The organism is Aminobacter sp. NyZ550 (genome assembly GCF_025628925.2).
In the GTDB taxonomy this organism is placed as follows: Bacteria; Pseudomonadota; Alphaproteobacteria; order Rhizobiales; family Rhizobiaceae; genus Aminobacter; species Aminobacter ciceronei.
On the sequence record NZ_CP114190.1, the window covers coordinates 1,707,501 to 1,765,171 of the forward strand.

At 59.2% G+C, this 57,671-nt stretch carries 49 protein-coding genes, 1 tRNA gene, 2 rRNA genes and 4 pseudogenes (2 of these 56 cut by a window edge); 32 read left to right on the forward strand and 24 right to left on the reverse strand.

Annotation, left to right across the window (positions count from 1 at the left end; all coding sequences use genetic code 11):
- The 3 genes from N7E70_RS08550 to N7E70_RS08560 all read left to right on the forward strand — a co-directional run.
- Positions 1–2,536: ribosomal RNA gene (locus N7E70_RS08550) — 23S ribosomal RNA — on the forward strand (it extends 276 nt beyond the left edge of the window).
- A gap of 100 nt (positions 2,537–2,636) precedes the next feature.
- Positions 2,637–2,751: ribosomal RNA gene (gene rrf / locus N7E70_RS08555) — 5S ribosomal RNA — on the forward strand.
- A 171-nt stretch (positions 2,752–2,922) separates the two neighbouring features.
- Positions 2,923–2,999: transfer RNA gene (locus N7E70_RS08560), tRNA-Met, on the forward strand.
- Here the strand turns inward: N7E70_RS08560 and N7E70_RS08565 are convergent.
- The 3 genes from N7E70_RS08565 to N7E70_RS08575 all read right to left on the reverse strand — a co-directional run bounded on the left by N7E70_RS08565 (position 2,956) and on the right by N7E70_RS08575 (position 5,857).
- Complete coding sequence (locus N7E70_RS08565) at positions 2,956–4,749, reverse strand: recombinase family protein (RefSeq protein ID WP_331461936.1); 1,794 nt, start codon at positions 4,747–4,749, stop codon at positions 2,956–2,958. The two genes, N7E70_RS08560 and N7E70_RS08565, sit on opposite strands and share 44 nt — an antisense overlap.
- Complete coding sequence (locus N7E70_RS08570) at positions 4,670–4,897, reverse strand: hypothetical protein (protein WP_154387210.1); 228 nt, start codon at positions 4,895–4,897, stop codon at positions 4,670–4,672. Before N7E70_RS08570 ends, N7E70_RS08565 begins: the two co-directional genes overlap by 80 nt.
- Positions 4,898–5,170: 273 nt before the next feature.
- Positions 5,171–5,857 carry a hypothetical protein gene (locus tag N7E70_RS08575; RefSeq protein WP_263006055.1) on the reverse strand — a complete coding sequence of 229 codons (687 nt, stop codon included), beginning with the start codon at positions 5,855–5,857 and terminating at the stop codon, positions 5,171–5,173.
- 137 nt (positions 5,858–5,994) lie between these two features.
- Here N7E70_RS08575 and N7E70_RS08580 point away from each other — a divergent pair, with 137 nt between their 5' ends.
- Positions 5,995–6,237 carry a transcriptional regulator gene (locus N7E70_RS08580; RefSeq protein ID WP_263006056.1) on the forward strand — a complete coding sequence of 81 codons (243 nt, stop codon included), beginning with the start codon at positions 5,995–5,997 and terminating at the stop codon, positions 6,235–6,237.
- Positions 6,238–6,396: 159 nt separating this feature from the next.
- Here N7E70_RS08580 and N7E70_RS08585 read toward each other — a convergent pair whose 3' ends face one another.
- Together N7E70_RS08585 and N7E70_RS08590 are read right to left on the reverse strand one after the other, a co-directional pair.
- On the reverse strand, positions 6,397–7,278 hold the full coding sequence (locus N7E70_RS08585; protein WP_263006057.1) for an ImmA/IrrE family metallo-endopeptidase: 882 nt from the start codon (positions 7,276–7,278) through the stop codon (positions 6,397–6,399).
- Positions 7,275–7,634: a helix-turn-helix domain-containing protein gene (locus N7E70_RS08590; RefSeq protein WP_263006058.1), complete on the reverse strand. Its 360-nt coding sequence runs from the start codon at positions 7,632–7,634 to the stop codon at positions 7,275–7,277. The genes N7E70_RS08585 and N7E70_RS08590 overlap by 4 nt, the downstream gene beginning before the upstream one ends.
- A 103-nt stretch (positions 7,635–7,737) precedes the next feature.
- Here N7E70_RS08590 and N7E70_RS08595 point away from each other — a divergent pair, with 103 nt between their 5' ends.
- The 4 genes from N7E70_RS08595 to N7E70_RS08610 are packed head-to-tail and all read left to right on the forward strand — an operon-like array spanning position 7,738 to position 10,887.
- On the forward strand, positions 7,738–8,703 hold the full coding sequence (locus tag N7E70_RS08595; protein WP_263006059.1) for a CBASS oligonucleotide cyclase: 966 nt from the start codon (positions 7,738–7,740) through the stop codon (positions 8,701–8,703).
- A gap of 8 nt (positions 8,704–8,711) precedes the next feature.
- Complete coding sequence (locus tag N7E70_RS08600; RefSeq protein ID WP_263006060.1) at positions 8,712–9,230, forward strand: HORMA-1 domain-containing protein; 519 nt, start codon at positions 8,712–8,714, stop codon at positions 9,228–9,230.
- On the forward strand, positions 9,227–10,168 hold the full coding sequence (locus tag N7E70_RS08605; RefSeq protein ID WP_263006061.1) for an ATP-binding protein: 942 nt from the start codon (positions 9,227–9,229) through the stop codon (positions 10,166–10,168). The genes N7E70_RS08600 and N7E70_RS08605 overlap by 4 nt, the downstream gene beginning before the upstream one ends.
- Positions 10,165–10,887: a DUF6602 domain-containing protein gene (locus tag N7E70_RS08610; RefSeq protein ID WP_263006062.1), complete on the forward strand. Its 723-nt coding sequence runs from the start codon at positions 10,165–10,167 to the stop codon at positions 10,885–10,887. The genes N7E70_RS08605 and N7E70_RS08610 overlap by 4 nt, the downstream gene beginning before the upstream one ends.
- Before the next feature lie 397 nt (positions 10,888–11,284).
- On the opposite strand, the gene N7E70_RS08615 is transcribed toward N7E70_RS08610, so the two are convergent.
- Both N7E70_RS08615 and N7E70_RS08620 read right to left on the reverse strand, forming a co-directional pair.
- Complete coding sequence (locus N7E70_RS08615; protein ID WP_263006063.1) at positions 11,285–11,920, reverse strand: hypothetical protein; 636 nt, start codon at positions 11,918–11,920, stop codon at positions 11,285–11,287.
- 13 nt (positions 11,921–11,933) lie between these two features.
- A complete protein-coding gene (locus tag N7E70_RS08620) occupies positions 11,934–12,452 on the reverse strand; it encodes a gamma-glutamylcyclotransferase family protein (RefSeq protein ID WP_263006064.1) in 519 nt (172 codons plus the stop codon).
- 277 nt (positions 12,453–12,729) lie between these two features.
- On the opposite strand from N7E70_RS08620, the gene N7E70_RS08625 reads away from it, so the two are divergent.
- Positions 12,730–13,725: a restriction endonuclease gene (locus N7E70_RS08625; RefSeq protein WP_263006065.1), complete on the forward strand. Its 996-nt coding sequence runs from the start codon at positions 12,730–12,732 to the stop codon at positions 13,723–13,725.
- A 277-nt stretch (positions 13,726–14,002) separates the two neighbouring features.
- Complete coding sequence (locus N7E70_RS08630) at positions 14,003–17,395, forward strand: TM0106 family RecB-like putative nuclease (protein ID WP_263006066.1); 3,393 nt, start codon at positions 14,003–14,005, stop codon at positions 17,393–17,395.
- A gap of 355 nt (positions 17,396–17,750) precedes the next feature.
- Here the strand turns inward: N7E70_RS08630 and N7E70_RS08635 are convergent, their stop codons facing one another.
- Complete coding sequence (locus N7E70_RS08635) at positions 17,751–17,960, reverse strand: hypothetical protein (protein WP_263006067.1); 210 nt, start codon at positions 17,958–17,960, stop codon at positions 17,751–17,753.
- Positions 17,947–18,879 (reverse strand): GAF domain-containing protein, encoded by a 933-nt coding sequence (locus N7E70_RS08640; protein ID WP_263006068.1) that lies wholly within the window; start codon positions 18,877–18,879, stop codon positions 17,947–17,949. The genes N7E70_RS08635 and N7E70_RS08640 overlap by 14 nt, the downstream gene beginning before the upstream one ends.
- Before the next feature lie 263 nt (positions 18,880–19,142).
- On the opposite strand from N7E70_RS08640, the gene N7E70_RS08645 reads away from it, so the two are divergent.
- The gene (locus N7E70_RS08645) at positions 19,143–19,403 is read left to right on the forward strand and encodes a hypothetical protein (protein ID WP_263006069.1); all 261 of its coding nucleotides are present in this window, start codon (positions 19,143–19,145) and stop codon (positions 19,401–19,403) included.
- Between the two features lie 125 nt (positions 19,404–19,528).
- Here N7E70_RS08645 and N7E70_RS30830 read toward each other — a convergent pair whose 3' ends face one another.
- The 9 genes from N7E70_RS30830 to tnpA (N7E70_RS08690) form a co-directional block, all read right to left on the reverse strand.
- Complete coding sequence (locus tag N7E70_RS30830) at positions 19,529–19,750, reverse strand: hypothetical protein (protein ID WP_310322807.1); 222 nt, start codon at positions 19,748–19,750, stop codon at positions 19,529–19,531.
- A gap of 129 nt (positions 19,751–19,879) precedes the next feature.
- Positions 19,880–20,266 carry an IS66-like element accessory protein TnpA gene (gene tnpA, locus N7E70_RS08655; RefSeq protein WP_263006070.1) on the reverse strand — a complete coding sequence of 129 codons (387 nt, stop codon included), beginning with the start codon at positions 20,264–20,266 and terminating at the stop codon, positions 19,880–19,882.
- 34 nt (positions 20,267–20,300) lie between these two features.
- Positions 20,301–20,774, reverse strand: a complete 474-nt coding sequence (gene tnpA, locus N7E70_RS08660) for an IS66 family insertion sequence element accessory protein TnpA (protein WP_263006071.1) — start codon at positions 20,772–20,774, stop codon at positions 20,301–20,303.
- Between the two features lie 117 nt (positions 20,775–20,891).
- Positions 20,892–22,418 (reverse strand): IS66 family transposase, encoded by a 1,527-nt coding sequence (tnpC, locus tag N7E70_RS08665; RefSeq protein WP_263006165.1) that lies wholly within the window; start codon positions 22,416–22,418, stop codon positions 20,892–20,894.
- A gap of 72 nt (positions 22,419–22,490) precedes the next feature.
- Positions 22,491–22,844, reverse strand: coding sequence for an IS66 family insertion sequence element accessory protein TnpB (gene tnpB / locus N7E70_RS08670; protein ID WP_214393463.1), 354 nt, complete (start codon positions 22,842–22,844; stop codon positions 22,491–22,493).
- Positions 22,841–23,728, reverse strand: a complete 888-nt coding sequence (tnpA, locus tag N7E70_RS08675) for an IS66-like element accessory protein TnpA (RefSeq protein ID WP_263006072.1) — start codon at positions 23,726–23,728, stop codon at positions 22,841–22,843. Before tnpA (N7E70_RS08675) ends, tnpB (N7E70_RS08670) begins: the two co-directional genes overlap by 4 nt.
- 117 nt (positions 23,729–23,845) lie before the next feature.
- Entirely contained in the window at positions 23,846–25,372 is a 1,527-nt protein-coding gene (gene tnpC / locus N7E70_RS08680; RefSeq protein WP_263006165.1) for an IS66 family transposase, read from the reverse strand.
- A gap of 72 nt (positions 25,373–25,444) precedes the next feature.
- The gene (tnpB, locus tag N7E70_RS08685; protein ID WP_214393463.1) at positions 25,445–25,798 is read right to left on the reverse strand and encodes an IS66 family insertion sequence element accessory protein TnpB; all 354 of its coding nucleotides are present in this window, start codon (positions 25,796–25,798) and stop codon (positions 25,445–25,447) included.
- On the reverse strand, positions 25,795–26,682 hold the full coding sequence (tnpA, locus tag N7E70_RS08690) for an IS66-like element accessory protein TnpA (protein ID WP_263006072.1): 888 nt from the start codon (positions 26,680–26,682) through the stop codon (positions 25,795–25,797). The genes tnpB (N7E70_RS08685) and tnpA (N7E70_RS08690) overlap by 4 nt, the downstream gene beginning before the upstream one ends.
- A 992-nt stretch (positions 26,683–27,674) precedes the next feature.
- Here tnpA (N7E70_RS08690) and N7E70_RS08695 point away from each other — a divergent pair.
- The 7 genes and pseudogenes from N7E70_RS08695 (at position 27,675) to N7E70_RS08725 (ending at position 35,134) form a co-directional block, all read left to right on the forward strand.
- Positions 27,675–28,759 (forward strand): annotated as a pseudogene (locus N7E70_RS08695) (IS5 family transposase).
- A 20-nt stretch (positions 28,760–28,779) separates the two neighbouring features.
- Positions 28,780–29,100, forward strand: coding sequence for a hypothetical protein (locus tag N7E70_RS08700; protein WP_269441450.1), 321 nt, complete (start codon positions 28,780–28,782; stop codon positions 29,098–29,100).
- A 143-nt stretch (positions 29,101–29,243) separates the two neighbouring features.
- Complete coding sequence (locus N7E70_RS08705; RefSeq protein ID WP_263006074.1) at positions 29,244–30,179, forward strand: LysR family transcriptional regulator; 936 nt, start codon at positions 29,244–29,246, stop codon at positions 30,177–30,179.
- A 218-nt stretch (positions 30,180–30,397) separates the two neighbouring features.
- Positions 30,398–32,047, forward strand: coding sequence for an APC family permease (locus N7E70_RS08710; protein ID WP_263006075.1), 1,650 nt, complete (start codon positions 30,398–30,400; stop codon positions 32,045–32,047).
- Between the two features lie 366 nt (positions 32,048–32,413).
- Complete coding sequence (locus tag N7E70_RS08715; RefSeq protein WP_108606004.1) at positions 32,414–33,637, forward strand: agmatinase family protein; 1,224 nt, start codon at positions 32,414–32,416, stop codon at positions 33,635–33,637.
- Positions 33,638–33,705: 68 nt separating this feature from the next.
- The gene (locus N7E70_RS08720) at positions 33,706–34,305 is read left to right on the forward strand and encodes a HupE/UreJ family protein (RefSeq protein WP_263006076.1); all 600 of its coding nucleotides are present in this window, start codon (positions 33,706–33,708) and stop codon (positions 34,303–34,305) included.
- Positions 34,306–34,396: 91 nt separating this feature from the next.
- On the forward strand, positions 34,397–35,134 hold the full coding sequence (locus tag N7E70_RS08725) for a helix-turn-helix domain-containing protein (RefSeq protein ID WP_263006077.1): 738 nt from the start codon (positions 34,397–34,399) through the stop codon (positions 35,132–35,134).
- On the opposite strand, the gene N7E70_RS08730 is transcribed toward N7E70_RS08725, so the two are convergent.
- Positions 35,131–36,039 carry a LysR family transcriptional regulator gene (locus tag N7E70_RS08730; RefSeq protein ID WP_263006078.1) on the reverse strand — a complete coding sequence of 303 codons (909 nt, stop codon included), beginning with the start codon at positions 36,037–36,039 and terminating at the stop codon, positions 35,131–35,133. The genes N7E70_RS08725 and N7E70_RS08730 overlap by 4 nt on opposite strands.
- A 477-nt stretch (positions 36,040–36,516) precedes the next feature.
- Between N7E70_RS08730 and N7E70_RS08735 the strand changes: the two genes are divergently transcribed.
- Positions 36,517–36,735, forward strand: coding sequence for a hypothetical protein (locus N7E70_RS08735; RefSeq protein ID WP_263006079.1), 219 nt, complete (start codon positions 36,517–36,519; stop codon positions 36,733–36,735).
- A gap of 384 nt (positions 36,736–37,119) precedes the next feature.
- On the opposite strand, the pseudogene N7E70_RS08740 reads toward N7E70_RS08735, so the two are convergent.
- Positions 37,120–37,641 (reverse strand): annotated as a pseudogene (locus N7E70_RS08740) (ISNCY family transposase); the annotation flags it as partial.
- A gap of 334 nt (positions 37,642–37,975) precedes the next feature.
- Positions 37,976–38,314 carry a transposase gene (locus N7E70_RS08745; RefSeq protein WP_263006080.1) on the reverse strand — a complete coding sequence of 113 codons (339 nt, stop codon included), beginning with the start codon at positions 38,312–38,314 and terminating at the stop codon, positions 37,976–37,978.
- A gap of 553 nt (positions 38,315–38,867) precedes the next feature.
- Here N7E70_RS08745 and N7E70_RS08750 point away from each other — a divergent pair.
- The 4 genes from N7E70_RS08750 to N7E70_RS08765 all read left to right on the forward strand — a co-directional run bounded on the left by N7E70_RS08750 (position 38,868) and on the right by N7E70_RS08765 (position 42,966).
- On the forward strand, positions 38,868–40,001 hold the full coding sequence (locus tag N7E70_RS08750; protein WP_263006081.1) for a polyamine ABC transporter substrate-binding protein: 1,134 nt from the start codon (positions 38,868–38,870) through the stop codon (positions 39,999–40,001).
- Positions 40,002–40,196: 195 nt separating this feature from the next.
- Positions 40,197–41,042 carry an ABC transporter permease gene (locus N7E70_RS08755; protein WP_263006082.1) on the forward strand — a complete coding sequence of 282 codons (846 nt, stop codon included), beginning with the start codon at positions 40,197–40,199 and terminating at the stop codon, positions 41,040–41,042.
- Positions 41,039–41,875 carry an ABC transporter permease gene (locus N7E70_RS08760; RefSeq protein ID WP_108605996.1) on the forward strand — a complete coding sequence of 279 codons (837 nt, stop codon included), beginning with the start codon at positions 41,039–41,041 and terminating at the stop codon, positions 41,873–41,875. The genes N7E70_RS08755 and N7E70_RS08760 overlap by 4 nt, the downstream gene beginning before the upstream one ends.
- Positions 41,872–42,966, forward strand: coding sequence for an ABC transporter ATP-binding protein (locus tag N7E70_RS08765; protein WP_263006083.1), 1,095 nt, complete (start codon positions 41,872–41,874; stop codon positions 42,964–42,966). The genes N7E70_RS08760 and N7E70_RS08765 overlap by 4 nt, the downstream gene beginning before the upstream one ends.
- A 30-nt stretch (positions 42,967–42,996) precedes the next feature.
- Here N7E70_RS08765 and N7E70_RS08770 read toward each other — a convergent pair whose 3' ends face one another.
- Positions 42,997–43,998, reverse strand: a complete 1,002-nt coding sequence (locus N7E70_RS08770) for a GlxA family transcriptional regulator (protein ID WP_263006084.1) — start codon at positions 43,996–43,998, stop codon at positions 42,997–42,999.
- 113 nt (positions 43,999–44,111) lie between these two features.
- Here N7E70_RS08770 and N7E70_RS08775 point away from each other — a divergent pair, with 113 nt between their 5' ends.
- The 9 genes and pseudogenes from N7E70_RS08775 (at position 44,112) to N7E70_RS08815 (ending at position 55,212) form a co-directional block, all read left to right on the forward strand.
- Positions 44,112–45,365: a sarcosine oxidase subunit beta family protein gene (locus N7E70_RS08775; protein WP_263006085.1), complete on the forward strand. Its 1,254-nt coding sequence runs from the start codon at positions 44,112–44,114 to the stop codon at positions 45,363–45,365.
- Between the two features lie 11 nt (positions 45,366–45,376).
- A complete protein-coding gene (locus N7E70_RS08780) occupies positions 45,377–45,679 on the forward strand; it encodes a sarcosine oxidase subunit delta (protein ID WP_263006086.1) in 303 nt (100 codons plus the stop codon).
- Positions 45,676–48,675, forward strand: coding sequence for a sarcosine oxidase subunit alpha (locus N7E70_RS08785; protein WP_263006087.1), 3,000 nt, complete (start codon positions 45,676–45,678; stop codon positions 48,673–48,675). The genes N7E70_RS08780 and N7E70_RS08785 overlap by 4 nt, the downstream gene beginning before the upstream one ends.
- Positions 48,676–48,685: 10 nt before the next feature.
- A complete protein-coding gene (locus N7E70_RS08790; protein ID WP_263006088.1) occupies positions 48,686–49,246 on the forward strand; it encodes a sarcosine oxidase subunit gamma in 561 nt (186 codons plus the stop codon).
- Between the two features lie 313 nt (positions 49,247–49,559).
- The gene (locus tag N7E70_RS08795; protein ID WP_263006089.1) at positions 49,560–49,973 is read left to right on the forward strand and encodes a hypothetical protein; all 414 of its coding nucleotides are present in this window, start codon (positions 49,560–49,562) and stop codon (positions 49,971–49,973) included.
- A 335-nt stretch (positions 49,974–50,308) separates the two neighbouring features.
- Positions 50,309–51,886, forward strand: coding sequence for a hypothetical protein (locus N7E70_RS08800; protein ID WP_263006090.1), 1,578 nt, complete (start codon positions 50,309–50,311; stop codon positions 51,884–51,886).
- A gap of 18 nt (positions 51,887–51,904) precedes the next feature.
- The gene (locus N7E70_RS08805; protein ID WP_263006091.1) at positions 51,905–52,861 is read left to right on the forward strand and encodes a LysR family transcriptional regulator; all 957 of its coding nucleotides are present in this window, start codon (positions 51,905–51,907) and stop codon (positions 52,859–52,861) included.
- A gap of 308 nt (positions 52,862–53,169) precedes the next feature.
- Positions 53,170–53,643, forward strand: coding sequence for an ASCH domain-containing protein (locus N7E70_RS08810; protein WP_263006092.1), 474 nt, complete (start codon positions 53,170–53,172; stop codon positions 53,641–53,643).
- 540 nt (positions 53,644–54,183) lie between these two features.
- Positions 54,184–55,212 (forward strand): annotated as a pseudogene (locus N7E70_RS08815) (IS630 family transposase).
- A 450-nt stretch (positions 55,213–55,662) separates the two neighbouring features.
- Here N7E70_RS08815 and N7E70_RS08820 read toward each other — a convergent pair.
- A pseudogene (locus tag N7E70_RS08820) lies at positions 55,663–56,030 on the reverse strand (hypothetical protein); the annotation flags it as partial.
- Between the two features lie 188 nt (positions 56,031–56,218).
- A protein-coding gene (locus N7E70_RS08825; protein WP_263006093.1) for an amidohydrolase family protein crosses the window boundary here: on the reverse strand, positions 56,219–57,671 show its 3' portion. 68 nt of this gene lie beyond the right edge of the window; only the last 1,453 of its 1,521 coding nucleotides appear in the window; its start codon lies off the right edge, out of view; the stop codon is at positions 56,219–56,221.

Here is a 57,671-nt window from a genome sequence, read left to right on the forward strand (position 1 = left end):
AGGAAAGGACATCAACCGAGACTCCGCAAGTAGTGGCGAGCGAACGCGGACCAGGCCAGTGGCGATTGAGAGACAAGCGGAACCTTCTGGAAAGTAGGGCCATAGTGGGTGACAGCCCCGTACGCGTAATGCGATCAATCGTCCTTGAGTAAGGCGGGACACGTGAAATCCTGTCTGAACATGGGGAGACCACTCTCCAAGCCTAAGTACTCGTGCATGACCGATAGCGAACTAGTACCGTGAGGGAAAGGTGAAAAGCACCCCGACAAGGGGAGTGAAAGAGTACCTGAAACCGGTTGCCTACAAACAGATGGAGCCTGAAATGGTGACATCGTACCTTTTGTATAATGGGTCAGCGACTTAGTGTGTCGAGCAAGCTTAAGCCGGTAGGTGTAGGCGCAGCGAAAGCGAGTCTGAACAGGGCGTTCAGTTCGACGCATTAGACCCGAAACCGAGTGATCTAGCCATGAGCAGGATGAAGGTAAGGTAACACTTACTGGAGGTCCGAACCCATAACTGTTGCAATAGTTCGGGATGACTTGTGGCTAGGGGTGAAAGGCCAATCAAACTCGGAAATAGCTGGTTCTCCGCGAAATCTATTTAGGTAGAGCGTCGACCGAATACCCCAGGGGGTAGAGCACTGGATGGGCTAGGGGATCTCACCGATTTACCAAACCTAACCAAACTCCGAATACCTGGGAGTACTAGTCGGCAGACACACGGCGGGTGCTAACGTCCGTCGTGAAAAGGGAAACAACCCTGACCTACAGCTAAGGTCCCCAAGTTATGGCTAAGTGGGAAAGGATGTGAGGATCCCAAAACAACCAGGATGTTGGCTTAGAAGCAGCCATCATTTAAAGAAAGCGTAACAGCTCACTGGTCTAAATAAGGGTCTTTGCGCCGAAAATGTACCGGGGCTAAAGCCATACACCGAAGCTTAGGGTTTGCAGCTTGCTGCAAGCGGTAGCGGAGCGTTCTGTAAGCTGACGAAGCCGTACCTGTGAGGGGCGGTGGAGGTATCAGAAGTGCGAATGCTGACATGAGTAACGTAAGGGGTGTGAGAGACACCCCCGCCGAAAGTCCAAGGGTTCCTGCTTAAAGCTAATCTGAGCAGGGTTAGCCGGCCCCTAAGTCGAGGCAGAAATGCGTAGACGATGGGAACCACGTTAATATTCGTGGGCCTGGAGGAAGTGACGGATCACGTATGTTGTGGGGTCTTATTGGATTGATCCCTGCAGCGGAGTGGTTCCAGGAAATAGCTCCTCCTTATAGACCGTACCCGAAACCGACACTGGTGGACTGGTAGAGTATACCAAGGCGCTTGAGAGAACTATGCTGAAGGAACTCGGCAAATTGCACGCGTAACTTCGGAAGAAGCGTGACCCTTTCCTGCGCAAGCAGGGTGAGGGTGGCACAGACCAGGGGGTAGCGACTGTTTATCAAAAACACAGGGCTCTGCGAAGTCGCAAGACGACGTATAGGGTCTGACGCCTGCCCGGTGCTGGAAGGTTAAGAGGAGAGGTGCAAGCTTTGAATCGAAGCCCCAGTAAACGGCGGCCGTAACTATAACGGTCCTAAGGTAGCGAAATTCCTTGTCGGGTAAGTTCCGACCTGCACGAATGGCGTAACGACTTCCCCGCTGTCTCCAGCATAGACTCAGTGAAATTGAATTCCCCGTGAAGATGCGGGGTTCCTGCGGTTAGACGGAAAGACCCCGTGCACCTTTACTATAGCTTTACATTGGCATTCGTAGTGGCATGTGTAGGATAGGTGGTAGGCTTTGAAGCCAGGGCGCCAGCCTTGGTGGAGCCACCCTTGAAATACCACCCTTATCTCTATGGATGTCTAACCGCGGCCCGTTATCCGGGTCCGGGACAATGTATGGTGGGTAGTTTGACTGGGGCGGTCGCCTCCTAAAGAGTAACGGAGGCGCGCGATGGTGGGCTCAGACCGGTCGGAAATCGGTCGTCGAGTGCAATGGCATAAGCCCGCCTGACTGCGAGACTGACAAGTCGAGCAGAGACGAAAGTCGGTCATAGTGATCCGGTGGTCCCGTGTGGAAGGGCCATCGCTCAACGGATAAAAGGTACGCCGGGGATAACAGGCTGATGACCCCCAAGAGTCCATATCGACGGGGTTGTTTGGCACCTCGATGTCGACTCATCGCATCCTGGGGCTGGAGCAGGTCCCAAGGGTATGGCTGTTCGCCATTTAAAGCGGTACGTGAGTTGGGTTCAGAACGTCGTGAGACAGTTCGGTCCCTATCTGCCGTGGGTGTAGGAATATTGAAAGGATCTGTCCCTAGTACGAGAGGACCGGGATGGACGGATCTCTGGTGGACCTGTTGTGGCGCCAGCCGCATAGCAGGGTAGCTATATCCGGACGGGATAACCGCTGAAGGCATCTAAGCGGGAAACCCACCTTAAAACGAGTATTCCCTGAGAACCGTGGAAGACGACCACGTTGATAGGCCGGGTGTGGAAGTGCGGCAACGCATGAAGCTTACCGGTACTAATAGTTCGATAGGCTTGATCGTTCTCATTCCTTATGTTCATCGCAGTGCGATCCCAAAGGGATCGTCACGAAAAACGACAAAAGCACAAAAACAGCTTCTCGATTAACATGCGCTTTGCCGACCTGGTGGTTATGGCGGAGCGGCTGCACCCGATCCCATTCCGAACTCGGCCGTGAAACGCTCCAGCGCTGATGGTACTTCGTCTCAAGACGCGGGAGAGTAAGTCGCTGCCAGGTCTGCCAAGCGCATGTTAAATCTTCTCGATACAAAAGGCCCGCCAACGGGTAGACGGGCCGCGTAAGCGGCCCTTTCCTTTGGCAAAAGCCAGACAAAAAGACATTTTGCCCGTGGCAAAAGTCGGAAAGCGTTGAAAAAGGACATTTTGCCTGTCGCAAAATGTCCGGTGGCGCGGGGTGGAGCAGCCCGGTAGCTCGTCAGGCTCATAACCTGAAGGTCACAGGTTCAAATCCTGTCCCCGCAACCATTGATAACGACACTCCCGTGAGCTCTGCTCCGGGAGTGTTTTTGTTTGCAGTCCCAACAGCCTGCCGCTTGGTCCAGTTCAGGATCGTGCCCAGGTCCCCATACAGCGTAGCTTCGATCTCGCCGCGCTTGGCGCCAGGTGTCAGAACGATCTTCTCGATCAACGATCGCAGCGCCGTCGCGGCCTGCGGCCGATCGTCCGGATGATTGAGCGCCTCGGTCAGATGCGCGACCTTCCGCGCATAGAGTGACGATATGCTCGGCAGCAGGTCCGGCTTGTCTTGAGGAGCTGCGGCAAGCACGTTCGTGAGTTCGGCCTTGCGCGCCTCGAGGGCGTCCATCTCGGCCTTCATGCTCTCGTGAAACATGCCGGCCTTGATCGCCTCGATGATGCTGCGGATCTGCTTGTCGACCTTCACCAGTTCTGCGTTCCAGCCATCGGCATTGGCGCGGCGCTCGCGGTTGAGACGGTTGGTCTCCTCGGCGTAGGCCCTCATCGCAACCGCGGCTGCCTCCGGCGCCATCATCCTGTTCTTCAGGCCGGCTAGCACCCGCTGTTCCAGCTCGCTCCGCGCTATGGTGCGCTTGTTCGGGCATGAGCCATTGCTGGTGTGGCTAGAGCAGGCGAAGCGGTCGACGCTCCGCAAGGAATAGGGGCCCTCGCAGCACCCGCAAAAGACAAGCCCCGACAGCAGTGACTTCGGCCGGCGGGCACTGCTCAGCCGGTTGCGCATGTGGTGCGCGCGGACCGCCGCGGTCAGGTTGACGGACCTGTCGGCGATCTCGCTCTGGCGCGCCTTGACCGCTTGCCACAGTTCGTCGCCCACGATGCGCAACTCGGCCACGTCGGTGACGATCCATTCGCTCTCCGGATTGAGCCGGGAGACGCGCTTGCCGGTTGCGGGATCCTTCACATAGCGCTGGCGGTTCCACATCAGTCGACCGACATAGAGTTCGTTGTTGATGATGCCTGTGCCGCGCCTGACATGGCCGCGGATCGTGGTGTCGTTCCACAGCTTGCCGGCAGGTCCTGATATGCCCTGGTCATTGAGGTTCTTGGCGATCGCGCGCGGACTTATGCCTGTGGCAAAGTCCCGGAAGATGCGGCGGACGACCTCGGCCTGATCAGTGTCGATCTCGCGGTCGCCCTTGAGCTGGTCGCCGCGCTCGTCGACATGCCTGACGACACGATAGCCGTAACACAGCCCGCCGCCGGACTTGCCGAGTTCGACGCGGCCGCGCAATCCGCGCCGGGTCCTCATGGCGAGATCCCCGAGAAACAAGGCGTTCATCGTGCCCTTGAGGCCGACATGCAGTTCGGAGATCGCGCCCTCTGCGAGAGTGACGATCGGCACGCCGGCGAACTTCAAATGTTTGTAGAGTGTTGCGATGTCGGCCTGGTCGCGAGAAATGCGGTCAAGGGCCTCGGCCAGCACCAACTGGAACAACCCGCATTGGGCGTCGCGGACCAGTTTCTGGATGCCGGGCCGCAGGATCTGGCTTGCTCCGGAGATGCCGGCATCGTGGTAGGTGCCGGCGATCTCCCAGCCTTCGCGCGCCGCATGTTCGCGGCAAAGCCGGAACTGGTCCTCGATCGAGGCTGCCCGCTGCTGGTCGGATGAGTAGCGGGCATAAAGTGCTACGCGCATGGTCATGAACAATGCTCTCGGTCTAGCTGGTGTCGGAGTTGCCGTCGCCGGCTCTTTCGCCCGGTGGTTCTGCCTTGGCCGCGTGAGAGTTGGGGGCGGCATTGGCGTCCGTTGTGTTTGCAAAGCGCTCTCTTGCCATGCCGCGGCCGATCAGCCAGGCGAGAGCCAGGATCGCCGGATGGCTTCTGGGCCTTTCGGGGTGCTCGCTCGGGGAGGGCGCGTCGGCGGCCGTCACGTTGTCTTCTGCCACAGGCTTCCTCGCTTCGTGGTGTCGAAGCGGGGATGAAGCTGCCAGATATGCTGGCCGGGAAGGGGGAAAATGCAGCCGTAGCAACGTGGCGCGCAATAACCTGCATTCGGCGCCCTCTCCTAAGCAGACGCAGGATGCCGACTGCCGCGACGCTGGAAGCGCCGATCAAGGCCTTGGCGCCAACCCGCCTTGACCTTGACCGGCTCCGCCGTGAAGCCACATGCAATGAAGCCACCCGGCGAATTGTCCGGCAGGGCAGGGGAGAGGCAAGTCTCACCGTTTACCGTCCGGGAAAAACGCATGCGGTGTTAGCTGGTGCCCGATCCGCATCAGGTCCTCGCGCGCCGAGCGGATTTGCGGCCAGGGAAAGGCCGAACGATCTTCCCAGTCCGCGCCGTTGCGCAACACCGCATCGAGCTTGCCCACGACGCCTGCAAGCGAGTTGGCGGGCGTCCCGGAAAGCGCCTCCAGCAGCTCCGCGACCCTTGCAAAGCCTGCCTGCTCAGCCCTTAGGCCCTCGAAATAGCCGATCTCCGTCGCAACCACCTCGAAATGTGCTTGTCGCGCGTCGAGTTCAGCTTCGGCCTTGGCGCGGATCTCCGCCATGTCCGTTCGCTCGCCGATAATCCGGTCCAGCGCTGCCTTCGAGCAAACGATGGTCTCCTCGCCGTCAGGGCTGCTCACAACCGTCCACAGCCCATCCACTCGCTCGGCAAGTGCTGCCTCGAGTTCCTGCAGCCGGTCACAGCGCCACATTGCTTGCTCATATGCAGCATTCCAATCGCGCCACACCGCCACCGCTGGGTCGGGTGCTAGAGCCGGCACAGCGTCTGTCGCCGCTGTCGCCCGGGCCTGCGCATTCCCGCCAAAAGTCCACCCACCGCTGACGACAAATAACCCGCCAAGCGCCAGCCGCCGCGTGACGCGCCGAAAACTCATGCTATGGTCGGAATCAGTCATGATCCGAGCTCCCAACAGCTTAGGTTGTGGTTAGGCCAGATACGGTGCTGGAACACTGTGTCTGGCCGTTAATGCAAACAAAGGTACATCATGTGGTGTTATATGGGCAACAAAAATCATCATAATATGGTGATTTTATGAACCCAACGCAGTGCCGCATGGCTAGAGCAGCGCTGGAGTGGGGCGTGTTGGATTTGGCGCGAGAAGCGGCAGTGTCCACCCAGACAATCGTTCGCTTTGAACGAGGAGAGGTGCTCAAGGAAGCGACTGTCGATCGTCTACGAAGTGCTTTCGAGGCCGCCGGCATCGAGTTCATTCCGGAAAATGGTGGCGGCCCAGGCGTAAGACTGGCTCGAAACTCAGAACTGAAGCGCACTTAAAGCCCCGGATGGGAGGGTTCCTATTTTAGGGCGCTGCTCCGCGCCAACACAGCGCCCATTTTCTCAACCCAGCTGTCAGTCATAACGGTGGGCAGCGTATGTCTGGCTCTGCCCTCCGAAGGCGAAGGCCCCGCGTTCGAATCGCGGCGGATACGCCGCTTACCGCCGGAAGCGCGGCGTCCAGCGTTCGATCAGGTCGTCCTCTTCCGCGTCGTCGTCCGGTTCATCATCCTGGCCGATTTTCGACGAGACGAGGACTGTGAGAACCTTTCCGTACTGTCCCAGCCCGACGGATTCTTCGGAGATTTCTGCTCTTGTCATGCCGCCGAGCCAATCCCTGACGTCCACGGCATCTGCCACACGTTCGCCGCCGAGCACGCGGGCGGGCTGGGCTGCGAAGCGGGCGGTCGCCGTATCCGACGGCAGGGGCGTGCCTTTGCGCAGCCAGTCGAGTTTGGGCAGGGATTTCATCGCCTCCGAGAGGAAGCAGTAATCGATAACGCCCTTGGTGCTCATGATGACGGCGACGGCAGCGTCAGCCAGTTCGGCATACCGGATGGCCGTTGCCGTGCGCGAGGTCATACAGAGATCGGCCACCGTTTCGATGGCATCGAGGCCGGGATCGTGGCGGTCCATCTCCTTCCTGAAGGGGGCTTCCGGCATCAGCAGTCCGGCGGCGAAATGATCTGCCTCTAGTTCAAAAGGGTCGTTGGTTACGAACCCGGCGCGCGAAACATGAACGCCGTCCTTGATCACCTGGTCGACATGGCCCGGCAGGAAGTAGTGCCCGAGCTCATGGCTGATGCTGAAGCGCTGGAAGCCGGCACTCGAAATGTGGGCCGCGTAGACGATACCGAAATTGTTGCCGTGGCGCAGGAGCATGCCCGATACGCCTTCGGTCTTATCCGGTTTGCCTTCGACCACGATGTCGCGGCTTTCAGCGATGGCGAAAGGGTCGACCGGCAGGGTTGTGATTCCTTCCTTCTTGAGGAAGTCCTCGGCTGCCTGCTTCGCCATCTTCAGGCTGAAAACCTTGTTCACGGGTCCTTGTCTTTCTTCCCGGTGTTGCGCTTGGCCAGCATCTCCAGAAAGTCCTTGGCGATCTCGCGGTCATTGCCGGTCAACTTGCCAATATCCCTGAACAGTGGATCGCCAGCCTGGGCCAGGTCCGGACTGTCGACGCGGCCGAGAAGGTAATCGGTGGTAATCTCAAGCGCGATGGCGAGTCGGCGGAGCGATTCGAAGGACGGTTTGCGGGTTCCCGTCTCGAAATGGGCGATGGAGCTGGCCGGCATCCCAGCCCGGGAGGCGAGGTCTTCCTGGTTGTAACCCCTTAAATCCCTGGCCTTTTTCAGCCGTTCTTTGAAAATCTCGGATGGGGTCGCGTCTTCGGCCATGTCTACTCCGACAGGAAAATCTTGACGAACTGTAATGTCCGCCCTATATAGATAGACATGTATCTCATGTCCAATCCGACAAGCGCAAGGAAAACCTAGCCATATGAGCCGCTTGCACGTCGATCATGCGGATATCGCCCGCTTCGCCGAAGACAAGGTGAACCTCCCGCGCGACAAGGCGGAGGAATACCGCGCGCAGGCGCGGCGGCTGCGCGAGAAGCTGGACGGTTACCTGTCCGAGCACCCCGATTTCACGCTGAAGAAGATGCTGCTGTCAGGCAGCCTGGCGAAGGGTACGGCCCTACGGTCGCTCAACGATATCGACGTGGCGTGCTATATCAGTGGCGCATCCGCGCCGGGCGACGTTGCCGCCCTTCTCGAATATCTTGCCGAGCGGCTGCGCAAGGCCTTCCCGAATTTCAGCCCCGATCAGGTCCAGCCGCAGACCTACAGCGTCACGGTCTCGTTCCGGGGCTCGGGCCTTGATGTCGACGTGGTGCCGATTCTCTACGACGGCGACCTGCAATGGTACGGCAATCTCGTCAGCCAGGAGGACGGCTCCTTTCTCAGGACCAGCATCCCGCTTCACCTGGAATTTGCGAAGAAGCGCAAGGCGGCGCAGAAGACGCATTTCGCTCAGGTTGTCAGGTTGGCGAAGTACTGGACGCGTGTCATGAAGCGCGAGCGCGAGGGGTTCCGCTTCAAGTCCTTTATGGTTGAGATGGTGCTGGGGCACCTGCAGGACAGTGGTGCGGATTTTTCGGACTACCCTGAGGCCCTGCAGCACTTTTTCACTTACATCGCGCGCAGCAATTTCCGCGAACGCATTGTTTTCGCCGACTACTACCGCGCCTCGACTGTCGGAACTTTCACGGAGCCGGTGCAGATCATCGACCCGGTGAACGCGCAGAACAATGTCAGCCGCCTCTATACGGCGCAGGAAGCCGACGCGATCGTCGACGCCGCCCTTGATGCCGGAGACGCCATCGACGGGGCGCTGGCCGCGCCGACGAAGCAGGAGACGGTTTACTACTGGCAGAAAATTTTCGGTTCCTCTTTTCAGGTGTGAAGGCGCCCATGTCGCAGAGCTATACAATTTCAGAATCAACCAGTTTCACAATCACGCATGCGCGCCACATGGCGGCGAAGGTCGCCACCGACCTCAAGCGGCTACAGCGGCTGTATGGGCTGCCCGGCGATGCCGCGATTGCCCAATACGAGTCGGAAGTGGTCTCACTCTTGAAAGCCGGTTATCTGGGCGTCGTGACGTATGGCTTCTGGCGCAATGACGACTGGATCGAGCCCACCTTGCGCTACACGGCGCAGGAACTCGCCGGGGCTGCGGCCAATGACGACGATCCCGGGCGCATCAGGCCCGGTGCTGATATCGCTGGCGCTGAATTCTATTCCTACCTGACCTACAGCGCGGCATGGGACAAGTTGTCCGCCGCCGAGCGCGACGCCTTCAAGAAAAGCCTGCCGTATTATCGCGGCGGTGCGCCGGAGCCGGGCGTCAGCGGATATTTCAGCGATGACCGCACCTATTCATCCGGCGGACGGGCTATGAACCGCGCAAGTGTGAGGAGCTGGTCATGAACACGAAGCAGGGACCCGATGAGTTTTTCGAGCGGCGGATCAGCTATCCTGATTTCGGCGCGCGCGACCGGCTTGCCCGGCTTGTGGGGCTTGACGACCAGAAGGCAAGGTTGACGAAGATTCTGGCGCTGCTCGTCAACCCTGCAGGGCTTGAGGCGTGGGCGCGCAAGCATCACCCGAAAATGAACGGGCTTCTGACGACCGTGCTCCGCCGTCCGCCGCTGGTGGTCCTCGCCGGCGATGTCGGGTCCGGTAAGACGGAACTGGCCGAGACCATCGGCGACGCCGTCGCGCGGCAGGAGGATATCGAGCTGACGCTGCTGCCGCTCAGCCTGTCCACGCGCGGGCAGGGCCGCGTCGGGGAAATGACGCAGCTCCTGTCGTCGGCGTTCGACTATGCCGTTGACGAGGCCGGCAAGCTGAAGAGCAAGGCGGGCAAGGCACGAGGAGGAATCATCCTTCTCGTTGACGAGGCGGATGCCCTCGCGCAGTCGCGCGAGAACGCGCAGATGCACCATGAAGACCGCGCGGGTGTGAACGCCTTTATCCGGGGCATTGACCGGGTCGCCAACGCCGCGATTCCGGCTGCGGTCATCATGTGCACCAACCGGCTCGGCGCCCTCGATCCCGCCGTCAAGCGGCGCGCGGCGGACATCCTGTCGTTCGGGCGCCCCGACGAAGCGCAGCGGCGGCTGCTTCTGTCGGGGGCTCTTGGCGAGATGGGCTTCTCGTCCGCGGATGTGGAAAAAATGGTGGCGGCGACCGGCGCGCGGAAAGGCCACGACTACGGATTCACATTCTCCGACCTGACGCAGCGCCTGCTGCCGGGCATTGTCCTCGACGCCTATCCCGCCGCCGCCGTCCGTCCCGACAGGGCGCTCGCAGTGGCGGCCGCGATGATCGCCACGCCGCCGTTCCAGGAGGGCCGCACGTCATGAACTGGTCGCTTCCACAGCTTCTCGACGGGTTGCACCAGGATCTCCAGCAGCGACTTGAAATCTCCCGCAAGGCTTTCGGCCATCCGGTTACGAAGGGTGATGCGAGCGAGGAAGCGTGGCTGAAGTTGCTTCAGACCTACCTCCCCGAACGCTATCAGGCGGAAACGGCCCATGTGGTGGACAGTGAGGGCGCCTTCAGCGACCAGATCGACATCGTGGTTTTTGACCGCCAGTATTCGCCGTTCATTTTCAATTACCAAGGCCAGAAGATTATTCCCGCCGAGAGCGTCTATGCGGCGTTTGAGGCCAAGCAGTCTGTCGATGCCGAGCAGGTCGCGTATGCGCAGAAGAAGGTGGCCAGTGTCCGCCGCCTCCACCGCACGAGCCTGCCGATACCCCATGCCGGCGGGACTTTCCCTTCGAAAGCACTGATTCCGATTCTTGGCGGCATCCTGACGTTTGAAAGCGAATGGAATCCGGGGCTGGGCCAGCCGCTGCTTAGCGCGCTGGCGCAGGGAACGGGCGATGAGCGGCTCAACCTCGGCTGTGTCGCGGCTCATGGCCATTTTCAGTATGATGGCACCACGGATGAATATGCGATTACCATGGGAGGAAGGCCGGCGACGGCGTTTCTCTTCAACGTGATATCGACGCTTCAGTTCAGCGGCACTGTCCCGATGATTGACGTCCAGGCTTATGCCCGGTGGCTGACGACGTAGTGTCCGGCTGCCCCCGGCCGTTGCCGGGCCGGGCTCCCGATGGCTGCGCCACGGAGCCGTTTATCTCCGCCCTTTCGGGTAACGATCCTTGGCGGAAGAAGGGGCCAGGGCGAGCGCCGCCCTGCCGTAGCGCCTTCGCCGGGCCGAGTCGGGCACGTCCGCCGCAAGGCAGTGCACCCCGCCGCGGCCGGCAACCCGGCCCGCCGCGAACGCGCTATTCTGCACCGGCGGCCTGCCGCCGCTGAGCGTCTCGCTGGAAGTCACCGGGCGCAGTTTTTCGATAGACGGCGGAGGAGAAGCGCTTACGGGAATTTCACATCGGTCTGGAGCGCAAGACCGGCGATTCATGGCCGATCTTCAGTTGGGGAATGGTGGCGACATTGCCTGCGTCATTAGGCTAATCCATACAGAGACCGTCGAACTTCCGCAGGAATGCCCTCTGCAGCGCCTTGTCAGTCGACAAAGTCTTTCCGTACCAATCGACGAACTCCTCGAAGGCGCGCTGCATCCCGTCGCGATAGACGATTTTCGCTTTGACATCGAGGATGGGCCCGGCGCGCGTCCCCGCCTTTATTCGCCAGCCCTTTTTCGTGCGGGCTTCGTGAAGTAGGCCGCAGCGGACACCCTCGTAAAAGTCCAAAGCCAGGGATTTGTCGAAGACCTTACTGAACGGAGTTGTCGTGGTCAGAAAACGAACGAACATGTCCTTGCTGTCCGAATATTCGTCCGTTCCGAGTGCGGGATCGCCCTTTCTCCTAAATCGGTAGCTCTTGCCTTCAATGGTTGCGCCGAAAAATTCGATCAGTGAGCATTGAATCGCGGCGATAGAGAAGCCTTCACCCGCCAACTCTCTGGACTCTTGGAGAGCGCCAATGGGGCCGAAATATCGGCTTTGCAGACGCGCCTTGAAGAAGTCTTTGTAAGCGGCCTTCCAACTCTCCGGGTCACCGCTACCGTCAAGCTTGGCTCGACAGGTATCCCAATCTCCGACTGTCTTCTTACCCGCAATTCGAACATCCTTGGGAGATTTCATATGATTTAGGCCTTTATGCCAGCAGGTTGCGCGCTTCGATGTGTGCCGGCCGGTTGATCTCAGGGTCTGCCCTGGTCGGGGTTGCGCTCAGAATATCGAGGTAAGGCGTCGGAAGGTGGTACTGTCGCGCTCCCGCTAGCACGAGAGCGAGATACCAGTCGTACGGCTGGAGTCCGCGATCAATGAAATGCGGATTCGCTATGTAGGTGGTCACCTGCATTCGCCTTTGATCCGGTTCGGTGTAAACGACGAGATCGTCAATCCGATCGTAGCCGTGCCCTCGACCTTCGAACCGATCAAGACTCGCAAGGTCTTCTGAATTCAGATTGAAAACAACGCCGAAGACGCGGGATGAAGCGTCATTCAAGGCAAGTAGTGTAGCCTTTCCCGACCCATCCCTGCCTTTCTTCCCAAAAGAAATCCCGTAGCTGTCTGCCCGCGCAACGGCGCAGACCCGCGCCGATGGGCAACGCGCTTGCAGCCGCGCGGCTAACATGTTCGAGCCGTAGGCGAAGTAGAGAATCGATGTCATGCGCGAAACTATAGCATGACGTCTCAAAGGCCTTCGGTAAGGCGTCAGCGGTGCCCTGCTCCAGAGAAATTATATTGGAGAAACAAACACATCCGAGTGCCCTATTCATCTCGTCCCGCGCGCCAAACCTCCAAACTACGAATCTGGGGGGCAGGAGTTTGAATCTCTTCGGATGTCCCATTCCTGAGCCATGCGGTCGTGCAAACCATTTTGGAATCGCTGTTCTCAGGAACCGTTCACAAATTGTAGTGTTTCAAATCTGAACGGAAGGACGTTGATGGGCGACCCAGATGACGACGTAGCGCGTTTGATACAATCCGTTCTCGCGGAGCTTGGATGGGCCGCGGACGCGGCGAAGGTAGCGAGGAGGGTTCAGCGCCTCGACATTGGACTTCCGGTTGAAGACGAATTTTCGGTTGTTTGCGGATGGTTGGGAAATTGTCGATTGCTGCACAAGCTCGATCAGCAGCAAATCCCCCTCCAGTCGCGTGCAACCTATCAGGTTCCCGATCTACTCGCCTTTTTTTCAACTCAAAATTCTCAACGTCCGGTTCTCATTGAGGTCAAGTCCTCAACAAAACGGACCCTTTCATTTACCGAGGCCTACATTCAGCGACTTGAAGCTTATGCAGATTTGCTGGGATTTCCGCTTCTGATCGCTTGGAAATTTCACAGTGTCTGGATGCTTTTTGAAGCCCGCCACATGAAGAAGGCGGTCAAGAATTTCAACATTCGATTTGGCAAAGCGATGGCCGAGAATCTGCTCGGCGCTTTGGCAGGCGACGTTGCTTACAAGGTTGGAGCCGGCGTTGGCGTGCATTTTTCAATGCGTAAGCAGGAGCTGATATCCAGCCACGCAGAAGATTCCGTCCAGACAGATGAGTGGCTAATGGTTGTCGATGAAGTGAGTTTTACCGACGGTGACGGTGAGAAGCGAACGGACCTTGACGGGGAAGTGCAAGCGCTGGTGGCAACCTGGGATTTAGAGGAAAAGCAAGAGCATAACACAACGCACGTAAAGTGGAGCTTTGTGGCAGGGTCAGAAGGTATGCAGTTTGCTCATGTTGCGCTGGTCCGATTGCTCCACTGGGAGCTACCCTCCGATGACAAACCAAACTGGCGCAAACTCCTCGGGGTCGAAAGCGCAAGTCGCAGCATCGATGACTTTTCTTCTGCACTAAAGGCGGCGCTTAAGGAAAAGATTGTAAGTCATATCTTTCACATTCTTCCCCAGACCCCGCCTGATTTCATCACCGACACGATCGTGCGGTAAATGTGGACGCGAGATCGAAAAAGCCCGCCGTATGAGGTCAGAGCATTTCGCGATGGACGATGCGGTGACAATTCGCATAGAGGCACTGCAAATCGGCAAGCCTCGTCTACGTTGGACTGCTCATTTTACCTACAGCAACGGTCTTGTGATGCAGGCATCGCCGAATGGTCATCACCTGGCAACGCTCGCAGAATAGGTAGCCGTGCTCCTTGACGAACCATCGCTGGCGATATCGGCCGAATTGCGGGGCTGTCACCAATCTGCGTAGACTTTGTTCATGCTGAGAATCGGCTCCGAATTACAGTTGAGCGCCTCTGACCTGGTCGGTCACTTGAACTGCAGCCACCTGACGGCGCTTGACCGTCAAGTGGCGGACGGCACGCTTGACAAGCCGAAGTTCTGGGACCCGTTGCTCGAGATCCTGCAGCAGCGCGGCGCCGCGCACGAGGCGGCCTATGTCGATCACCTGCGTGCGTCCGGCTTTATGGTCGCGGTCATTGAGGGCAAGGGCATCGATGACGGCTCAGTGGTCGCCACGATCGAGGCGATGCGCGCCGGCGCGCCGATCATCGTGCAGGCCGCGCTGCGCGCGCCGCCCTTCACGGGCCGGGCCGACATCCTCCGGCGCGTCGAAGCGCCAAGCGATCTCGGCACCTGGTCCTACCAAGTCATTGACACCAAGCTCGCCCGCGAAACCAAGGGCGGGACGGTGCTGCAGCTCTGCCTCTATTCTGACCTTGTCGGGCAGGTGCAGGGCCTCGTGCCAGAATACGCCTACGTTGTCGCGCCCCTAACGGGCTTCGAGCCGGAAGTATTTCGGATCAGCGACTATGCCGCCTACTACCGCAATGTCCAGGAACGCTTCGCTGCGTCCTTGAACGGAAATGGCGGCACCTATCCGGAGCCGGTCGCTCACTGCGACATCTGCCGCTGGCGGGGCCGATGCGACGACCAGCGCCACCAAGACGATCACCTCTCGCTTGTGGCCGGGATCACAGCCGTGCAGCGCGGTGAGCTTGTCGGCCATGACGTCGCCACCATGACCGCGCTGGCGGAGCTCCCCCTGCCACTGCCGTGGAAGCCGGGGCGCGGCGCCGCCTCGTCCTACAATCGTATTCGGGAGCAGGCCCGGATTCAGGTCGCGGGGCGCGCCGCCGGGCAGTTGCTCCATGAAGTGCTGTCGATAGAACCGGGCTTTGGTCTGTGCCGCCTGCCGGAGCCAGACAATGGCGACATCTTCTTCGATCTCGAAGGCGACCCCTTCGTCGGCGAAGGCGGCCTCGAATATCTCTTCGGCTATGCCTTCAAGGACGCGGAGGGCGCGCTCACCTACGTCGCCGACTGGTGTCTCACGCCGGCCGATGAAAAGGCCGCCTTTGAACGTTTCGTCGATTTCGTGATCGAGCGGCGAGCGCACCATCCCGGCATGCACATTTATCACTACGCGGCCTATGAGGTGGGCGCGCTCAAACGCCTGATGGGGCGCTACGCCACGCGCGAGGAAGAGATCGACACGCTGCTGCGCGGGCAAGTCCTGGTCGATCTCTACGCTGTGGTCCGCCACGCCATCCGCGCCAGCGTCGAGAGCTATTCCATCAAGAAGCTGGAGCCGCTCTACGAATTCGCGCGCGCGGTGTCGCTGCCCGATGCCAACTATGCCTTGAGCAAGGTCCAGGCCCGCCTAGAACTCGGGGACGCAGGCGGCATCAATGCGGATGATCGAGCCGTCGTGACAGGTTACAACCAAGATGATTGTGTGTCGACGGAGCGGCTTCGGGGCTGGCTGGAGGGCCTGCGGACTGACGCGGTCGCCTCAGGCGTGGAGATTCCCCGGCCGGCTCCGCCTGAAGAGGACGCTCCGCCGGATATTGCAGCCTGGCAGGCGCGGATCGATGCAGTAGTGGCCATGCTGACCGATGGCGTTCCGGTGGACTCCGCGGAGCGCAGCGCCGAGCAGCAGGCTCCCTACGTGCTGGCGAACGTGCTCGACTGGCATCGCCGGGAAGAGAAGGCGATCTGGTGGGAATATTTCCGGCTGGCGGCGCTGTCCGCGGACGAGCTCGAGGACGAGCGGGCAGGCATCGCCGGCCTCGAGTTTGTGGATACCGTGGGCGGAACCGTCAAGGCCCCTATCCACCGGTATCGCTTCCCGCCGCAGGACGCGGAGTTTCGCGGCGGGGAGGATTTGCGAAGTGTCGGCGGCGAGCGGTTCGGCAAGGTCGCGGCCGTCAACATGGAACATCGGTTCATCGACATCAAGAAGCGGGGCGACACCGTCGATTTTCACCCCGAAGCGATCTTCGCCCATACCTACATTGACACGGCTGTCCTGGCCAAGTCCCTGGTGCAGATCGGCGAGTACGTGGCCGATCATGGCATTGCCGGTCCCGGTGCCTATAAGGCGGCCCGCGATTTGCTGCTGCTGCGGCCGCCCGATGCCGGCGGCGCGGCGCTGCGTCAGCCGGGCGAGAGCGCGGTCGATGCGGCCTGCCGCCTCGTCCCGGCCTTGCAGGGCGTGCTCGCCATCCAAGGACCGCCGGGCGCGGGCAAGACCCATACCGGCGCCCACGCTATCCTTACGCTGGTCAGGGCCGGGCTTCGCGTCGGGGTGACTGCCAACAGCCACAAGGTCATTCGCAACCTGCTGGCGAAGGCCGCCGAGGAAGCAGGGAAGGAAGACTTCGACCTGCAGTGCCTGCATAAGGTCACGGATGCGCAAGACAGTGTCCCGCACCTCACTTTCACGACGAAGAACCCCGAAGCCCTCGGCGCCTTTGCAAGCGGCTATCACGTCCTCGGCGGCACGGGGTTCCTGTGGGCCCGGCCCGATGCGGCTGGCCTCGTCGACGTGCTGTTCGTGGATGAAGCCGCGCAGATGTCGCTTGCCAACGTGCTTGCCATATCGCCGGCCGCAGCCAGCCTTGTCCTGCTTGGCGATCCACAGCAGCTTGAGCAGCCGATGCAGGGCTCGCACCCCGAGGGTACGGAGGTCTCGGCCCTCGATCACCTTCTCGGCGGACGGCAGACCATCGCCGAGGACGAGGGCCTATTTCTCGATCAGACCTGGCGCCTCCATCCCGACATCTGCCGTTTCACCTCCGAACTGTTCTACGAAAGCCGGCTCCTTCCCCGTCCCGGTCTCGAGAACCAAGCCATTCTGATGGATGGTCCGCTTGGCGGGAGCGGCCTTCGCTATGTCGGGGTGCCACACAGCGGGAACCAGAATTCCAGCCCGGAGGAGGCTGACCGTATCCGCAATATTGTGCTGGGGATAATTGCTTCAGGTGCAGGTTGGCGCGACCGCGAGGGCAACGAGGCGTCGCTCACCCTGGACGACATTCTGATTATTGCGCCCTACAACGCGCAGGTCTTTGAGATCCAGGCGCGCCTCCCCGGTGGGAGGGTAGGGACGGTTGACAAGTTCCAGGGGCAGGAGGCGCCCATCGTGATCTATTCCATCACGACCTCCAGTCATGCCGACGCCCCGCGTGGCATGGAGTTCCTCTACAGCGCGAACCGCCTTAATGTGGCCACCTCCCGCGCCAAGGCACTGTGCATTCTCGTGGCCAATCGGGACGTGTTCGAGCCGGAATGCCGGACGCCGCGTCAGATGCAGCTCGCCAACGGCTTCTGCCGCTACCTGGAAATGGCCGATGTCGTCGATCCCTAGCCGTTCCGCAGGGGCGCCGCCATGGCTGTTGAAAGGCGGCGACGAGGAAGAGTGTGTCCATGCGCTCTACACCGCACATGTCAAGGCCGCCGAGATGGCGATCATGGCTGATGCTGCAGGCGCACCCCTGCCATCATCGAGACGCATAGAATGGTGGCGGGGTCGGCGCGCTAGGCTGTCATGGACAGGCCAAGAACCCTCGCTTTCCGCCTCCAAGCTAATGGCGATGATCGTCGGCGCCATTTGCGACAACTAGGACATGACCACCACGCATTCCGCAGCGCTTACGACACAAAAAAGAGGCGCTACAAGCGCCTCTCTTATCGATTTGTCGAATGTGCCCTTGGACAAAAAATTAGCTTGCAATTGCCTCCACAATACGACCGAACGTACCCTGTCGACGCTTGCGGCGAGCGCTCAGACGCTCGGCAGCCTCTTCCTCCGTGATTTGTCCAGATTCAAGCTGCTCAAAAATGTCCAACAAGCGGAAGGACTGATCCTCCGCCCGTGCCGGTTGCGCCACAACCGTATTCTGTTCACGGTGGCGACGATCATGTGACTTCATCTTGCGCCTCCTGGAGTTGGACCGACGAGTAACCTGTTTTCATGACAATGGTCAAAATGTGCACAAGAGGGATAAGTTGCGTCGCGAGGTTGTCGCCTACATCACCCCAGAACTCGCAGGGGTGCGGACTATCCAACGTCACCAAGCCAACGCAATCTCGACGCTCTCCTTCATGTATCACAATCGGAACCAAAAGTATACTCCGATATTTCGCCTTAGATTGCGAAAGTCCGTTCCGGGGGAAAATCGACTGTGAATTGAGGTCGTTGACAACAAATATCTTTCCAGAAAGCGCTACGTAATAAGCTATAGTCTGGTCTGATTTAATCTTCGTGTCGCTTGGTCGTATATCTCGTGCGCGCGCCTCTATTGTAATCTTGCTTGCACCAGATCCTTCAAAAGTTAGAAGTGTACATTGAAGATTCTTCTCTACGCCGACGACGCTCTGAGCCACGTGCAGCGCACAGCTAAGAACCTTCTCTGTTAGGCGTTTCTTCCACTGGCCATCTTTAGGGAAGCAGTCATCGGGAAGCGCCTGAAATATCTCTTTTATGATGTTGAACTGGCGTATGGCCAGCTCGTCTTGCAGGCGCCTTCTGGCAGCCTCTTCCTTCCCCAGCAACCGCAGCTTTGGTGCAAGCCATTCGGCAAATTTCAACCCGAGCATTACCAGGGCCAGTGCTGCTGCAGCCTTCGCTTCTTGCTTGAGATAAACGGCCGTCCAAAAAGGCGCGGCGATGATCGCGACGGCTGCAATCAGCCGAAGCAAACTCGAGACAATGCCCGAGAAGGAAAGTGACGTGTCGAGGATACTAGGGAGAGTATGATAACAGACTCGGAGGGCTGCATATTGCAGCCTCTTAAAGCGAGACGCGGGCGAGTTAATCCACTCCCTTGCTCTTTTCACGTCTACTGCCAATGCGACTCCCCCAAGTCAACTTAGGAATAATTAGCTGAATGGAATGTCTACTTCAACTGCTGGTCGTCGCCGGTCTTCGAGCCGCCACCCGCAGTGTTACCCCCGCCCTCATTCGTCCTATTCTGTGTAGCGGCGCGAGGTTCCGTTAACACGCCAATGGACAACAAAAGCCATAGAGCGAGTCGGACTCACTGGTAATCATAAGTGTGATTGGCAACGAAGGCGTTACGTGCAACAAGTCTTAAGAACATCCGGGGGGATTCATGAAAACGCTACTGCCATTGGTCGCTCTTGCGGCCTTCGCCGGCTGTGCCACGCCACCATCGAACATCAAGGCGGCTCCATCTGACGGCAAGCAATGCACCCAGGCAGATCGCGACCGGCTGGCCGACATCACGTCGCGCCAACAACGCACCGCAAACAAAGACGCGTTCGGTGTGTTCATGATCGGCGTTCCGCTTGGTGGCGATGAAACCCACGAACCGGAAATAGCCCGTCTCAAGGGCAGATGCGGCGTGAAGTAGTCACCCGTGATACTCTCCTAGCCGCGACGGTCATCTCGTGCCTGCAACTTACCGCGGTGGACGGCGATACTATCAAGTGCAACGGCCAGCACATGCGTCTGATCGGCGACGGCGTGCCGTTCAAGTCAGGTATTGACACACCAGAGACCGGTGGACGAGCGAAGTGCGAGCGCGAGCGCATGCTCGCCAAGGAGGCCAAGAAGCGACTGGCTGAACTCCTGCGCGAGCCAGGCGTGCGGATCGAAGACACAGGCCACGTGGATGATACAGACCAGCGCCGACCGCTGGTGCGTGTCAGGCTTGGGCACGGGGAGTTGGCGGAAAACGTCCTGCTTCGCGAAGGCCATGCGATAATCTGGCGACCAAAGGTCAAACGACCTTGGTGTGGGTACGAGGAAAAAGCAACTAGGTACCTTTGCTCTGGCTGCGGGTGTGACCCAACGCCAGATGCACCTTCACGCCCGCCGGAACGATCATCATGGGCTCACCCCTCCGCTGTCGATCCGTGCGCGCACCACATCGGGATCACACCCTTCCGGCGCGAACATGCGCCGCCCGTCAGGTAGATCGACGGCCATCATTCCGTCAGGCGGTTGCACGAACCTCTGCAGGGCCAGCGTCGCCGGCATGTCGTCAGGTAGCGTCACGGATGCGAGTTTCGCACGCTTCCTCTGCGCCACGTCGAACTGCACGCGCCAGCGGAACAGCATCCCCGTGACGATCCCGTGCTTGCGCGCGACAGCCGAGACAGTCACGCCTGGCTGGTCGCTCTCCAGCGCGATGGCACGCTTTTCCTCGTCGCTGAAAAAGCGTCTGGCCGCTTGCGGGGGAGGCGTAGGTCCATCCTTCGGGGCACCTGTCAAGCCGCGTTCGGGCGCCGTTCCGTTAGCACTAGTGCTAACGACCGGGAGGGCGGAGGGATGAAGATGCGCGCCAGTCGATCTCAACCTCGCCATCCTCCAAGCGGTCACGCCAACGCCGCAGCGCGCAGGGCGAAAGATGCAGTACCGCGGCGTATTTGCGAACGCCCATGCCGCTCCAGTTCATCGCCTCGACATGCATTGCCCAGAACGCCCGAAGCGCACGATTGCGGACATCCGTGCTCACGCCAAAACGTTGGCGTTGAAGCCGGCGCGGCCCTTTCTGGCGTTGTTGCGGACACGCTTCTCCGAGCAATTGTGCCTGCGATTCCGCATGTTTGCGCGCTGCTTCCTTGCCCATCAGGTGGTCAAGCCAGCGCTCGAACGTACGCCGGTTGAGATGGTGATGGCGGCAATAGGTTGTGCGCGCCAACCCGCTTTGACGCCACGCTTCGACATGAATCACCCAGAAGGACTTACGCGCAGTGTTCTCGAAATGTCTCAAATTCACCGGAGACCCTCCATGCTACGAAGGAACTCCACATGCAGCGATTTTGCACTACGCCAACGAGGTGTCTGGACCGGACGCTTACGAAACGACGTATGCGTCCGGGGGCTGCACGTGATGTCAGCTATTGACGGGATTTTGCGCTTTCCACGCCCATGGCAGGAGTTCGTCGAGGCCGCTGGCGGGATGCCCGTCAAGCATGCGCTGCAGTACGTCGGCGAGATAGGCGTAGGGCTCAACGTCATTGAGCTTGGCAGTTTCGATGAGAGAACGGACGATCGCCCAGCGGTCACCGCCACCATCACTGCCGGCGAACAAGTGGTTCTTGCGGCCGAGCGCAACGGGACGGATGGCCCGCTCGACCGGGTTGGTGTCGAGCTCGACACGACCATCGGTGAGGAAGCGGGTCAGTCCGGTCCAACGCGACAGCGCATAGCGGACCGCTTCTGCAAGCGTGCTGCGTCCGGAGATGTGCTGGAGCTGCGCTTCCAGCCAGGCATGGAAGGCGGCAACAACGGGTTTCGATCGCTGCAGCCGCGCCGCAAGCCTAAGGGCCGGCGCCTGTCCGCGCACATCCGCCTCGACGGCATAGATTTCACCGATCCGGCGCAAGGCTTCAGTCGCTACGGGCGATCCGGTCGCTTCGACCACGTCATAGAACTTGCGCCTCGTATGCGCCCAGCAGGCGGCAAGAACGATATCGCCACGGGCAGCGAGCTGTTCGAAGCCGGCATAACCATCGACATGCAGCACGCCTTTGAAGTGCTGAAGATGCGATACCGGGCGCTCGGCCTTTCGGTCCGGCGCAAACAGGTAGACTGCTGCCGGCGGCTCGGGTCCGGCCCAGGGTCGCTGCTCACGGGCATAGACCCACAACCGCCCCGTCTTGGTGCGCCCACGGCCCGGATCGAGCACCGGCACCGGTGTGTCGTCGGCGAACAGATGGTTGGAGGCGAACACGTTCTTCACCAGCCGCTCGTGCAGAGCTTCCAGCCACCAGCATGCGCCGCCGACCCATCCAGCCAGCGTCGAGCGCGCCAGATCGACACCATGCCGGGCGAAGATCTGCGATTGCCGGTAGAGCGGCGTGTGATCGCAGTATTTGGAGACCAGAACCTGCGCCAGAAGTGCCGGCGTTGCCAATCCGCCGGCGATCAACCGCTCCGGCGCAGCCACTTGCGCTACCGTCTCGCAGGCACGGCAGGCGTATTTCGGGCGCGTGATGCGGACCACGCGAAGCTGGGCCGGGATCCAGTCGAGCATCTCGCTGACGCTCTCGCCGATCGCATGAAGTGCGCCGCCACAGCACACACAATACGCTTCTTCGATGTCGAGCCGTACGTCCTCACGCGGCAGATGATCGGGCAGCGCCTTGCGGTGGGATGGCCGCTCCAACGGTGGATGGATGCTCGGTGTGCTCTCCCGGATGCGGGCGATGTCGGCATCGAGGTCTTCCAGTGCGAGCGCCAGTTGGTCGGGATCGAGGCGCTCGGAACGCCGGCCGAACTGCGCCCGCTGGAGCTTCTTGATGATCGATTGGAGGCGCTCGATCTCGCCATCACGGCTCTCGACGGCAGCTGCCATATCGCGCAGCAGACGCTGCAAAAGTGCTGGATCGGACGGCAGATTGTCGAGGTCGATCAACATGATCGAATCTACCATGAACCGCTCAAAAACCCAAGGATTCCAGCGGTTTCCGTGTCGATCGGCGGACCGTTTTCAGCCGGCCAGCGCCGGTCTCCAGACACGCTCCGGGGCGCGCCAATCGATGCCCTCGATCAGCATGGCAAGCTGTGCCGGCGTCAATGTGATCGAGCCGTCATAACCTGCCATACGTGGCCACACGAAGCTGCCCTGGTCGAGCCGCTTGGTGAACAGACACAGCCCGTTGCCGTCCCAGAACAGGATCTTGAGCAGCGACGCCTTCTTTCCCCTGAAGGCAAACAGATGACCCGAGAACGGGTCCTGCTTCAGCGTTGCCTGGACCAGCATGGCGAGCCCGTCGAGGCCTTTCCTCATGTCGGTGTGACCCAGCGCCAGATGCACCTTCACCCCCGCCGGAACGATCATCATGATGCAGTCCCTCCGCTGTCGACGAACGCTCGTACTGCAACAGGATCACTGCCTGCAGGTGCAAAGACACGCCGCCCATCCGGCAGTTCGATTGCCATCATCCCGTCAGGGGGCTGCACAAGGTTCTGCAGCGCGAGTGCCGCTGCCGCGTCCGTTGCCAGCGTCACAGATGCCAGTTTCGCTTGCTTCTTCTGCGTCACGCCGAATTCCGCGCGCCAGCGAAACAGGATGCCGGTCGCGATCCCATGCCGGCGCGCGACAGCCGAGACCGTTGCACCTGCAGCTTCACTCTCTTGCACGATGGTGAGCTTCTGTGCGTCCGTGAAGAACCGGCGGCCGCGCGCGGCGGGAGTGTCATCTGGACGCCCTGTCAAGCTGTTTTCGGACGTCGCGCCGTTAGTGATATCACTAACGGTCGGGCGGGCGGAGGGATGAAGATGTGCCCGCCAGTCGATATCCAGTTCGCCATCCTCCAAGCGGTCACGCCAACGGCGCAGCGCGTAGGGCGAAAGCTGCAGTGCCGCGGCGTATTCGCGAACGCCCATGCCGCTCCAGTTCATCGCCTCGACATGCATTGCCCAGAACGCCCGGAGCGCACGATTGCGCACATCCGTGCTCACGCCAAAACGTTGGCGTTGACGCCGGCGCGGCCCTTTCTGGCGTTGTTGCGGACACCCTTCTCGGCGCAATTGTGCCTGCGATTCCGCATGTTTGCGCGCTGCTTCCTTGCCCATCAGGTGGTCAAGCCAGCGCTCGAACGTACGCCGGTTGAGATGGTGATGGCGGCAATAGGTCGTGCGCGCCAACCCGCTCTGACGCCACGCTTCGACATGAATCACCCAGAAGGACTTACGCGCCGTGTTCTCGAAATGTCTCAAATTCACCGGAGACCCTCCATGCTACGAAGGAACTCCACATGCAGCGATTTTGCACTACGCCAACGAGGTGTCGGGACCGGACGCTTACGAAACAACGTATGCGTCCGGGGGCTGCACGTGATGTCAGCTATTGACGGGATTTTGCGCTTTCCACGCCCATGGCAGGAGTTCGTCGAGGCCGCTGGCGGGATGCCCGTCAAGCATGCGCTGCAGTACGTCGGCGAGATAGGCGTAGGGCTCAACGTCATTGAGCTTGGCAGTTTCGATGAGAGAACGGACGATCGCCCAGCGGTCACCGCCACCATCACTGCCGGCGAACAAGTGGTTCTTGCGGCCGAGCGCAACGGGACGGATGGCCCGCTCGACCGGGTTGGTGTCGAGCTCGACACGACCATCGGTGAGGAAGCGGGTCAGTCCGGTCCAACGCGACAGCGCATAGCGGACCGCTTCTGCAAGCGTGCTGCGTCCGGAGATGTGCTGGAGCTGCGCTTCCAGCCAGGCATGGAAGGCGGCAACAACGGGTTTCGATCGCTGCAGCCGCGCCGCAAGCCTAAGGGCCGGCGCCTGTCCGCGCACATCCGCCTCGACGGCATAGATTTCACCGATCCGGCGCAAGGCTTCAGTCGCTACGGGCGATCCGGTCGCTTCGACCACGTCATAGAACTTGCGCCTCGTATGCGCCCAGCAGGCGGCAAGAACGATATCGCCACGGGCAGCGAGCTGTTCGAAGCCGGCATAACCATCGACATGCAGCACGCCTTTGAAGTGCTGAAGATGCGATACCGGGCGCTCGGCCTTTCGGTCCGGCGCAAACAGGTAGACTGCTGCCGGCGGCTCGGGTCCGGCCCAGGGTCGCTGCTCACGGGCATAGACCCACAACCGCCCCGTCTTGGTGCGCCCACGGCCCGGATCGAGCACCGGCACCGGTGTGTCGTCGGCGAACAGATGGTTGGAGGCGAACACGTTCTTCACCAGCCGCTCGTGCAGAGCTTCCAGCCACCAGCATGCGCCGCCGACCCATCCAGCCAGCGTCGAGCGCGCCAGATCGACACCATGCCGGGCGAAGATCTGCGATTGCCGGTAGAGCGGCGTGTGATCGCAGTATTTGGAGACCAGAACCTGCGCCAGAAGTGCCGGCGTTGCCAATCCGCCGGCGATCAACCGCTCCGGCGCAGCCACTTGCGCTACCGTCTCGCAGGCACGGCAGGCGTATTTCGGGCGCGTGATGCGGACCACGCGAAGCTGGGCCGGGATCCAGTCGAGCATCTCGCTGACGCTCTCGCCGATCGCATGAAGTGCGCCGCCACAGCACACACAATACGCTTCTTCGATGTCGAGCCGTACGTCCTCACGCGGCAGATGATCGGGCAGCGCCTTGCGGTGGGATGGCCGCTCCAACGGTGGATGGATGCTCGGTGTGCTCTCCCGGATGCGGGCGATGTCGGCATCGAGGTCTTCCAGTGCGAGCGCCAGTTGGTCGGGATCGAGGCGCTCGGAACGCCGGCCGAACTGCGCCCGCTGGAGCTTCTTGATGATCGATTGGAGGCGCTCGATCTCGCCATCACGGCTCTCGACGGCAGCTGCCATATCGCGCAGCAGACGCTGCAAAAGTGCTGGATCGGACGGCAGATTGTCGAGGTCGATCAACATGATCGAATCTACCATGAACCGCTCAAAAACCCAAGGATTCCAGCGGTTTCCGTGTCGATCGGCGGACCGTTTTCAGCCGGCCAGCGCCGGTCTCCAGACACGCTCCGGGGCGCGCCAATCGATGCCCTCGATCAGCATGGCAAGCTGTGCCGGCGTCAATGTGATCGAGCCGTCATAACCTGCCATACGTGGCCACACGAAGCTGCCCTGGTCGAGCCGCTTGGTGAACAGACACAGCCCGTTGCCGTCCCAGAACAGGATCTTGAGCAGCGACGCCTTCTTTCCCCTGAAGGCAAACAGATGACCCGAGAACGGGTCCTGCTTCAGCGTTGCCTGGACCAGCATGGCGAGCCCGTCGAGGCCTTTCCTCATGTCGGTGTGACCCAGCGCCAGATGCACCTTCACCCCCGCCGGAACGATCATCATGATGCAGTCCCTCCGCTGTCGACGAACGCTCGTACTGCAACAGGATCACTGCCTGCAGGTGCAAAGACACGCCGCCCATCCGGCAGTTCGATTGCCATCATCCCGTCAGGGGGCTGCACAAGGTTCTGCAGCGCGAGTGCCGCTGCCGCGTCCGTTGCCAGCGTCACAGATGCCAGTTTCGCTTGCTTCTTCTGCGTCACGCCGAATTCCGCGCGCCAGCGAAACAGGATGCCGGTCGCGATCCCATGCCGGCGCGCGACAGCCGAGACCGTTGCACCTGCAGCTTCACTCTCTTGCACGATGGTGAGCTTCTGTGCGTCCGTGAAGAACCGGCGGCCGCGCGCGGCGGGAGTGTCATCTGGACGCCCTGTCAAGCTGTTTTCGGACGTCGCGCCGTTAGTGATATCACTAACGGTCGGGCGGGCGGAGGGATGAAGATGTGCCCGCCAGTCGATATCCAGTTCGCCATCCTCCAAGCGGTCACGCCAACGGCGCAGCGCGTAGGGCGAAAGCTGCAGTGCCGCGGCGTATTCGCGAACGCCCATGCCGCTCCAGTTCATCGCCTCGACATGCATTGCCCAGAACGCCCGGAGCGCACGATTGCGCACATCCGTGCTCACGCCAAAACGTTGGCGTTGACGCCGGCGCGGCCCTTTCTGGCGTTGTTGCGGACACCCTTCTCGGCGCAATTGTGCCTGCGATTCCGCATGTTTGCGCGCTGCTTCCTTGCCCATCAGGTGGTCAAGCCAGCGCTCGAACGTACGCCGGTTGAGATGGTGATGGCGGCAATAGGTCGTGCGCGCCAACCCGCTCTGACGCCACGCTTCGACATGAATCACCCAGAAGGACTTACGCGCCGTGTTCTCGAAATGTCTCAAATTCACCGGAGACCCTCCATGCTACGAAGGAACTCCACATGCAGCGATTTTGCACTACGCCAACGAGGTGTCGGGACCGGACGCTTACGAAACAACAGAGGACGGCGAGATAAAAGCGCATGCCCGAAACGCGTTAAGCCATTGGCATGGCTTGCGTTTTCCGGTGCATGCCGGCCGGTCGTGTGCATGCAGCACAATTTTTGTGAAGGATTTCAGTACCTTCGCATGCACGCGGCCCCGCTCCGTGCTGGCTGGCATAAGGTGGGAAGATCGAGGACATGCACAGCGCTTGAACTACAGATCGGCCAGAAGATCTAAGGCCTCTTGAAAGGGTTGCGCGTTGGGCCGTTCAGGCCGGGATTGTGCTACCTCCGGTCACGCATGTTGTTCAAGCGGTACGGCATGGCCGATCTGACTCAAAGCAGTCGCTTTCGCCACGCCTGCTGAACGACGGCTCTTAGGACGATGATAGGGAGCGTTGGGTAGCGGGCCCACACCCAAAGCCCTAAAGCTTCGTGCGGTGTAGCGGACGCAGATTGCCGGAACCCGCCGGTCGAGCCGGCCGCTTTCCCTTGCAGCTTCACTGCTCATCGTTGCGACCGTGCACTGGATGCAGCGGAACGCCCAACGTCCCCTTGGACGGGCTTCGTGGCCATCGGTGCCGGTTTCGCAAGCTATCTCGGGGCTTGGATGATCATCTGGGCAATGACGGTCGGCCACGTCCAAAATGTCATCTCAATGGCGCTGCCGCGACGATCATTACGCCTACCGTCGAGGGATGGGAGCGCTACGGTGTCTCGATACGATACCCCCGTGCGCTCCGCAGCGATCCAGACTCCATTTGTGCGCGAAGTCGCGCTGCCGAGCGAGTGTGGCGTCGGCTGCCGGTTCGACTTCGCCACGCTTGCGGATATAGAGCTAGCAGGCTGTTGAAGAAGTCGCTCGCTCTGGATGGCCGGCCATGATTCATTGGCTCTGAAGAGATTCGGAGGTGATCGGTGCGCGGCGGCGACAATCTGACTGGCGAACTGTTCAGCTGGATCTCGAGGCGCGGGTGCGGGGCGATCATCCGCTGCGCGCAATCCGGGTGATCGTGAACGAGGTGCTGGCTGCGTTGGAGCGCGACTTCGCAGCGCTGTATTCGCCGATCGGGCGGCCGTCGATCCCGCCCGGGAAGTTGCTCAGGGCGATGCTGCTACAGGCGTTCTATTCGATCCGTTCGGAGCGGCTTCTGATGGAGCGGCTGGAATACGACCTTCTGTTCCGCTGGTTTGTGGGGATCGGCGTCGACGACGCGGCTTGGGATCATTCGGTGTTCTCGAAGAACCGCGACAGGCTGCTCGAGGGCGACATCGCCGCGAAGTTCCGGAACGCGGTTCTGGCGCAGTGCAGGGTGAAGAAGCTGCTGTCCACTGATCATTTCTCGGTTGACGGCTCGCTGATCGAGGCGTCGATGAAGAGCATCAGGCCGAAGGATGGCTCGGGCGAGCCGCCGGCAGAGGGTGGCGGCGGGCGCAACGCGGAGGCGGACTTCCACGGCCAGAAGCGGTCGAACGAGACGCATGCCTCGACCACCGATCCCGAAGCCAGGCTCTATCGCAAGGGCAAAGGCAAGGAGACGAAGCTGTGCTTCATGGGGCACGGGCTCATGGAGAACCGCCACGGCCTGCTGGTCGATGCCTGCCTGACGCTGGCCGACGGGCATGCCGAACGGGTAGCCGCACTGCACATGATCGAGCCGCGTGCCGACCGGCCGCAGGCGATCACGCTCGGCGCCGACAAGGCCTATGATGCGGAGGACTTCGTCAACGAGTTGCGCTCGATGAACTTGACGCCGCACGTAGCGCAGAACACCAACGGCCGCAGTTCAGCGATCGACGGACGCACGACCCGGCACAGCGGCTATGCCGTCAGTCAGCGCATCCGCAAGCGCATCGAAGAGGCGTTCGGTTGGATCAAGACGGTCGCTGGCCAAGACAAGACCGGGTTCCGCGGCCGTTATCGCGTCGGATGGGCCTTCACCTTCGCTGCCGCCGCCTACAATCTGGTGCGGCTGCCGAAGCTGCTGGCGGTGCCGACATGACCGCGCCGGCGGGCTGCCAGATGATCGGCCGCTGGCGCATTGTCGAGGCCGATCTGTGGGATCGCGATTATCTCAACCTCTGCGGTCCCGCCACGATCACCATCGGCGACGACAACAACGGCGAGATCGCATTTGGTGCTTTGCAAGCCGGCCTCGATGTCAGCTACAGCCCATCGATGGTCTTCTTCACCTGGGATGACTGCGACGAAATGGACGAAGTGAGCGGCGACGGCCACGCCGAATTGCTCGACGACGGCTCGATCGAGATCACGTTTGCCTACCACAACGGCGACGAGGCCATCCTCAAGGCCGCGCCCGATACTTCTTCAACAGCCTGCTAGGGCGATCGGAGTTGACGAAATTGCGTTCCCAATCATGCCGCTGGTGAGGTGAGTTATGGTACGCTTCTTCGGGATCAATAGATTGGCTGGCAGTGCGCAGCACGGCGCCTTGGAAGAATATCGAAGTCAGGAAGTGGTCGCAGATGCCAAATGACGATCTTACACGCCGAATGCAGCAATTCAGCCAGCGGCTCGACTGGAACCTACTAAAGACATTCTATGACATAGTCGAGGCTAATGGCATCACCGCTGCTGCCAATGTTGGATGGCAGAAACAATCCACCATCAGCCTGGCTCTGAAACGTCTCGAAGCTTTCGTCGGCAGCAGGCTGTGCCAGCGAGGACGCGCAGGATTTGAACTCACTGATGAGGGGAGAATCTTGTATGATTGTGTAAAGCATATTCATGAAGGTATAGAGCAGTCCCAATATGCGATCGACAACTCGAGATACAATATCTCTGGCAAACTTGATGTTGCTATCATTAGTAATTTTGCAAGCAATGTAATGGATGGAATTTTTATAAAATACAACTCTGAATATCCGGACGTTTTAATAAATCTTGACGTACTGACTTGGAGTGATATAACAAAATGTGTGGTAAATAATGACTATGATATTGGCATATCACCAATATTGTATAGGCATAGCGATCTCAGATATGATTTCCTGGTGAGGGAATATCATAGTATATACTGTGGAAGACAGCATCATCTTTTTAATGAGTTGCCAGACCCGATTACTCTCAGTGATGAAGCGTTCATCCTGACTGGCTCCGATGAGCCAGATTCATTTACAAGTTTCCGCCTTAGACATCGCCTGGGACAAAAGGTAACGGCGAGAACTCCAAATCTTGAGGAAGCAAGGCGTCTGACCGTTGCAGGCGTTGGAGTGTGCATCCTTCCCGAGCAGTTTGTCGCTGCCGATGTTGACGATGGTCTGCTTTGGCCATTGTTGGGTCGGACCGAGGACCTATCGTGCGATATATACCTCATCAGCAACATTCATTCACAGAAACGAACCGCCAGAGATGCGTTCATTGAGAAGTTTGTAGAAGTTACGAACGATATTATTCAATAGTTGTTTAATTCAACGATATGTCTCTTCTCGAAGAGAATCTAGAAATATTCAAATATATTAGCGTAAATTTTTAGTGCGACGGAACGAGCCGTCGGTCGGCGAACATTGGTGTCGTCAATGTACAAAATAGCTGCGCGGTAGGTTTCTCGGCGCTCTCCATGTGTTCTCAATAGGCAAAAAGCAGGGTCATCAATGACTCATAATGGAGGAGAACCCGCATGGAAGCCGGAACGCAGGAATTCTCAATACCCGGAACGCCGGCGCTCATAGCCACACATGAAGCGCCATCATATTCCCTTCAGCGTACACTCGATTGGACGCACGCCTTCTGGTTCGCGGCGGGAACCCCCGTCCTCGTGCTCTTTTCCATCGGCGCTGTTGCCTCGGCTATGGGCAACATTTCTCCGCTGGTGTGGATTGTTTCTATGTTCATTGGCTTCATCCAATGCTTCACCTACGCGGAGATATCGGGCCTGTTTCCGAACAAGTCGGGCGGCGCGTCGGTCTATGGCGCCATGGCATGGGTGCGGTACGGTAAGATGCTTGGACCGATTTCGGTCTGGACCAATTGGTTCTCCTGGTCTCCTGTCTTGGCAGTCGGATCGGGCCTCGCGGCCGGCTATGTTTTGCAGATGCTGTTTCCGGCTGACGCCGCGATACGCACATGGTCGATCACGCTGCTGGACCTGAGCTATATCAAATCGGGCCTTCACCTGCGCATCAACTCGACTTTCCTGCTTGGCATGCTTTTGATGCTGACGGTGTTTGCGATCCAGCATCGTGGTGTCCTGAACGCCGCAAAGGTGCAGATGGCGGTAGCCGTGGCAGTGCTGGTGCCGCTCTTCCTTATCGGCATTGTTCCGCTCTTCACAGGCGATGTGCATTCGAGCAATTTTTTGCCTTTTGTTCCCCTCACTCAGGATGCGTTGGGACAGCCTGCTGCCGGCACTTGGAACATGGTTGGCTATACAACGTTCGCAGCGGGCCTGCTGCTGGCTGCCTGGTCCACCTATCCGTTTGAAACGGCGGTGTGTTATGTCCGCGAGTTCAAGAATCCCGGATATGATACAGTGCGTGCGCTGGTCTATTCCGGATTGCTGTGCATCCTGTTCTACACTGTCGTGCCGATCGCGTTCCAAGGCTATCTCGGCCTGGACGGAATGCTCGACCCTGGCATCTATGACGGCACCGGTGTTGGTCGAGTGATGGCGCAGATGGTGGGGGCCGGCCCCGTGCTGGCCAATATCATCATGACGATGCTAATCCTGTCGGTTTGCTTGGTCATCATGACTGCAATGGCAGGGTCATCGCGCACACTCTATCAAGGTTCGCATGACGGCTGGCTGCCGAAATATCTGTCCAGGCTCAATAGCCATGGCGCACCCGTCGCCGCCATGTGGACCGATCTGATCTTCAATGCTTTCCTGCTCATGTTGTCGGACTATGTGTTCCTCATTGTGCTCGCCAACACCACCTACATGATCTTCGTGTTCCTCAACTTGCAGGCCGGGTGGCTGCATCGGATAGATAGGCCAGAAGCCCCGAGGCCGTATCGCTGTCCCAACTGGCTGCTTTGGGTTGGCGGGATCTGTGGTTATCTCAACCTGCTGATCATGGGATGGGGGGCTGACTTCTGGGGCGAACGAGCCTTGCTCGCTAGCCTTGCGATCACTGCCGGCATTATCCCGATCTTTCTGTTCCGTCATTACGTGACCGATCGCGGAAAATTTCCTGAGTGGATGCAAGCAGACCTGATGGAGGGCGACGTGCCGATGAAAAAACGCGCGGGGAATTTGCCCTATGTCGTTCTCGTCACTGGTGGTTTGACGATCTACGTCGGGCATCTGCTCGCCACCTATCAAATGTAAGTGTTTCAATAGCAGCGCCATCGAAGCCGCTTGCTAGAGAAGCTGTCGACCCCGCCGGGACCTGCTCCCGGTGGGGTCGATGCTTTACGTCAGCTGTCCGGTGCCTAGACATGTGGTTGCGGATTGACCTGATCAATGTTGCTCATTGAAAAGTAGGGCGTTGATCTAATAGTAGCCTGAAAATATCGTCCTTGATGAGGTCTACTTATTGGATAATTCCTTGAATAGACTTTCCGAGTTGCTACACAATAATTAGATAGTTTGGCAATTTGGTCTTGTGCAGTGAGTATCCGACATATCGAATAACTCGGGTGTGATTTCAACAAAAGACCCGTTGGAACGATCTATCAAACCTAGGAATAAGCAATGGGAAATGGACCTCACGATCATCACCACAGCGGCGACCATAGCCACTCTCATGCCGAGGAAATAAGAAACTCTACAGATGGCAGGCAGGCACTTGATCGACTTTCGCGCATCTCTCAAAAGAAGCAGGAAGAGGAGACTGCCCGGTCGCTTGAGTTGGGTCTGGAGGCCGCATCGTCAGTGGTCGACCGCAGCATCTCGCTATTCAGCCGCGGCCATCAGCCTGCCTTCGCCGGCATCAATACTTTCATGAAAGTCCCCTATTGCGAGGACATCCGCAAGATTGGCCAATACGAAGCCGCATTCGTCGGCGCGCCGTTCGATTCTGCGACCACTTATCGACCAGGCACCCGGTTTGGGCCCCAGGCCGTTCGGAGGATCTCCGCTCTCTATGACGGTTACTGGTTTGATGGCGGCGTTGACATCTACGAGGAGTTGGACCTCTGCGATGCCGGCGACATCTTTGTCATTCCTGGCAACATCGAAAAGACTTTCGATCAAGTCACCAAGGCCGTATCGCACATCTATACGTCTGGCGTTTTCCCGATCATCTGCGGAGGCGATCACAGCCTCGGCTTCCCCAATGTCCGCGGGATCGCTCCGCACATCGACGGCAATGTCGGCATCATTCACATCGACCGGCATATCGATATCCAGGAGAAGGATATGGATGAGCGGATGCACACCACGCCCTGGTTCTGGACTACACATGAGGGGCGCGAGATATCACACCGCGATCATAGCCACATGCATGATGTTGGCTTGCCAAACTGTCATCCCAAGAACCTGGTCCAGCTGGGCATCGGGGGATGGTACGGGAACCGTCCAGGCAGCGCGGTCGCCCAGAGGCGTGGCACCAGTGTCATGACTATGTTCGACCTGGAGAAGCACGGAGCCAAAAAGGTGGCCGAAATGGCCCTTGAGATGGCTTGGGAAGGTTGTAAGGCGGTATATCTCTCCTTCGATATCGACTCGATCGACCCAGGTTTTGCGCCCGGAACAGGCTCGCCGGAGCCGGGTGGTTTGATGCCTCGCGAAGCCTTCGAAATAATTCGGACGATCGCGGCCGAGGGATTATGCGGGATGGAGGTGGTTGAAGTTTCGCCGCCCTATGACGTCAATGATAATACAGCCCAACTTGCTTGCAGAGTTGTTCTCGACACTTTGGGCACGTTGATCGCGAACGGCAAGCTTGGCCATCGCGACAAGGCGCGGGTCGGCTGAGCAACGCGTCGCTTGCAGCCTTTTTCGCAACACCACATCGATAATTCGAACGGAAGTGCAGGTGGTTCATGTCTAATTTCAGCATTCGCACGCTGCTGACTGCAGCAGTAGTTACTCTCCCCACTTTGGCGATGGCTCACTCAGGGCACGGTGAGGTTCATGGCTTTTCCGGAGGTTTTGCCCATCCACTGGGTGGTCTCGACCACGTATTGGCGATGACGTTGGTTGGAGTCCTTGCGGCACAGCTCGGGGGTCGGGCGCTCTGGCTCGTTCCCGCCAGCTTTGTTGGCGTCATGGCCCTCGGCGGCTGGGGCGGTTTTGCCGGCGTAGGCTTGCCCTTCGTCGAACTGGGAATCGCAGCCTCAATTGTCGTGCTTGGAGCGATAGTCGCTTTTGGTCTCAGTGTACCGGTTGCCGCAGCAATGGGGTTGGTTGGCTTCTTCGCAATTTTCCATGGTTATGCCCATGGTTCGGAGATGCCAGAAAGCGCTGGAGGCCTGACCTATGCCGCTGGTTTCATAGCCGCCACAGCATTGCTGCACACGCTGGGCCTTGTTGGTGGCCTTCTGCTTGACCGCGCCACCAAAATGAGGGGCGCATCTATTGTTAGATGTGTGGGCGGCGTCGGTGCGCTCGCTGGGGTGGCCATTCTCTCCGGCATCCTCTGACCCCAACTAAGAGGCGTCCCATTGGGACGCCTCTTGACTACAAACGCCGTCTTTTCGTTTGCCAAACTGGCGCGTTGCGAAGGAGTCTTGGATGACTGACCTATCCGGTTCCGTGGAGCAGTCGGGCGGCATGCTACCCCAGAAGCTCTCATTTGAGCATACGAACGCCTTCGTCTACCGCCATGACGCTGCCAAGAATCATATCGATGAAGGCGGGCGCCTGCAGGCTGCTATTGGTCGTGAGATCCGCTCGATCCGTGTCCGTTACGGCCTGAGTGCCACCGAATTGGCCTCAGCAGCAGGCATATCGATCGGCATGCTTTCAAAAGTGGAGCATGGCAGTATTTCACCTTCTCTCGATACGCTGCAGGCACTGTCGTCCGCGCTGGGAGTGTCGCCGACGGCCTTGTTTCGACGCTACGAGGAAAACTACAATGCTGTCTTCGTCAAGGCCGGCCAAGGGCTGAATGTTGAACAAAGTGGCACCCGAGCTGGCCACCACTATGATCTGCTTGGTTATATAGGCTCCAACACGGCCGGTGTGGTGGTCGAACCCTATTTGGTAAGCCTCTCGCAGCCTTTGGATGAACTGCCTGTGTTCCATCATGACGGTCTGGAACTGCTCTACATACTCGAGGGTGAGATACTCTATCGGCACGACAGCGACCTCTACCGGATGAAACCGGGGGATAGTCTGTTCTTCGATGCCAGCGCGCCGCACGGCCCGTGCGAGTTGATAAAAATGCCAATTCGACTTCTCTCGGTGATTTCCTACCGCGCCGCCGGGCAGGCGATGGACGGACGGCGATCAAAATATGGACGCCGTTAACTGAGACAGGCGATAAAATCCTCACGGAGCCTGTCGCGTCGTGCAAGCTCCGGGAAACTCGGCTTGTCAATGACATAAACGCCGACGGATGGAGCCATTTGACGTGGAAGCAAGGGCCACAATCTTCGATTTGCTTCATCCGTCGACGCATAGCTCTCCGGCAAGAAGCAAAGCCCTATTCCAAGAAGTGCAAACCGCCGTGCCTCCTCGAGATGTTCGCTGACGGCAGATATTTTTTGGCCGAGCCCGTATTGCAGCCGGAACGCGCGCAATTCATCGGGCTCATCGCTACCAGTAAGTATGAAACGCTCATCCGCAAGAGCCAGCGGGTCGTCGAACTTTTCACCGAACAGCCGATGATGAATTCCGCAATACGGCCGGTGAAGCTCATTCGAAAGAAAACGGTATCTGAGTTCCGGGCGCATGATTCTGGAAGGAGCCACCCCGATGTCGATCTCACTGCGCATGACGGAGCCCGCTACGTGAGCCGAGGCCATCGTCGAGACAACAAGCTCCACGTTCGGAAACCTGGTGTGAAAGAGGGCTATCGCCATGTCCAAGGCTCCACTGACGAAGTTGCTAATCAGCCCGATCGACAGATTCCCATGGATTTCGCTCGACGCTTCACTGGCAAGGCTTGGAATTTCGCGAACCGCACGCATCATTGGAGCGCAGAGTTCGGCCAATAATATCCCTTCAGCCGTCAGCTCGAAACCTGCCGAACCACGCCTGCAAAGGACAGTCCCGATCCGCCCTTCGAGACGCTGGAGTGCGAGGCTTATGGCGGATTGCTTCAGAAGAATACGGTCCGTTGCCTTTGTTACTCCACCGGCCTGCACGATCTCGTGGAATATCTTCAGCAAATTCCAATCGAGGTCACGGGCGAAATCATCGATTGACGTCATGAAGACTTTGGCTCCGGCGACATGCAATCCGGCATTGCATAGCCGCGATGGTCGTGCGGCCAAATATAACACTCTTATTCGTAACGCCAAGCCTGCATCGGGCAAGACCAAGAATCCGGCCGAGACAAGGCAAAAAAGGAGAAAAGACGGATGAACTCGAGAGATGTCTACCGGCATATGCGGCGGATAAGAAGCATCTTGTACTGGGTCTTTGCGGTGAGGGCACGTCGACTTTAGGCCCAAGATCAGGATTGCCCTGTCGATCGAGCTTTCCGTTCGGGGTACAACTGCTGCTGACCGGCTGGAAGCTACGTGACATGGCGCCCCCCCCCGGACGATCCCGAAGCGCGCGGCGTGAAAATCGGGCAGTCGTCAGATACTGCGAAATGACCAAAGCCTCCTTGCTAGCCGCGGCAGCATTGGCGGAACAGGCGCTGCAGGTGAACCCTCACAATTCGAGCCATGCGAACAGTTAGCATGTCGTTCGGCGGCCTGCCGAATTGGCCGTTGCGTCAGCTCTTGATGATGAGATTGCCTTGCTACGCGTTGTCGTTCGCGCTTTTGAGTGATAACGAAGCCGTTGATAAAGTAAGATACGGTATTACCATAACTAAACGTTTCCAGAATGATCACGGTGACCTTGCAGAAACCTATGCTTTTCTCGGCAAAAATGAAGATATTGCAGAAGAAAGATAGGCAATCCGCTTGAGCTCTCACGATCCTGCGGACTTCTAGCGTTACTACAGCCTCTCGGTTGCCCAATTTGGTGCAGGCGATGACTGTCGGAGCACTGGAAAGTGCCCGCCATGTCGTGAGGTTCAAGCCGGACTTTGCGCGTAGTGCCTCTTTTGGGCGGGAGCGGCAACAGGCAATGACGAGGAAGCTTCGAGGGCTGCCCGTCCACAAACGCTAATTTTCGAAGCGTTTATTGGGACTTGTCGGCTCAGTGTGGGTCGTTTTTTGGCATTTTCCGACACGTAGGCGCAGGGAGGGCGACCAAAAGGCTCGCCAATGGAAAGTCCGCCGAACCGTCGGCCGGCGCTCACCGGCCTCGACAGACTTCGATCAAAATAGGCGGTCTCAGGTCGGCTTTAGGCGGGTGAAGAGGGCGAGATTGTAGGACCGAGGACTAGGCATAGGTTTTGAAGTGGTCGAGCCCGCGCCACATGCAGCGCACCAAGCCATGGGCGCGCTTCAGTCATGAGATGTGGCCTCGATGCCGGCGCGGAAGTTCCGCAGCTTGCGGTAGACCCATTGGCTCTTGACCATGTCTTCGATCCTGAGACCCACCTTCTTGTAGAAAGCCATGTCGCGCACGCCCCAGGCCTTGGCCTGGCTCAGATTGCCGCGACTAGCAAAGCCGCCGTCGGCTGCCGCCTGATGCGGTGCCTGACCATAGAAGGCGCCCGCTGTCGGCCGAGTTGCCCGCTCCGACCACCAGATCGAGGATCATGCCACTCCTGCCGGTGGCAGGTTGAGCTTGTGGCCGTAGTCGACGTCGCGGGTGCCTTTGACGATGATATCGGCGTGAGGCTCGAACAGGCTGACCAACTTCTCGCCGGCCGGCACGCGCCGCTCGCTCTGGGCGATGATCTGCTCTAAGCGCACCGCCGTGGCCGTTCAGTCGGCGTGATGATGCCAGGGCAGGAGTTGGCCGAGATCGCGGTACGGCTAGGGGTCGGCGATACGCTCAAGCGTTCTGTGAGCCAGGCGAAGGATCGATGTCGTTCATCTTGGCGGTTTATGCCGACCGCCGAACCTATGCCGAGCGCCTTTTTCGATGATGTCGGTATGCGCCGCTTGCCCCGCGATTTTGACCAGGGGCCGGTCGTTGACACTAGGCATAGTTCTTACCCTCAGAGGGCGTTCAGGGTAAGCGCCAAGGCTAGCATCGCATCGAAGCGTTAGAACAAGGCTTGGATCGCGTCGGCCTTCGTCAGTCTTTCGCGAAACGCCAGATCGTGCGCGCGTCGGGAACCCTGTCCGAAAGCCCTAGGCTCAGGAACCGCACGAACGACAGCCGGTCGTTGATCAGGAACTCGGTGCGCTCGTCCGTCAGATTGTTCGCCGTCTGGCTCACCAACGCCTTCAGCATCATCACAGGATCGTACGGCGGTCGGCCACCGTGCCGCCCGCTCGTATAGGTAAGCGCCTTTTCCAGAACAGTTCGGAACCTCGAAGTCCACATCCGCCGATAGGCTTCGAGCTGATCGCCCAGATCGCTCAGCCGCTGAAAACAGTCATCGATACCGAAGAATCCAGGCGTATTCCCCATCGGACCCCCCCCATCCGCTGCGAACGGACCGAGGGAATCACAACACGCCTAATTTGGCGAGGTTAGGAGCGTCCAGCTTATGGGCGTCGCGATCGCAAAAAGGGTAAAATACAGCAGGCTATCTCGCGGTGGCACGTACAAGCGATCGTGCTTCACCGCAAGTGGCGGGATGGGCCACAACGGCATAAACCGGTACGCTCCTTAGACGCTTCTGGTTCAGGCCGCCATATTCCTGATGCCACCGGTAATGCAGCTTTCGTCACCTCTATCGATCGGAACGCTTCGGATAGGGGCATCCATGGACGTGCCCATCGGCTCCGAAACGTCGGCTGCCGTGCATTAACAAGAACAATGCGAAAGATGTGATATTCGGGGGTTTATGCCCTGTGCCAATCTCTGGATGATAAGTGGCCCAAAGGGGCGAGATTAGTCCTAGATGTTCACCTGACTGCTTCTTATCAGGGCCGGTTTCAAGGGCGATGAATCCGCGTCACCGTCTGCTGTCGGGCTAGTTGTTGACCGAACAATATAAAATCGCAAAAAGGGGAATACGATGAACGTGCATAAGGGTTTGCAGGGCCACAACCGTCGCGATATTCTGAAGGGTGCCAGTGTGTTGGGCGGAGGCGTTCTTGCAATGCCGTTCCTCAACCGTCTGGCGTTTGCGCAACCGGTCGAACTAAACATACTTGCCTGGAGCGGCCACGCTGAACCCGATGTCGTCGCCGAGTTCGAGGCGGAAAACAACGTCAAGTTCAAGCCGAAATACTATACCGGCGGCGACAACATGCTTGGGCTGATCTCCCAGTCACCTCCCGGCACCTTCGATGTGATTCTTTCGGATGCCGAGTATGTGCAGCAGCTCAACGCTGCGGGTTACATTGAGAAACTCGACCCGGTAGACTATCCGTTTGACGACTTTTTCCCCGAATTCCAACATTTTCCCGGGCACTGGCAAGGTAACGATCTTTATTCGGTTATCACGCGCTTTGGCTTCCTCGGCGTTGCCTACAACACCGATGCGATAACCGAGAAGGAGGCCTCGACCTACAACGTCTATTGGGCCGAAAAGCTGAAAGGCAAGGTCGGCCATTTCGACTGGCATCATCCGAACCTTGGCCAGATCAGCCTGCTCAACGGCAATGCCGCGCCATACGACATCGACGAAGCGGCCTGGGGCAAGCTGCAGGAGAAGATGAAGACGCTGCGCCCGCAGATCGGTGGCTTCTTCGATTTTGGCGGGACGTTTTCGTCGCTGCAGAACGGCCAGGTGCTGGCGATGGCCGGTATCGGCGACTGGATCACTGGTGTTCTAGCAAAGAATGGTGCGAAGGTACGCACCGTGATTCCGGAGGAGGGCGGCCTGCAGTGGACTGAGTCCTTCTGTATCGGCAAGGGCTCGACCAAGGCCGACCTCGCGAAGAAGTGGATCCAGTACATCACTTCGGCTAAAGGACAGGTGAAGTCGGTCAATATGGCGGCCTATCCCGCGATGGTTCCGAACAAGAAAGGTTGGGAATTGCTAGCGGAGGATTTTCCGGCGGAAGCCAAACGCCAGGGCATGTTGCTCAATGAGAGCAATATCATGGACCTGATCCGTAACGGGCGCATCAAATTCCGGCAATTGCCGGTGCAGCAGAGCCTTGAGGACTGGAACGACTTTTGGTCCGAATACAAGGGCTCCTAGCGCTTTCCATCTGAACCAGCGATATGCGCCTTTGGAAATCCAGCGCCGTCCGTTGTTGTCGTTCGATGGATGGATGGCGCGCTAGGCTCGACTGAAAAGCTAATGTTCGTTGGGCGGGCCGCTGCGCCCGCCCTTTCATTCCGGCAATCCCTGCACGCAGCCGTGCAGTCGTGTCTTCAAGATGGAATCGCCGCGATGCGGAAATCAATCACACTTTACGGACTGACATTATCACTGCCGATGCTGATCTGGCAGGTGATGTTTTTCCTTGCGCCGCTGTTGTTCCTGATCGCACTCAGCTTCTGGACGGTCAAGAATTTCCGCATGGAACCGGACTTCGACACCGTCAACTGGGTCAGGATGCTCGGTCGCGGTGTCTTCTGGGACGCCTATCTGCGCACCTTCGCGCTTGCCACCGCTGCTGCCGTCATCACCAGCGCGCTGGCTTTCCCCTGCGCCTACGCCATCGCATTCAAGCTCACCGAAACCGCGCGCCGCTGGGCCATCTTCCTGATGGTCATCCCCTTCTTCACCAGCTATCTGGTGCGCGTCTATTCCTGGCAGATATTCCTCTCCGACAACGGCATCATCAACGCACTGTTCGCCAAGGTCGGGCTCGGACCGTTCGGCATGCTCAACTCGGTGTTCGGCACGATGGTCGGCTATCTGACGCTGAGCTTTCCGCTTGTCGTTTTGCTGCAGCTGTTCAGTCTGATCTTCGTCGACAAAAACCTGATCGAGGCCGCGCACAACCTGCGCTGCGGCCGGTTGCGCACGGTCTTCGCGGTGATCGTGCCGGCCGCCAAGGTCGGCCTGGTGATCGCGGCGCTGTTTTGCTTCATCCTGACCTTCGGTGATTTCGTCAGTCCGCTTTATCTCGGCGGAGGCGACCCGCCGACACTGTCCATCCTGATCACCGACACTACCAAGTCGGGCCAGCAATGGCCGCGCGCGGCGGTGATCGCGCTGACCATGATCGCAACGCTGCTAGCAGTCGCGTTCGCCGCGGTGGGCTACGCCTACAAGGAGCGCGGACGATGAACGACTTCAATCGCAACTGGCTGATCGACTGGGCGCTGAAACTTTACATCCTGCTGGCCTTCGCCTTTATCTTCGCGCCAATCGCCGCGAGCTTCGTCTTCTCGTTCAATGTCGACCGGTTCCCCTCGCTTCCGCTCGGCGGCTTCTCGACGATCTGGTACGAGACGGTCGCCGCCGACCCGCTGGTCTGGGAAGGCCTGCGCAACACGATGGTCGCCGGTGTGATCGTATCGGTGCTGGCGACAGTGATCGGCTTTGGTGCTGCCTATACCGACTTCCGCTACAAGTTCTTCGGCAAGACCTTCTATGTCGCGCTGGCCCTTCTGCCACCCACGATCCCAGTCGTCATCCTCGGCCTGGCGATGCTCGCCTTCTTGTCCAACATCAACCTGTCGGGCGCCATCCATTCTGTCATCATCGCCCATGTGGTCTTGTGCGCGCCCTTCGCCATGGCGATTGTTCGGTTGCGCCTGTCACAGATGGACCCTTCACTCGAAGCCGCGGCTTGGAATCTCGGTGCGAGTGAATGGAAGGCGATGCGTCATGTCATCATCCCGTTCTGCAAGCCGGCAATCTTCGCGGCCCTGTTCCTGACTATGGCAGTCTCGTTCGATGAATTTGCAGTGGCCTGGTTCGTCTCTGGACTGAATGAAACCTTGCCAGTCAAGGTGCTGGGCTTCCTGCAAGGTCAGGTCAGCCCGCGTATCAACGTCATCGGCACCTTCGTCTTCATCGTTTCGATGACGTTGGTGGTGCTCGCCCAGATCCTTCTCATGAAACGAAGCGGTCCGCCCAAAGCGTCCGCGGAAATAGCCGGAGTACCGCTATCATGACCGACAAGGCTCTCGTCGTCTTCGACGGCGTCGTCAAACGCTTCGGCAGTTTCGTCGCAGTCGAAAAGATGAACTTCGAAATCCGCAAGGGCGAGTTCCTTGCCATCATGGGTTCCAGTGGCTGCGGCAAGACGACGACGCTGCGGATGCTGGCTGGACTGGACGCCCCGACTGAAGGCGAGATCCGCCTTGGCGGCAAGCGCATCAACGACCTGCCGACCTGGCAGCGCGACACGCCGATGGTGTGGCAGAGCCTGGCGCTGTTTCCGTTCCTTACCGTGCGCGAAAATGTCGAGTTCTCCCTGCGCATGCGTGGGGTGGAAAAGGCCGAGCGGCGCAAACGCGTCGACAAATGGCTGGAGCGCATGCAGATCACCGAGTTCGCCGATCGCAACGTTGCCCATCTGTCCGGCGGCCAGCGCCAACGCGTGGCCTTAGCGCGCTCGTTGGTGACGGAACCGGACATCCTCCTTCTCGACGAGCCGCTATCGGCGCTGGACGCTCATCTCAAAGTGCGGATGCAGACGGTGCTTTCGAACCTTCAGCGCGAACTCGGCATCACCTTCGTCTATGTCACGCACAGCCAGTCTGAGGCATTCTCCATGGCTGACCGCGTCGTCATCATGAGCCGTGGACGGATCGAGCAGATCGGCAATCCGCAGGAGATTTACCGCGCGCCGCGAACCAAGTTCGTCGCTGAATTCCTTGGCTCGTCGAACATTTTTGCCGGCAAGGTCTCGAACGTGAACGGCAAGGCGTTGAAGATCGCGACGCCGGTGGGCGAGTTCGATGTCGCCCCGAACCCAGCCAAAGCCCTCTCCAAGGGTGACAAGGCGACCTTTGTGGTGTCGGGCGACCGGATACAGTTGAGCAACCAGCCCCCGGCTGACGGCTACGACGGGTTGCAGGCGCAGGTGGTCGGCGAGGAGTTTGTTGGCGCAACCGCCGTCATCCATCTGGAGGGCGCCGACCGTATCGAGATCAAGGCGCAGAAGAGCCACGACGAACTCGAACATATCAACCTTGAGCCTGGCGCCAAAGTCTGGGTGTCGTGGCGGCCGGAAGCGACGCACATTCTGCCCGGAGAATAAGTGCCGTTGATCGTGTCGCTTGCCGGCGGTTCAGGTTGCTGCGCGGAAAACTGCGGGCGTCACGCCACGCCGTTCCCGGAAGGCGCGGATGAAATGTGATGAATCGCAAAAGCCCGTGGATGTCGCAATCTCTGTCACCGAGTGGTCGGTGTGGCGCAGCAGGAACTCCGCATATTCAAGTCGCATGATCTTGTAGGCCAGGGTTGGTGCCATGCCCACGGCATGCTGGAAGTGGCGTTCGACCTGGCGCCGGTTGGCGCCGAGCCGGCGCGCGACGTCTGCCGCCGACAGCGGGGCGTCGATATTTTGCTGCATCAGCAGCAGTGCCTTCTTCACCAGTTCGTCATCGGTGGTCAGATCGAGCGGGATACCGGGTTGGGGTTTTTCAGCGCGCAATGCATCGTCGATGATCATGATATGCAGGCTCTTTCGAGCCTGAGCTCGTCCGACATGCTTTTCCACCAGATGCGCCGCCAGATGCGCCGAACTCGCCCCGCCCGAGCAGGTCAGCCGGTCGCGGTCGACGATGAAGATCTGGTCGGACACCGGTTTCAGCCCGTCGAACTGTTCCAGGAAGTCGGCGTGATGGAACCAGCTGACGCAGCAACGGTAGCCATCCATCAGCCCGGCACGGTGCAGGATGAAGGCCCCGGTGCAGACGCCGACGAGCGGCACCTTCGATGCCGCGGCCTTCTGCAGATACCGCGCATACTCCGGGCTGAGATTGGGAATTTCGTCGATTAGCCCGCCGACGACGACGATGTAGTCGTACTTCCTGGGATCGCCCAGGCGCTCGTTGGGCTGCACCAACACTCCGCAGCTCGAGGCCATCGGACTCATCGTGTCTGAGAGCACTGTCCACTCGCACAGGATCTGTCGGCTGCGGTCGCCCTCGTCGGCGGCGAGGCGCAGCACATCCACGAAATTGGCGAAGGCGCACAACGTGAAGCGTCGAGCCAGGATGAAGCCGACCGACAGGCGCGCCGCTGCGTTCCGCTTCTGCGGCTGGTTGGATCTGACGCTGCGTTCCATGGGGCTCCCGTATAAATGCTGTCGCACGAGTAACATTACGCTGACGCAAATGTTCTGTCCAACCTTGCGCCGTTTAGCGATAGTGCGGCCATGTTGAACTCCGGGGGTGCGTTATGACCCGCTTTTCGTTTTCGTCACTTCTGTCCAATGCCTTGACCGGTAACAAGAACTGGGAGCCGCAGTGGCCCGATACCCAACCCAAGGCCGAGTATGACGTCGTCGTCGTCGGCGCCGGTGGCCACGGCCTGGGTGCTGCCTACTATCTTGCCAAGGAACACGGCATCACCAATGTCGCCATCATCGAGAAGGGGTGGCTTGGCGGCGGCAACACCGGCCGCAACACCACCATCATCCGCTCGAACTATCTCTATGACGAAAGCGCGATGCTTTATGAGCACGCGATGAAGCTCTGGGAAGGGTTGAGCCAGGAGCTCAACTACAACGTCATGTTCTCGCAGCGCGGCGTGATGATGCTGGCGCATTCGGTGCATGACATCCAAAGTTTCAAGCGCCACATCTATTCGAACCGGCTCAACGGCATCGACAACGAGTGGCTGACGCCCGAGCAGGCAAAGGAATATTGCCCGCCGATCAACATCGCAAAGGATGCCCGCTATCCCGTGGTCGGGGCTGCCTTGCAGCGCCGCGGCGGCGTTGCCCGCCATGATGCCGTAGCCTGGGGCTATGCCCGGGGTGCCGCGGCACGCGGCGTCGACATCATCCAGAATTGCCCGGTGACCGCGATCCGCCGCGACGCTTCCGGCAAGGTCATAGGCGTTGATACCCCGCGCGGCTTCATCAAGGCCAAGAAGGTCGCGGTTTCCGCCGCCGGCGGAACCTCGGTCGTCATGGATACCGCCGGGGTGCGCCTGCCGCTCGAAAGCTTCCCGCTGCAGGCGCTGGTTTCCGAGCCGGTCAAGCCGATCTTCCCTTGCGTGGTCATGTCGAATTCGGTCCACGCCTACATCAGCCAGTCCGACAAGGGTGAACTGGTCATCGGCTCAGGCACCGACCAGTACGTCTCTTACAGCCAGCGCGGCGGCCTGCCGCTCATCGAGCATACGGTGGCGGCGATCTGCGAGGTGTTTCCGATCTTCACCCGCATGCGCATGCTGCGCAAATGGGCCGGCATCGTCGACGTCACGCCAGACCGTTCGCCTATCATCGGTAAGACGCCGGTTCCCGGGCTGTACGTCAATTGCGGCTGGGGTACTGGCGGGTTCAAGGCAACCCCTGGCTCGGCCCATGTCTTCGCCCACACCATTGCCCGCGACGAGCCGCATCCGGTCAATGCGCCGTTCACGCTCGAACGTTTCACCACCGGCCGGCTGATCGATGAAGCCGCAGCCGCAGCCGTCGCGCACTGAGGAGATACAAGATGCTGCTCATCCGCTGCCCCTATTGCGAGGCCGAGCGCCCGGAACTCGAATTCACCTATGCCGGCGAGGCGCATATCGCGCGTCCCGCCGATCCGTCGAAGCTGACTGACGATGAATGGAAGACGCATCTTTTCATTCGCAGCAATCCGCGCGGCACCCACTTCGAACGCTGGCGACACCAGCATGGCTGCGGGCGTTTCTTCAATGCCGTTCGCGACACCGTCAGCGACAAGTTCGCAATGACCTACAAGGCCGGGCTGCCACGCCCGACAGAGACCGAACTCGAGAAAGCACGGTCATGACCAGCTACCGCATCCCAGAAAAAGGCCGCGTTAACCAGCGCAAGCCGGTGCGCTTCACCTTCAACGGCGCAAGCTATGTCGGTTTCGAGGGGGACACGCTCGCCTCGGCGCTGCTTGCCAACGGCGTCCATCTCATTGGCCGTTCATTCAAGTACCATCGCCCGCGCGGCTTCTTGTCGGCCGGCTCGGAAGAACCCAATGCGCTGGTCGGCACCCACCGGGGGCCGGGTCGCTTCGAACCCAATACCCGCGCAACCGTGCTGGAGGTGTTCGACGGGCTGAACACCACTAGCCAGAACCACTGGCCGTCGCTGAAGCGCGACATCGGCGCTGTCAACGACGCGCTCTACATGCTGTTTTCCGCCGGCTTCTACTACAAGACCTTCATGTGGCCGAAGTCGTTCTGGAACAAGGTCTACGAGCCCATCATCCGGGGCGCCGCCGGTCTCGGCAAGTCGCCGACCACGCCCGACCCCGACACCTATGCCAGCCGCTTCGCCCATTGCGATGTGCTGGTGGTCGGTTCCGGTCCGGCCGGTCTTGCCGCAGCGCTCGACGCCGGCAAGAGCGGCGCCAAGGTGATCCTGGTTGACGAGCAGGCCGAGCTTGGCGGTTCGCTGCTGTCTGAAACGGACGCGGGCATCAACGGCCAGAGCGGCTGGCAGTGGCTCGAAGAGGCACGCAGCGCGCTGGCTGCGATGAACAATGTCACGGTGCTGACGCGCACCACGGCCATCGGCTACTATCACCAGAACCTTGTCGGCCTTTGCCAGCGTCTGACGGACCACCTTCCCAACCCGCCGGCGGATGCCCCGCGCGAGCGGCTGTGGAAGGTTCGCGCCCACCAGGTCGTTCTGGCCCAGGGCTCGATCGAAAAGCCGCTGGTGTTCGAAGGCAACGATCGCCCGGGGGTCATGCTTGCGGGCTCGGCGCGCAGCTATCTCAACCGCTACGGCGTTAAGGTCGGCAACCGCCCCGTGATCGTCACCTCACACGATTCAGCCTGGCTCGCCGCGTTCGACCTGGCTGAGGCAGGCGTCAAGGTGGCAGCCATCATCGACATCAGGCCCAATGTGTCAGGCCATCTGATGGAACGCGCCGCGGCCCTCGGGGTCGAAGTGCTGTCCGGCTGGACCGTCACCGGCACCAGCGGCCGGCTGCGCGTCGCCTCCGTGCGCGCCAATCCGGTGAGCCGCAGCGGCGTGGTTGGCCCGGCGCGGACAATCGCCTGCGACGCGCTTTTGATGAGCGGCGGCTGGACGCCGAGTATCCACCTGTTCTCGCACACCAAGGGCAAGCTCGACTGGAAGGAGGAAGGCCAGATGTTCCTTCCGGGTGAGGCCACCGAAGAAAGCCGCTGCGCCGGCGCCGGCAATGGCGTGTTCAGCCTTGCGGCAGCACTTGCCGAGGGTGCCGCAGCCGGTGCGGCAGCCGCTTTGGACGCCGGGTTCGCGGCGAAAGCCGCGTCCTACAGGGTCGATGGCGAACTGGTGCTGACGGGCGCCAATAACCGCGAGCTGCCGACCGACAGGAACACTTCGAAGGCCAAGGCCTTCGTCGATTTCCAGAACGACGTGACCGCCAAGGACATCCGGCTTGCGGTGCGTGAAGGCTTCAGGTCGATCGAGCACATCAAGCGCTACACCACCACCGGCATGGCAACCGACCAGGGCAAGACCTCGAACATCAACGGCCTCGCCATTGCCTCTGACGCGGTCAAGCGGCCAGCGCCGGCGGTCGGCCTCACCACCTTCCGCCCGCCCTATACGCCGACCACCTTCGGCGCCTTCGCTGGCTACAATCGCGGCGAACTGTTCGAAGTGACGCGCAAGACGCCGATCGATGGCTGGGCCGAGCAGAACGGCGCGGAGTTCGAACCGGTGTCGCTGTGGCGCCGGGCCTGGTACTTCCCGAAAAAGGGCGAGACCATGCATGCCGCCGTGGCCCGCGAATGCAAGTCTGTTCGCGAATCCCTCGGCATGTTCGATGCCTCGACACTTGGTAAGATTGAGATCGTCGGGCCGGACGCCGCCGAATTCATGAACCGCATGTACACCAACTCCTGGACGAAGCTCGCGCCCGGTCGCCTGCGCTACGGCCTGATGCTTGGCGAGGATGGCTTCATCCGTGACGACGGCGTCATCGGCCGCCTGACCACCGATCGTTTCCATGTCACCACCACCACCGGGGGTGCGGCGCGCGTGCTGGGCATGATGGAGGATTATCTCCAGACCGAGTGGCCCGACCTCAAGGTATGGCTGACTTCGACTACCGAACAGTGGGCGGTGATCGCGCTCAACGGGCCGAACGCACGCAAGCTGATCGAGCCTTTGGTCGAAGGCATCGACCTGTCGGACGAGGCTTTCCCGCATATGTCGGTTGCCGAAGGCAAGATCTGCGGCGTGCCAACTCGCCTGTTCCGGGTCAGCTTCACCGGGGAACTTGGATATGAGATCAATGTGCCGGCGCGCTACGGCCGGGCGGTCTGGGAAGAGCTTTATCGGGCCGGCCAGCAACATGGCATCACGCCTTACGGCACCGAAACCATGCACGTTCTGCGCGCCGAGAAGGGCTACATTATCGTCGGACAGGACACCGACGGCACCGTGACGCCTGATGACGCCGGTCTCGGCTGGGCGATCGGCAAGGCCAAGCCCGACTTCGTCGGCAAGCGTTCGCTGACTCGGCCCGACATGCAGAAGGCTGACCGCAAGCAGCTCGTCGGCCTGCTCACCACCGATCCGAACACGGTGCTGGAGGAGGGCGCGCAGATCGTCCTCGATCCGAGCCAGACTTTGCCGATGAAGATGGTCGGCCACGTCACTTCGTCCTACTGGAGTGCGGCGCTCGGACGCTCGATTGCCATGGCGGTGATCGAAGGTGGCAAGGCCCGAGAAGGCGAGACCATCCACGTGCCGACGCCGGGGCGGACCCATACGGCCAAGGTTGTCGGAACGGTATTTTTCGACCCCGAAAACAAGCGCCTGAGCGCTTAGGAGGACGGTCATGCTGCATGAACATCATCCGCTGATCGGCCGCGAGATTGCCGTTCGCAAGGTGACGCCGCTAAACGTCCGCGCCGTCGCCGACGGAGCCCGCTTCGTCCTGGGGATAGATCCGGCACAAGCGGCGCAAGCTGCAAAGGCATTCGGTTCGCCATTGCCGGGCAAGATCGGCGACGTCACCGTTTCCAAAGGCAGGCTGGCCGTGCGCCTTGGGCCAGACGAGTGGCACCTGGTTGTCCCGCTGACGGAACAGGAGGCAATCGAAACGGCGTTTGCCAAGCTCTATGCGACGGTGCCGCATAGCCTTGTCGATGTCAGCCATCGCGAGATCGGCATCGAGGTCGAGGGTGTCGCGGCCATGTTGGCATTGCGCTCCGCCATTGCGTTCGACATCGAGGTGATGCCGGTCGGCACGGGCTGCAGGACCATCTTCGACAAGGCGCAGATCATCCTTGTCCGCGAAGCTGAAGACCGGTTCCGCATCGAGGTCTGGCGTTCATTCGCCGACCACGTCTGGGGTATCCTCGACGCCGCCAGCCGCGAAATCGCACTCGGTATCTGACGTCGTCCTCAGGGAGGAAGCCATGTCGAATAACCCCTTCGCATCGCTCGGCGACGCGGCATTAGTTGGTGCTAGGAGCAAAAATGCGCAACGCTTGATATGAACGCAAAAGGCCGGGCCTACTGTGCGGACAGTTGTCAATATTTCTGAACGGGATCGACCGCCAATCGGATTTGCCCTTGAGAGATTGCGAATTGGTGGACGAAGCAGACGATGGGTGCTAATTCGCCATAGACGGGGTGATCGCCGTTCAGCTCAGCGGGACGACCCGATGTGTCTGGCTTCTCCGGGGACGACCCCTAGAGGGTCGGTTATGACACCGGACTATGTGCCCGACTTCGACGGCCTTCGCGACTTGTTTCCCCGTGTCACTTGTATCCGATCAGTGATCGCGTGGGTGGTTGTCGCCGCGTTTCAGACGTGGGGGGCAACATGGACAGTTGCTCCTCTCTCCCCAACCGTTGGCGTCATTTGTTTCGTTGTTCTGTTCGCGACCGTCCTGACGGCGTCCTTTAGCGTAGTGCGCCAAGCTGATCATCTTCCTACTGTTCTTGTCATCGGATTGATGACGGGCAAGACAGTGATCTTGGGAATCGGTGCAGCCGAAACGACGCTGTTGATGCTGACGGTCGTGCTGACCTTTCTAGGGCACAGGACGTCGCCGATCCACGCTATGATGCATTTGATGCTGTTCGGCGTGTTTAGCGTCTTGTTGCTACGCAGTTAAACGTAATGCAACCGCTTTCACTAATTGAATCTTGGGCCGCGTTGGAGTGTCTGGCACCATCGACCTATCGGCGCCGAGAAGCTTTGGCGTCAGGAAACCCACAGTGGGTTGCGCGGCTAAACGACGGTCGCGTTCCCTGGGAGCAGCCAGAGCACGGGAAGCCTGATCATGACCTCTATTATCAGGTCGTAATCGGGTCAATTCCGATGGCTCTAGCCTATTCTCGCCTTGCCGAAAAATACGGTGCGGAGATTCCACGCTATCATTCTCATGACCGATCTCCTCTCGCGTCCGTCCTTGTGGATAGGAATGGTCTGATCACAGGCCGTCATGGAGTGGCAGTTTCCAGCTTTGCTTGGGGGCTGCCAAAAGCGCTCAAGGGGAACTTGCGCGGACTAACGGCATTGCCCTGCGCAAAGCAGGCTATTTTGGGGCAATTATACGAGGAGTTGCATGATACAAGCGCTAAGGCATTGACCTACGCTGCGATCAAATCAGCCTATTTGCTTCTCTTGGATCAGATTGGTCTATCTGAGGAATTCGCCGAACCGCCCAGCTTCGCCTTGCGGGTTTTCCATCGTCGGGACTTGGGACGCCCGCCCTCACCACTTCAAATTGACTCGGATTTTCTATCTGATCTGAGTGCTGTCCGCCAGCTCGTGAGATGCGGCGAAGTCCCTCCTGCTCTTAGTCGATATCTGAGGATTTCGTCTGTCGAACATGATGGGTCGCACTGTCAGGGTTGTACCAAGGTGACGGAGCAGGCTCCCGACGGCCAACGGCCAGAACGAAACTGGGCCAAGTCCCACCCAACTCTCAACTTTACAAGCGGCGACAGCTTGTTTGCAATCAACGCAACCCAATTCCCAGACAAACGGCACTTGATTTTCGACCTGGTTGCAACGTGCCTTATGGAGCGCGCCCGTAGGATGCTCGCCTTCGAGAAGGCGGAACATGCGTTCACCGCCGTACAACCTGGCGGCGCCCACGCTCCCAAGCTCTATCGCCTCCACCCAAGCTTGAAAGGACAAGAGATTGTAATCGCGTCCACTAGCAACCAACCTATCAGGGACATTTGCGAAGCTATTGTCGCGGCCGACCGAAACGAGAGCGATTGGTCATATTTCCGATCCATAAGCGATCACGTTTACAACCCTCGGCGGGAACAGCAGACGGCGGCCGTTAACAGCGCAGAGTTGAAAACGAAAGGGCTTCTCGCTGCCGTGCTTGGCAACGCAAAAAATCGCTCAGATTTCATCAGACCGTTCTGGCGGAATCCGGATACCAGCTTCCGAACATATCTAAGATTTATCGACGGCCGCAGCATTCGCCGCAAATCCTATTCTGTGATTGCTCAGGAGAGACCTCCTTTGCACAAACAGGCACAGGACACTTGGTCGGAGCTGCGGGGGCGTTTGGCGATCTCAAACCCGTCCCTCTCCGGGCCAGGTGAGTTCGCCATGGCTTTGGAGATCCACAAGGCCTTTGTCGACGTTTCCGGACATTATCTCTTGCACAATTTGTCTGCGTTGATGGAGATCATTGACTCGGGATCCGTGCGAAACGACGTTGAACGAGAACAGATAGCCGACCTGTGGTCGTCGCTCTTCCTAATTGTCCCGATTGTCTCAACCAGTCTCAGTTCCGTCGATCGTTTGTTTCGGTATGTTCCATCAGGAAGCTTCGGATGGTCGGTCATTGACGAGGCAAACCGCGCCTTACCGCAGGCCGTGGCGGGGCTACTAGGACGGACTCGGAAGGCAATCATCTTTGGCAATGAAGGCCGAAGCAATGATAGCGTTCCTAGCAATTCGCTGGCCGCAAGTGTATTTGAGCATTTTGGAATGTCTGCTGGCGATTGCAGCAAGCAACTGCAGTCTTGTTGGACGTTTGCCAGAGACATAATCGACTGATACCAAGAAAGCCTACTCATGTTCAACAGTTCTCGCAGTTTCAAAAAATCTAGAAACGAATCAAAGTTCGCACGAGATGTAGATTGGAATCTTTTCAAGGTATTTGAGGAGATCGTGAAGGCGCAAGGGGTTACAAACGCGGCGCTTACTCTGAACCGCCAGCAACCTGCGATTAGCTTAGCGCTGCGTCGCCTTGAGGTCGAACTCGGCGTCAAACTTTGCCACCGCGGTCCTCGCGGCTTCAAGATGACAGATGAAGGACAACTGCTTGCTGGCACGTGCGCCCAGATGTCAGAGATTGTCCGGTCGGTTCCGTCGCAAATGGCTGGAACAAAGACAGATATCCGCGGGCGCGTGCGCGTCCATCTGATCAGCAATCTCGTCAATGACGTACTCGACCAAGCAATTTTCTCTTTCAACCAAAAATACCCGGCTGTCGAAATTATCATAGACGTTGCTCCCTGGGCCGATGTGGTGAAGTCCTTGCTGCAAGATGAGATTGACATCGGGCTCGCCCCTTCGCGATCACCACGTGCCGAGATCGGGTATCAGTATCTGTTCAGTGAGGTTCACCGGCCCTACTGCGGCAGAAATCACCATTTTTACGAAAGTCGAATCGACGACGCAGCTTTGTTGGCGGATGAGAAGTTCATTCTTACAGGGGCCGACGAACCTGTCGAGCTGACCGATTTTCGGCTCCGTTATGGACTTGGGCGCTTATCGGCTGGAATGTCGGAACATCTAGAGGAAGCAAAGCGGATGACGGTCTTAGGAGTTGGACTTTGTTTTCTTCCCGACGGCTTTGCCCGACCTGACGTTGAGGCGGGCCGCCTGTGGCCACTGCTTTCGCAGGGTGATGTTCCTCAGATGGATATTTTTGTGATGACGAACGCTGTAGCGCCGGCACGTCTCGCTCGCCAACTGTTGGTCGATGAACTTGTTCAGCATGCAATGCGCGTGGCCGCCGAGCATTAAACGGATCAATGCTTATGATTGGATATTCGGGGGTTTATGGTCCGCAATAATCTCTCGAATAGTAAGTGGATAAACAGCTACACCACAAGCAAAGGCCAACCACGAGCGGCGCAATTCATCTCCGTGAAACAGAAGGGCCGTCACCTGATCTGCCTTACGCATTTGCGGCCGCAGCGTTTGAAGATCACTTAGAACGTGGCCATCGTGGTGTAGACGGATTGCTGAAAGGGCCGGCGTAGGAGAATTTCGTGCGTTCTAAGCCGAAGCACACCTCTCGGTCAGTCGCTTGGGATATGGGAGACTATCACATGATTGGAAAAAAGACCGCCGAAGTGCGCGCATTTTGGGAGAGACAGCGAACGGCGCTGGGTATCGATACGGAGCTGTACCATGCGAGCACGTTCGCCGATGTGAGATTTGCTACGTATCACGATGAACTTCTAGGTTTGGTTGCAGCGGGCAAGAAGCGGGCGACGGCTCATATCCAGCTTGATTTCGAGCGCAACAACATTCGCCAGCGCGGCGTTGGCGACTATTGGGTGGTCCTCAATTCCGCGTTTGAACCGCGCTTCCTGATTCGTATTACTGATGTCGATGTACGGCCCTTCAACCAAGTCGAGCAGTCTTTCGCCGAACGGGAAGGCGAGGGCGACAAAAGTCTGGCCTATTGGGCGCGTGTTCACCGCGAGTATTTCGAACAGCAGTGCGCTGAATGGGGTGTTCTCTGGAGTGAAAGCCGACCCACGGTGTGTGAAGGATTTGAGGTTCTCGCTACCGCTTAAAAAAATTGGTGCCGTGAAGGCGAGACTAAAACGGATCCGTGCCGGAGGGTGACGACACAATATAGACGCCCGTTGCAGCGCCTCCTGCAGCGGGTCCGCCACTCGATTGCGACAAAGCTTTCTCTTTTCGGCGTAATGGCCGTTGGTGAAGAACCTGAAATGGCGGATGCGGTGGAAAGCCAGCCGGCAGTAGGAAAGCCTTAGGAACTCGAGCGCGATAATTGCGCCATTAGACATTGCCGTTGATGGTCCTGATCAAATGGGAAATGGCAGTGGCGTCGCAATCGGTATAGCTTCCGAGATAGCCTAGTGTACCTGCTGTGGTCTGCCGAATGGCGACTTGACTGAGGCGACCCATTAGAGGAAGCGGACCTCGGGAAATTTACGATTGAACGCGGCGGGCGCCGCTAATGGCAAGATCGCTAAAAGCTCACCCCTGTCCGCGTGACATAAAAATAGGCAACTATCGGTTCTTTCCTAACATAAGAGTCCGGCTCGGGATTCGCTTTTGCGCATGCGAGTCTTGGGCATGGCACAGGAATATCCTTCACCGTTTCGCCATCCGATCGTGCCCGTCTGAGGGCGCCCATAAGGGATGGCAATGCGCCACAAAAGCCTGCCTAGCTAGCGTGTCGAGATCGTGCTGTTGAGCGCCGCTGGTGTCGGCATGGTCAAAATCATGCGGCGGCATCGGCAAGTCCAAGACTTGCGTGTGGCGCTGGCAGGAGCGCTTCGCCGCGAAAGGCCGGGAGGGGTTGCTGCGCGACAGGACCGGCCGTCCCGCATTCCGCCGCTCGGGCCGGACATGCAAGAGCGGGTGGTGGCGCTGACGCTCGCCGATATGCCACGCGAGACGAGGCATTGGACGGCGGACGCCATGGCCAAAGCCGCCGGCATCAGCGCCAGCGCGTTCCGGCACATTTGGATGGCGCATGAGCTGCAGCCGCACCGCTGGCGGCAGTGTTCGAGCTGTTCAACGATCCGAAGTTCGTCGATTAGCTGCGCGAAGTCGTCGACCTCTATGTCGACCGCCGGCTCACGCCATCGTGCCGTCCGCCGACGAGAGGAGCCAGACACAGGCGCTCGACCGCACCCAGTTCGGCCTGCCTATGAAGAATGGGAGGCTCGCAACCATGACCCACGACTACAAGCGTCACGGCACGACGACCTTATTCGCCACCCTCAACGTGCTCGACGGAACCGTCATTGGCAAGAATATGCGGCGCCATCGCCATCAGGAGTTCATCCGCTTTCTCAACGCCATCAACGTCGAAGTGCCGGCCGGCAAGACCATTCACGTCGTCCTCCGCCCATAAGCACCCAAGGTGCGCGCCAGGCTCGACCGCCATGAGCGCTTCACCTGCAGCTTCACGCCGACCCCGTGCCATGGCTCAACGCGCGGTCGAGGGCTTCTTCGCTAAGCTGTCCAAGTGGCGTCTTCTATTCGGTCGTCAACCTCCAGGCCGTGATCAACCGCTTCCTTGCCGATTAGACGAGCAGCCCAAACCATCCATATGGACCGCAGACCCCGACAAAATCATCGCTGCCGTCAAATGTGGGCACCGTTAGATTCCATCCACTCTCATGTTCGCCGTTTCGCCGTTTCAAGCCGCAGGTGTGAAAAATCGTTCGCTTGCTTTGGCAAGCGGTGTGGCGAAGGCTGCCCTGGGCAAAGCAGGAGGCACAGTCATGAGACGACGGTTGATCATGCTCTGATAAGCGGGTTGGTTACCGCAGGACCTGATGCGTCGCGGAGCTGCCTCGGTCTAGGATCCAGCATCGGATGATCCGGCTGATAGTGGTGACGAGGGTTCTCCTGCCGTGACCGTGCCTCCAGCCTTACCCAGGCGCAGAAGGTTCAAAACTGTTCGCTCCTCCGTCGATGCCGCTGGTTCATTGCCCAGCGGTCAGTTCGTCGGCCGGGGGACTTGAGCCGCGATGGCCCAGACGAAGCCGGTCAGTTCGCGAGCGATCGCCGTAGTCACGGTGGTGGCCGGCTTGCCTTCTCTGATTGCGGTATCCGTGACGCAACAGCAATCCGGAGAGCTGCTGGCGGGCCTGCCGCAAGCTACGAACCGCGGCAAGGCGTGCGCGATCGCGCATTGCCTCATGGGAATGTCGGGACTCCATACGGGCGTGACTTCCCCGGCCGTTGCGGCTTCGCCAGATTGATGGCGTTCCGACGGTCCGTCTTGATCCGATCTCCCGGCTTGCGAAGGATCAGCAACGGCGCGACCACCACACAATCGTGCCCCGCCGCGGTCAGTTGCCGCTGAATGCCGTAGCCGCACGGTCGGCCTCGTAGCAGAACCTCAGCTTCGCTCCCGGCTGGGAGCTTGCTCAAAAGGCGCGTCAAATGCCGCAGGCGTTTTCGATATCTGCCCGTATCCATGGCCCGTCTCCTATGCATGAGGCTCGGCGCCGGGATATCCAGCGCAACCCTCGATAACCTGCATACTGTGAGACGGCTCGCCCTATCTCAGGCGAACATGTGGTCTAGATTCTCGGCCGCGCACCAAATGCCGCGTCAGCGACTCAGCTCCCCTGCGCATCTAGATCTCACTTAGGGATCACATCAGGAAAGCAACCATTCGTTAGGAGGTGCGCTGTAGCGGTTTAGCTCAATATTCTCGCCGCAGCAGTGTTTATGTATCTTCTTGAAGTATGGCTCGAAGCGCCGGTTGAGCTGTTCGACACCCTTGTGATGTTCGCTGAAGGCATCGTATCGCTCACGCAGTTCGCGCACCAGTGCGCCTTCGTTAACCTTGGTTAGTTCACCGTCGTCAACGACTATTTCGCCATTCACAAAGACCTTCTCCACGGACGAACCGTTCTCACAATAAACGAGGTGGTTCAAGAGATCATTCTGCGGAGTAAAGTTGATCGTCTCGAGGTCGAATAACACGAGGTCGGCGCGCTTTCCGGTTTCTATCGAGCCAATTTCATTTTGAAGCTGAACGCTCCGCGCGCCCCCCATGGTAGCGGCATAGATGATTTCTGAAGCCGTGGGCCACAGACCACATTCTGGGGTGGTAACCTTGTGTAGCAGTCCCGCGACCTGCATAACATCGAGCATGCGGCTCGTATCGTTGCTCGAAATCCCGTCTGAGCCCAGCGCTACATTTACGCCCGCGTCGAGCAATTTCCGGAATGGTGCAATACCGGCGCCAAGCTTCTGATTCGAAATTGGATTGTGCGCGACCGACGACCCACGCTCGGCCATGCAGGCAATATCGCGATCAGTCACCCAGATCGAGTGGGCAAGCGTCGAAATATTCGTCAGCACACCGAGGTCGTCAAGATACTGCACGAGGGTCCGACCGTAGAATTCCCTGCCTGCTACCGCCTGTACCTTAGTCTCCAAAACGTGGATATGATAGGCGCTCTTGATCTCACGCGCGAAATCATGCACTGCCTTCAGCATCTCTTCTGTGCAACGCTGTGGCCCCGAGGGCGCAACCAGGTAGCGTAAACGGTCGGAGCGATCTTGGTGCTTCTTCACTACTTCCCCCGCGAAGTCGAGATAGTTCTTCACAGTCGGGACCTTGATTCTGGAGACATCTGCGATCAGGTCGCTCGGCAGATATTCGCGCGTGAAGGGTATCGTGTCGAGGAACGGTCGATTGATTACGTGGCCCGATACGTTGGCACGTATACCGATATCGTGGTAGGCATCGAACACCGCATCGATGGCGTCCATACCCTGCACTGGGAGTTCGATAATATCATCGACGAGGCAGGTTACGCCGTTCTTGAGCGATTCCATCGCCACGATCATTGAACGCAGGTAAATCAGCCGTGGATCGAGTGCCTTGGTTCCCACGAGCGGGTAGGAATAGAGCATCCAGATCTCGAGTGGCATGTTGTCATACCGGCCCTTGAACATTGCCTCCCAAGAATGGACGTGGGCGTTGACGAGGCCCGGAATGACAAGTCGATTCCGACCGTCGATTCTACGAGCGCCATCCGGCGTCACAAGCGGCTCTCCGACATGTGCGATGCGGGAACCCTCGATGAGAATGTCACCC

Coding starts and splice junctions, on each gene's coding strand:
- N7E70_RS08565 (WP_331461936.1), bottom strand. CDS start 4,749: ATGCCGCCCCCAACTCTCACGCGGCCAAGGCAGAACCACCGGGCGAAA.
- N7E70_RS08575 (WP_263006055.1), bottom strand. CDS start 5,857: ATGACTGATTCCGACCATAGCATGAGTTTTCGGCGCGTCACGCGGCGG.
- N7E70_RS08580 (WP_263006056.1), top strand. CDS start 5,995: ATGAACCCAACGCAGTGCCGCATGGCTAGAGCAGCGCTGGAGTGGGGC.
- N7E70_RS08590 (WP_263006058.1), bottom strand. CDS start 7,634: ATGGCCGAAGACGCGACCCCATCCGAGATTTTCAAAGAACGGCTGAAA.
- N7E70_RS08595 (WP_263006059.1), top strand. CDS start 7,738: ATGAGCCGCTTGCACGTCGATCATGCGGATATCGCCCGCTTCGCCGAA.
- N7E70_RS08600 (WP_263006060.1), top strand. CDS start 8,712: ATGTCGCAGAGCTATACAATTTCAGAATCAACCAGTTTCACAATCACG.
- N7E70_RS08605 (WP_263006061.1), top strand. CDS start 9,227: ATGAACACGAAGCAGGGACCCGATGAGTTTTTCGAGCGGCGGATCAGC.
- N7E70_RS08610 (WP_263006062.1), top strand. CDS start 10,165: ATGAACTGGTCGCTTCCACAGCTTCTCGACGGGTTGCACCAGGATCTC.
- N7E70_RS08615 (WP_263006063.1), bottom strand. CDS start 11,920: ATGAAATCTCCCAAGGATGTTCGAATTGCGGGTAAGAAGACAGTCGGA.
- N7E70_RS08620 (WP_263006064.1), bottom strand. CDS start 12,452: ATGACATCGATTCTCTACTTCGCCTACGGCTCGAACATGTTAGCCGCG.
- N7E70_RS08625 (WP_263006065.1), top strand. CDS start 12,730: ATGGGCGACCCAGATGACGACGTAGCGCGTTTGATACAATCCGTTCTC.
- N7E70_RS08630 (WP_263006066.1), top strand. CDS start 14,003: ATGCTGAGAATCGGCTCCGAATTACAGTTGAGCGCCTCTGACCTGGTC.
- N7E70_RS08635 (WP_263006067.1), bottom strand. CDS start 17,960: ATGAAGTCACATGATCGTCGCCACCGTGAACAGAATACGGTTGTGGCG.
- N7E70_RS08645 (WP_263006069.1), top strand. CDS start 19,143: ATGAAAACGCTACTGCCATTGGTCGCTCTTGCGGCCTTCGCCGGCTGT.
- N7E70_RS30830 (WP_310322807.1), bottom strand. CDS start 19,750: ATGGCCTTCGCGAAGCAGGACGTTTTCCGCCAACTCCCCGTGCCCAAG.
- tnpC (WP_263006165.1), bottom strand. CDS start 22,418: ATGTTGATCGACCTCGACAATCTGCCGTCCGATCCAGCACTTTTGCAG.
- tnpB (WP_214393463.1), bottom strand. CDS start 22,844: ATGATGATCGTTCCGGCGGGGGTGAAGGTGCATCTGGCGCTGGGTCAC.
- tnpC (WP_263006165.1), bottom strand. CDS start 25,372: ATGTTGATCGACCTCGACAATCTGCCGTCCGATCCAGCACTTTTGCAG.
- tnpB (WP_214393463.1), bottom strand. CDS start 25,798: ATGATGATCGTTCCGGCGGGGGTGAAGGTGCATCTGGCGCTGGGTCAC.
- N7E70_RS08700 (WP_269441450.1), top strand. CDS start 28,780: ATGATCGGCCGCTGGCGCATTGTCGAGGCCGATCTGTGGGATCGCGAT.
- N7E70_RS08705 (WP_263006074.1), top strand. CDS start 29,244: ATGCCAAATGACGATCTTACACGCCGAATGCAGCAATTCAGCCAGCGG.
- N7E70_RS08710 (WP_263006075.1), top strand. CDS start 30,398: ATGGAAGCCGGAACGCAGGAATTCTCAATACCCGGAACGCCGGCGCTC.
- N7E70_RS08715 (WP_108606004.1), top strand. CDS start 32,414: ATGGGAAATGGACCTCACGATCATCACCACAGCGGCGACCATAGCCAC.
- N7E70_RS08720 (WP_263006076.1), top strand. CDS start 33,706: ATGTCTAATTTCAGCATTCGCACGCTGCTGACTGCAGCAGTAGTTACT.
- N7E70_RS08725 (WP_263006077.1), top strand. CDS start 34,397: ATGACTGACCTATCCGGTTCCGTGGAGCAGTCGGGCGGCATGCTACCC.
- N7E70_RS08730 (WP_263006078.1), bottom strand. CDS start 36,039: ATGACGTCAATCGATGATTTCGCCCGTGACCTCGATTGGAATTTGCTG.
- N7E70_RS08735 (WP_263006079.1), top strand. CDS start 36,517: ATGTCGTTCGGCGGCCTGCCGAATTGGCCGTTGCGTCAGCTCTTGATG.
- N7E70_RS08745 (WP_263006080.1), bottom strand. CDS start 38,314: ATGGGGAATACGCCTGGATTCTTCGGTATCGATGACTGTTTTCAGCGG.
- N7E70_RS08750 (WP_263006081.1), top strand. CDS start 38,868: ATGAACGTGCATAAGGGTTTGCAGGGCCACAACCGTCGCGATATTCTG.
- N7E70_RS08755 (WP_263006082.1), top strand. CDS start 40,197: ATGCGGAAATCAATCACACTTTACGGACTGACATTATCACTGCCGATG.
- N7E70_RS08760 (WP_108605996.1), top strand. CDS start 41,039: ATGAACGACTTCAATCGCAACTGGCTGATCGACTGGGCGCTGAAACTT.
- N7E70_RS08765 (WP_263006083.1), top strand. CDS start 41,872: ATGACCGACAAGGCTCTCGTCGTCTTCGACGGCGTCGTCAAACGCTTC.
- N7E70_RS08770 (WP_263006084.1), bottom strand. CDS start 43,998: ATGGAACGCAGCGTCAGATCCAACCAGCCGCAGAAGCGGAACGCAGCG.
- N7E70_RS08775 (WP_263006085.1), top strand. CDS start 44,112: ATGACCCGCTTTTCGTTTTCGTCACTTCTGTCCAATGCCTTGACCGGT.
- N7E70_RS08780 (WP_263006086.1), top strand. CDS start 45,377: ATGCTGCTCATCCGCTGCCCCTATTGCGAGGCCGAGCGCCCGGAACTC.
- N7E70_RS08785 (WP_263006087.1), top strand. CDS start 45,676: ATGACCAGCTACCGCATCCCAGAAAAAGGCCGCGTTAACCAGCGCAAG.
- N7E70_RS08790 (WP_263006088.1), top strand. CDS start 48,686: ATGCTGCATGAACATCATCCGCTGATCGGCCGCGAGATTGCCGTTCGC.
- N7E70_RS08795 (WP_263006089.1), top strand. CDS start 49,560: ATGACACCGGACTATGTGCCCGACTTCGACGGCCTTCGCGACTTGTTT.
- N7E70_RS08805 (WP_263006091.1), top strand. CDS start 51,905: ATGTTCAACAGTTCTCGCAGTTTCAAAAAATCTAGAAACGAATCAAAG.
- N7E70_RS08810 (WP_263006092.1), top strand. CDS start 53,170: ATGATTGGAAAAAAGACCGCCGAAGTGCGCGCATTTTGGGAGAGACAG.